61 protein-coding genes, 1 tRNA gene and 1 pseudogene (2 of these 63 cut by a window edge) are annotated in these 52,859 nt (G+C 69.8%); 23 read left to right on the top strand and 40 right to left on the bottom strand.

Going from position 1 to position 52,859, the window contains the following annotated elements:
• Positions 1 to 924, bottom strand: the 5' portion of a protein-coding gene (locus ACLJQE_RS06285) for an aspartate aminotransferase family protein (protein ID WP_410638011.1). The gene continues 378 nt to the left of window position 1, outside the view; the window shows 924 of its 1,302 coding nt (coding positions 1–924); it begins with the start codon at positions 922 to 924; its stop codon lies off the left edge, out of view.
• Positions 925 to 1,011: 87 nt separating this feature from the next.
• Between ACLJQE_RS06285 and ACLJQE_RS06290 the strand changes: the two genes are divergently transcribed.
• On the top strand, positions 1,012 to 1,917 hold the full coding sequence (locus tag ACLJQE_RS06290; protein ID WP_410638013.1) for a LysR family transcriptional regulator: 906 nt from the start codon (positions 1,012 to 1,014) through the stop codon (positions 1,915 to 1,917).
• Here the strand turns inward: ACLJQE_RS06290 and ACLJQE_RS06295 are convergent.
• Positions 1,895 to 2,362 carry a hydrogenase maturation protease gene (locus ACLJQE_RS06295; RefSeq protein WP_410638015.1) on the bottom strand — a complete coding sequence of 156 codons (468 nt, stop codon included), beginning with the start codon at positions 2,360 to 2,362 and terminating at the stop codon, positions 1,895 to 1,897. The two genes, ACLJQE_RS06290 and ACLJQE_RS06295, sit on opposite strands and share 23 nt — an antisense overlap.
• A gap of 122 nt (positions 2,363 to 2,484) precedes the next feature.
• Positions 2,485 to 3,528, bottom strand: coding sequence for a tetratricopeptide repeat protein (locus tag ACLJQE_RS06300; protein WP_410638016.1), 1,044 nt, complete (start codon positions 3,526 to 3,528; stop codon positions 2,485 to 2,487).
• A 177-nt stretch (positions 3,529 to 3,705) separates the two neighbouring features.
• On the opposite strand from ACLJQE_RS06300, the gene ACLJQE_RS06305 reads away from it, so the two are divergent.
• Both ACLJQE_RS06305 and ACLJQE_RS06310 read left to right on the top strand, forming a co-directional pair.
• Positions 3,706 to 4,380, top strand: a complete 675-nt coding sequence (locus ACLJQE_RS06305; protein WP_410638017.1) for an HNH endonuclease family protein — start codon at positions 3,706 to 3,708, stop codon at positions 4,378 to 4,380.
• A gap of 10 nt (positions 4,381 to 4,390) precedes the next feature.
• Positions 4,391 to 5,029: an alpha/beta fold hydrolase gene (locus ACLJQE_RS06310; protein WP_410638018.1), complete on the top strand. Its 639-nt coding sequence runs from the start codon at positions 4,391 to 4,393 to the stop codon at positions 5,027 to 5,029.
• 7 nt (positions 5,030 to 5,036) lie between these two features.
• On the opposite strand, the gene ACLJQE_RS06315 is transcribed toward ACLJQE_RS06310, so the two are convergent.
• Together ACLJQE_RS06315 and ACLJQE_RS06320 are read right to left on the bottom strand one after the other, a co-directional pair.
• A complete protein-coding gene (locus ACLJQE_RS06315; protein WP_410638020.1) occupies positions 5,037 to 5,675 on the bottom strand; it encodes a nitroreductase family protein in 639 nt (212 codons plus the stop codon).
• An 18-nt stretch (positions 5,676 to 5,693) separates the two neighbouring features.
• Positions 5,694 to 6,671, bottom strand: a complete 978-nt coding sequence (locus ACLJQE_RS06320) for an aldo/keto reductase (RefSeq protein WP_410638021.1) — start codon at positions 6,669 to 6,671, stop codon at positions 5,694 to 5,696.
• A 48-nt stretch (positions 6,672 to 6,719) separates the two neighbouring features.
• On the opposite strand from ACLJQE_RS06320, the gene ACLJQE_RS06325 reads away from it, so the two are divergent.
• On the top strand, positions 6,720 to 7,202 hold the full coding sequence (locus ACLJQE_RS06325) for a MarR family winged helix-turn-helix transcriptional regulator (protein ID WP_410638334.1): 483 nt from the start codon (positions 6,720 to 6,722) through the stop codon (positions 7,200 to 7,202).
• A 36-nt stretch (positions 7,203 to 7,238) separates the two neighbouring features.
• Here ACLJQE_RS06325 and ACLJQE_RS06330 read toward each other — a convergent pair whose 3' ends face one another.
• From ACLJQE_RS06330 to ACLJQE_RS06340, 3 genes are all read right to left on the bottom strand, one after another.
• A complete protein-coding gene (locus tag ACLJQE_RS06330) occupies positions 7,239 to 7,658 on the bottom strand; it encodes an ATP-binding protein (protein WP_410638023.1) in 420 nt (139 codons plus the stop codon).
• 62 nt (positions 7,659 to 7,720) lie between these two features.
• Entirely contained in the window at positions 7,721 to 8,500 is a 780-nt protein-coding gene (locus ACLJQE_RS06335; RefSeq protein WP_410638024.1) for a SigB/SigF/SigG family RNA polymerase sigma factor, read from the bottom strand.
• Positions 8,497 to 8,913, bottom strand: a complete 417-nt coding sequence (locus ACLJQE_RS06340; protein WP_410638025.1) for an anti-sigma factor — start codon at positions 8,911 to 8,913, stop codon at positions 8,497 to 8,499. The genes ACLJQE_RS06335 and ACLJQE_RS06340 overlap by 4 nt, the downstream gene beginning before the upstream one ends.
• Positions 8,914 to 9,076: 163 nt before the next feature.
• Here ACLJQE_RS06340 and ACLJQE_RS06345 point away from each other — a divergent pair, with 163 nt between their 5' ends.
• From ACLJQE_RS06345 to ACLJQE_RS06370, 6 genes are all read left to right on the top strand, one after another.
• Positions 9,077 to 9,385, top strand: a complete 309-nt coding sequence (locus ACLJQE_RS06345; protein WP_043788536.1) for a WhiB family transcriptional regulator — start codon at positions 9,077 to 9,079, stop codon at positions 9,383 to 9,385.
• Positions 9,386 to 9,603: 218 nt separating this feature from the next.
• Complete coding sequence (locus tag ACLJQE_RS06350; RefSeq protein WP_003078104.1) at positions 9,604 to 9,957, top strand: STAS domain-containing protein; 354 nt, start codon at positions 9,604 to 9,606, stop codon at positions 9,955 to 9,957.
• A 54-nt stretch (positions 9,958 to 10,011) separates the two neighbouring features.
• The gene (locus ACLJQE_RS06355) at positions 10,012 to 10,800 is read left to right on the top strand and encodes a metal-dependent hydrolase (protein WP_410638026.1); all 789 of its coding nucleotides are present in this window, start codon (positions 10,012 to 10,014) and stop codon (positions 10,798 to 10,800) included.
• A 117-nt stretch (positions 10,801 to 10,917) separates the two neighbouring features.
• A complete protein-coding gene (locus ACLJQE_RS06360; RefSeq protein WP_410638027.1) occupies positions 10,918 to 11,463 on the top strand; it encodes a TetR/AcrR family transcriptional regulator in 546 nt (181 codons plus the stop codon).
• Positions 11,464 to 11,553: 90 nt separating this feature from the next.
• The gene (locus ACLJQE_RS06365; protein WP_410638028.1) at positions 11,554 to 11,874 is read left to right on the top strand and encodes a hypothetical protein; all 321 of its coding nucleotides are present in this window, start codon (positions 11,554 to 11,556) and stop codon (positions 11,872 to 11,874) included.
• A gap of 38 nt (positions 11,875 to 11,912) precedes the next feature.
• Positions 11,913 to 12,380, top strand: a complete 468-nt coding sequence (locus tag ACLJQE_RS06370) for a hypothetical protein (RefSeq protein ID WP_410638029.1) — start codon at positions 11,913 to 11,915, stop codon at positions 12,378 to 12,380.
• Here ACLJQE_RS06370 and ACLJQE_RS06375 read toward each other — a convergent pair.
• The gene (locus tag ACLJQE_RS06375; RefSeq protein WP_410638031.1) at positions 12,377 to 14,011 is read right to left on the bottom strand and encodes an ABC transporter permease; all 1,635 of its coding nucleotides are present in this window, start codon (positions 14,009 to 14,011) and stop codon (positions 12,377 to 12,379) included. The two genes, ACLJQE_RS06370 and ACLJQE_RS06375, sit on opposite strands and share 4 nt — an antisense overlap.
• On the bottom strand, positions 14,008 to 14,904 hold the full coding sequence (locus ACLJQE_RS06380) for an ATP-binding cassette domain-containing protein (protein WP_410638032.1): 897 nt from the start codon (positions 14,902 to 14,904) through the stop codon (positions 14,008 to 14,010). The genes ACLJQE_RS06375 and ACLJQE_RS06380 overlap by 4 nt, the downstream gene beginning before the upstream one ends.
• Positions 14,905 to 14,997: 93 nt before the next feature.
• Between ACLJQE_RS06380 and ACLJQE_RS06385 the strand changes: the two genes are divergently transcribed.
• A complete protein-coding gene (locus ACLJQE_RS06385) occupies positions 14,998 to 15,486 on the top strand; it encodes a GbsR/MarR family transcriptional regulator (RefSeq protein WP_410638033.1) in 489 nt (162 codons plus the stop codon).
• Here ACLJQE_RS06385 and ACLJQE_RS06390 read toward each other — a convergent pair.
• Positions 15,483 to 16,046: a TetR/AcrR family transcriptional regulator gene (locus tag ACLJQE_RS06390; protein WP_410638034.1), complete on the bottom strand. Its 564-nt coding sequence runs from the start codon at positions 16,044 to 16,046 to the stop codon at positions 15,483 to 15,485. The two genes, ACLJQE_RS06385 and ACLJQE_RS06390, sit on opposite strands and share 4 nt — an antisense overlap.
• Before the next feature lie 84 nt (positions 16,047 to 16,130).
• Here ACLJQE_RS06390 and ACLJQE_RS06395 point away from each other — a divergent pair, with 84 nt between their 5' ends.
• The 4 genes from ACLJQE_RS06395 to ACLJQE_RS06410 all read left to right on the top strand — a co-directional run bounded on the left by ACLJQE_RS06395 (position 16,131) and on the right by ACLJQE_RS06410 (position 18,975).
• Complete coding sequence (locus tag ACLJQE_RS06395) at positions 16,131 to 16,742, top strand: NAD(P)-dependent oxidoreductase (RefSeq protein ID WP_410638035.1); 612 nt, start codon at positions 16,131 to 16,133, stop codon at positions 16,740 to 16,742.
• 63 nt (positions 16,743 to 16,805) lie between these two features.
• Entirely contained in the window at positions 16,806 to 17,471 is a 666-nt protein-coding gene (locus ACLJQE_RS06400; RefSeq protein WP_410638036.1) for an SGNH/GDSL hydrolase family protein, read from the top strand.
• Positions 17,472 to 17,893: 422 nt separating this feature from the next.
• Positions 17,894 to 18,499: an RNA polymerase sigma factor gene (locus tag ACLJQE_RS06405; RefSeq protein WP_410638037.1), complete on the top strand. Its 606-nt coding sequence runs from the start codon at positions 17,894 to 17,896 to the stop codon at positions 18,497 to 18,499.
• The gene (locus tag ACLJQE_RS06410) at positions 18,496 to 18,975 is read left to right on the top strand and encodes a carboxypeptidase regulatory-like domain-containing protein (RefSeq protein ID WP_410638038.1); all 480 of its coding nucleotides are present in this window, start codon (positions 18,496 to 18,498) and stop codon (positions 18,973 to 18,975) included. The genes ACLJQE_RS06405 and ACLJQE_RS06410 overlap by 4 nt, the downstream gene beginning before the upstream one ends.
• Here ACLJQE_RS06410 and ACLJQE_RS06415 read toward each other — a convergent pair.
• Together ACLJQE_RS06415 and ACLJQE_RS06420 are read right to left on the bottom strand one after the other, a co-directional pair.
• Positions 18,972 to 19,739: a polysaccharide deacetylase family protein gene (locus tag ACLJQE_RS06415; RefSeq protein WP_410638040.1), complete on the bottom strand. Its 768-nt coding sequence runs from the start codon at positions 19,737 to 19,739 to the stop codon at positions 18,972 to 18,974. The genes ACLJQE_RS06410 and ACLJQE_RS06415 overlap by 4 nt on opposite strands.
• 107 nt (positions 19,740 to 19,846) lie before the next feature.
• Positions 19,847 to 20,296: an SRPBCC family protein gene (locus tag ACLJQE_RS06420; protein WP_410638042.1), complete on the bottom strand. Its 450-nt coding sequence runs from the start codon at positions 20,294 to 20,296 to the stop codon at positions 19,847 to 19,849.
• A gap of 68 nt (positions 20,297 to 20,364) precedes the next feature.
• On the opposite strand from ACLJQE_RS06420, the gene ACLJQE_RS06425 reads away from it, so the two are divergent.
• Both ACLJQE_RS06425 and ACLJQE_RS06430 read left to right on the top strand, forming a co-directional pair.
• Positions 20,365 to 22,332, top strand: coding sequence for an FUSC family protein (locus ACLJQE_RS06425; protein WP_410638043.1), 1,968 nt, complete (start codon positions 20,365 to 20,367; stop codon positions 22,330 to 22,332).
• A 23-nt stretch (positions 22,333 to 22,355) separates the two neighbouring features.
• The gene (locus tag ACLJQE_RS06430; protein WP_410638044.1) at positions 22,356 to 22,565 is read left to right on the top strand and encodes an antitoxin; all 210 of its coding nucleotides are present in this window, start codon (positions 22,356 to 22,358) and stop codon (positions 22,563 to 22,565) included.
• Here ACLJQE_RS06430 and ACLJQE_RS06435 read toward each other — a convergent pair whose 3' ends face one another.
• The 4 genes from ACLJQE_RS06435 to ACLJQE_RS06450 form a co-directional block, all read right to left on the bottom strand.
• Positions 22,566 to 23,519 carry a prephenate dehydrogenase gene (locus ACLJQE_RS06435; RefSeq protein ID WP_410638335.1) on the bottom strand — a complete coding sequence of 318 codons (954 nt, stop codon included), beginning with the start codon at positions 23,517 to 23,519 and terminating at the stop codon, positions 22,566 to 22,568.
• Positions 23,520 to 23,592: 73 nt separating this feature from the next.
• The gene (locus ACLJQE_RS06440; RefSeq protein ID WP_410638045.1) at positions 23,593 to 23,877 is read right to left on the bottom strand and encodes a helix-turn-helix transcriptional regulator; all 285 of its coding nucleotides are present in this window, start codon (positions 23,875 to 23,877) and stop codon (positions 23,593 to 23,595) included.
• A 214-nt stretch (positions 23,878 to 24,091) separates the two neighbouring features.
• Positions 24,092 to 26,104: an FAD-dependent oxidoreductase gene (locus ACLJQE_RS06445; protein ID WP_410638046.1), complete on the bottom strand. Its 2,013-nt coding sequence runs from the start codon at positions 26,102 to 26,104 to the stop codon at positions 24,092 to 24,094.
• Positions 26,101 to 26,646 carry a PadR family transcriptional regulator gene (locus ACLJQE_RS06450; RefSeq protein ID WP_410638047.1) on the bottom strand — a complete coding sequence of 182 codons (546 nt, stop codon included), beginning with the start codon at positions 26,644 to 26,646 and terminating at the stop codon, positions 26,101 to 26,103. The genes ACLJQE_RS06445 and ACLJQE_RS06450 overlap by 4 nt, the downstream gene beginning before the upstream one ends.
• A 123-nt stretch (positions 26,647 to 26,769) precedes the next feature.
• On the opposite strand from ACLJQE_RS06450, the gene ACLJQE_RS06455 reads away from it, so the two are divergent.
• The gene (locus ACLJQE_RS06455) at positions 26,770 to 27,699 is read left to right on the top strand and encodes a patatin family protein (RefSeq protein ID WP_410638048.1); all 930 of its coding nucleotides are present in this window, start codon (positions 26,770 to 26,772) and stop codon (positions 27,697 to 27,699) included.
• Here ACLJQE_RS06455 and ACLJQE_RS06460 read toward each other — a convergent pair.
• Both ACLJQE_RS06460 and ACLJQE_RS06465 read right to left on the bottom strand, forming a co-directional pair.
• Complete coding sequence (locus ACLJQE_RS06460; protein WP_410638049.1) at positions 27,696 to 28,538, bottom strand: SAM-dependent methyltransferase; 843 nt, start codon at positions 28,536 to 28,538, stop codon at positions 27,696 to 27,698. The genes ACLJQE_RS06455 and ACLJQE_RS06460 overlap by 4 nt on opposite strands.
• A 37-nt stretch (positions 28,539 to 28,575) precedes the next feature.
• Entirely contained in the window at positions 28,576 to 29,025 is a 450-nt protein-coding gene (locus tag ACLJQE_RS06465; protein WP_410638050.1) for a MarR family winged helix-turn-helix transcriptional regulator, read from the bottom strand.
• A 152-nt stretch (positions 29,026 to 29,177) separates the two neighbouring features.
• Between ACLJQE_RS06465 and ACLJQE_RS06470 the strand changes: the two genes are divergently transcribed.
• Both ACLJQE_RS06470 and ACLJQE_RS06475 read left to right on the top strand, forming a co-directional pair.
• Positions 29,178 to 30,140: an alpha/beta hydrolase gene (locus ACLJQE_RS06470; protein ID WP_410638336.1), complete on the top strand. Its 963-nt coding sequence runs from the start codon at positions 29,178 to 29,180 to the stop codon at positions 30,138 to 30,140.
• Between the two features lie 143 nt (positions 30,141 to 30,283).
• Positions 30,284 to 31,492, top strand: coding sequence for an alpha/beta hydrolase (locus tag ACLJQE_RS06475; protein WP_410638051.1), 1,209 nt, complete (start codon positions 30,284 to 30,286; stop codon positions 31,490 to 31,492).
• 6 nt (positions 31,493 to 31,498) lie between these two features.
• Here ACLJQE_RS06475 and ACLJQE_RS06480 read toward each other — a convergent pair whose 3' ends face one another.
• Complete coding sequence (locus ACLJQE_RS06480) at positions 31,499 to 32,392, bottom strand: hypothetical protein (RefSeq protein WP_410638053.1); 894 nt, start codon at positions 32,390 to 32,392, stop codon at positions 31,499 to 31,501.
• A 190-nt stretch (positions 32,393 to 32,582) separates the two neighbouring features.
• On the opposite strand from ACLJQE_RS06480, the gene ACLJQE_RS06485 reads away from it, so the two are divergent.
• Entirely contained in the window at positions 32,583 to 33,221 is a 639-nt protein-coding gene (locus ACLJQE_RS06485) for a DUF4383 domain-containing protein (RefSeq protein WP_410638054.1), read from the top strand.
• 21 nt (positions 33,222 to 33,242) lie between these two features.
• Here the strand turns inward: ACLJQE_RS06485 and ACLJQE_RS06490 are convergent, their stop codons facing one another.
• From ACLJQE_RS06490 to ACLJQE_RS06500, 3 genes are all read right to left on the bottom strand, one after another.
• Complete coding sequence (locus ACLJQE_RS06490; protein ID WP_410638055.1) at positions 33,243 to 34,253, bottom strand: SCO0930 family lipoprotein; 1,011 nt, start codon at positions 34,251 to 34,253, stop codon at positions 33,243 to 33,245.
• 241 nt (positions 34,254 to 34,494) lie between these two features.
• On the bottom strand, positions 34,495 to 35,937 hold the full coding sequence (locus ACLJQE_RS06495) for an adenylosuccinate lyase family protein (protein ID WP_410638056.1): 1,443 nt from the start codon (positions 35,935 to 35,937) through the stop codon (positions 34,495 to 34,497).
• Between the two features lie 183 nt (positions 35,938 to 36,120).
• Positions 36,121 to 36,663 (bottom strand): DinB family protein, encoded by a 543-nt coding sequence (locus tag ACLJQE_RS06500; protein ID WP_410638057.1) that lies wholly within the window; start codon positions 36,661 to 36,663, stop codon positions 36,121 to 36,123.
• Positions 36,664 to 36,902: 239 nt separating this feature from the next.
• Between ACLJQE_RS06500 and ACLJQE_RS06505 the strand changes: the two genes are divergently transcribed.
• Positions 36,903 to 37,724: a hypothetical protein gene (locus tag ACLJQE_RS06505; RefSeq protein ID WP_410638058.1), complete on the top strand. Its 822-nt coding sequence runs from the start codon at positions 36,903 to 36,905 to the stop codon at positions 37,722 to 37,724.
• Positions 37,725 to 37,775: 51 nt separating this feature from the next.
• Here the strand turns inward: ACLJQE_RS06505 and ACLJQE_RS06510 are convergent, their stop codons facing one another.
• The gene (locus ACLJQE_RS06510) at positions 37,776 to 38,204 is read right to left on the bottom strand and encodes a hypothetical protein (protein ID WP_410638059.1); all 429 of its coding nucleotides are present in this window, start codon (positions 38,202 to 38,204) and stop codon (positions 37,776 to 37,778) included.
• A gap of 112 nt (positions 38,205 to 38,316) precedes the next feature.
• Between ACLJQE_RS06510 and ACLJQE_RS06515 the strand changes: the two genes are divergently transcribed.
• A tRNA-Lys gene (locus ACLJQE_RS06515) sits at positions 38,317 to 38,389 on the top strand.
• Positions 38,390 to 38,640: 251 nt separating this feature from the next.
• Here ACLJQE_RS06515 and ACLJQE_RS06520 read toward each other — a convergent pair.
• From ACLJQE_RS06520 to ACLJQE_RS06595, 16 genes and pseudogenes are all read right to left on the bottom strand, one after another.
• Positions 38,641 to 38,838 (bottom strand): hypothetical protein, encoded by a 198-nt coding sequence (locus ACLJQE_RS06520; protein ID WP_410638060.1) that lies wholly within the window; start codon positions 38,836 to 38,838, stop codon positions 38,641 to 38,643.
• 382 nt (positions 38,839 to 39,220) lie between these two features.
• The gene (locus ACLJQE_RS06525; protein ID WP_410638061.1) at positions 39,221 to 39,385 is read right to left on the bottom strand and encodes a YegP family protein; all 165 of its coding nucleotides are present in this window, start codon (positions 39,383 to 39,385) and stop codon (positions 39,221 to 39,223) included.
• Positions 39,386 to 39,773: 388 nt separating this feature from the next.
• On the bottom strand, positions 39,774 to 40,967 hold the full coding sequence (xerC, locus tag ACLJQE_RS06530; protein ID WP_410638062.1) for a tyrosine recombinase XerC: 1,194 nt from the start codon (positions 40,965 to 40,967) through the stop codon (positions 39,774 to 39,776).
• Positions 40,967 to 41,164, bottom strand: coding sequence for a helix-turn-helix transcriptional regulator (locus ACLJQE_RS06535; protein WP_410638063.1), 198 nt, complete (start codon positions 41,162 to 41,164; stop codon positions 40,967 to 40,969). The genes xerC and ACLJQE_RS06535 overlap by 1 nt, the downstream gene beginning before the upstream one ends.
• A gap of 16 nt (positions 41,165 to 41,180) precedes the next feature.
• Positions 41,181 to 42,803 (bottom strand): annotated as a pseudogene (locus ACLJQE_RS06540) (replication initiator).
• Positions 42,803 to 43,192, bottom strand: coding sequence for a hypothetical protein (locus tag ACLJQE_RS06545; RefSeq protein WP_410638064.1), 390 nt, complete (start codon positions 43,190 to 43,192; stop codon positions 42,803 to 42,805). The pseudogene ACLJQE_RS06540 and the gene ACLJQE_RS06545 overlap by 1 nt, the downstream one beginning before the upstream one ends.
• A complete protein-coding gene (locus tag ACLJQE_RS06550) occupies positions 43,189 to 44,736 on the bottom strand; it encodes an FtsK/SpoIIIE domain-containing protein (RefSeq protein ID WP_410638065.1) in 1,548 nt (515 codons plus the stop codon). Before ACLJQE_RS06550 ends, ACLJQE_RS06545 begins: the two co-directional genes overlap by 4 nt.
• 329 nt (positions 44,737 to 45,065) lie before the next feature.
• A complete protein-coding gene (locus ACLJQE_RS06555) occupies positions 45,066 to 45,413 on the bottom strand; it encodes a helix-turn-helix domain-containing protein (RefSeq protein WP_410638066.1) in 348 nt (115 codons plus the stop codon).
• On the bottom strand, positions 45,410 to 45,682 hold the full coding sequence (locus ACLJQE_RS06560) for an AMED_5909 family protein (RefSeq protein WP_410638067.1): 273 nt from the start codon (positions 45,680 to 45,682) through the stop codon (positions 45,410 to 45,412). The genes ACLJQE_RS06555 and ACLJQE_RS06560 overlap by 4 nt, the downstream gene beginning before the upstream one ends.
• Positions 45,683 to 46,229: 547 nt before the next feature.
• Positions 46,230 to 46,691: a hypothetical protein gene (locus ACLJQE_RS06565; protein WP_410638068.1), complete on the bottom strand. Its 462-nt coding sequence runs from the start codon at positions 46,689 to 46,691 to the stop codon at positions 46,230 to 46,232.
• 35 nt (positions 46,692 to 46,726) lie between these two features.
• Entirely contained in the window at positions 46,727 to 47,023 is a 297-nt protein-coding gene (locus tag ACLJQE_RS06570) for a hypothetical protein (RefSeq protein ID WP_410638069.1), read from the bottom strand.
• A 113-nt stretch (positions 47,024 to 47,136) separates the two neighbouring features.
• Positions 47,137 to 47,697 carry a flavoprotein gene (locus ACLJQE_RS06575; RefSeq protein ID WP_410638070.1) on the bottom strand — a complete coding sequence of 187 codons (561 nt, stop codon included), beginning with the start codon at positions 47,695 to 47,697 and terminating at the stop codon, positions 47,137 to 47,139.
• 4 nt (positions 47,698 to 47,701) lie between these two features.
• The gene (locus ACLJQE_RS06580; RefSeq protein ID WP_410638071.1) at positions 47,702 to 48,940 is read right to left on the bottom strand and encodes a helix-turn-helix domain-containing protein; all 1,239 of its coding nucleotides are present in this window, start codon (positions 48,938 to 48,940) and stop codon (positions 47,702 to 47,704) included.
• A gap of 971 nt (positions 48,941 to 49,911) precedes the next feature.
• Complete coding sequence (locus tag ACLJQE_RS06585) at positions 49,912 to 50,403, bottom strand: hypothetical protein (RefSeq protein WP_410638072.1); 492 nt, start codon at positions 50,401 to 50,403, stop codon at positions 49,912 to 49,914.
• Positions 50,404 to 50,437: 34 nt separating this feature from the next.
• Complete coding sequence (locus tag ACLJQE_RS06590) at positions 50,438 to 51,418, bottom strand: AAA family ATPase (RefSeq protein WP_410638073.1); 981 nt, start codon at positions 51,416 to 51,418, stop codon at positions 50,438 to 50,440.
• Positions 51,419 to 52,819: 1,401 nt separating this feature from the next.
• Positions 52,820 to 52,859, bottom strand: partial view of a tyrosine-type recombinase/integrase gene (locus ACLJQE_RS06595; RefSeq protein ID WP_410638337.1) — the 3' portion only. Its footprint extends 410 nt past the window's final position; 40 of the gene's 450 nt are visible here — the last part of the coding sequence; its start codon lies off the right edge, out of view — the gene reads right to left on this strand; it ends in the stop codon at positions 52,820 to 52,822.

A 52,859-nucleotide genomic window follows, 5' to 3' on the forward strand; every position in this document is an offset into this window, starting at 1 on the left:
GGCCGGGAGCGGGTCCGACACGTGCGTCGTGAAGAACAGGAACCCCCGGTCGTGGGCCTCCTGCTCGATCGCCGCGCTGGTCAGCACCGCGGCCAGCGGCAGGCCCGCGCCGAGCGTCTTGGACAGCGTGAGGATGTCGGGGACGACGCCGTCGCGCTCGAACGCGTACCAGTTCCCGGTGCGGCACAACCCCGTCTGGGCCTCGTCGAGGATGAGCAGCATCCCGCGCTCGCGGCACTTTTCGGCCAGCGCGGCGAAGTAGCCGGGCGGTGGCTCGATGATGCCGCCCGAACTCAAGATCGGCTCGACCAGGCACGCGGCCAGGCTGCCGACGGACTGCGCGTCGATCATCTCGAAGCCGAAGTCCAGCTGACGGCGCCAATCGAGCTCGCCGGACGCGTCGGTGAAGTCGGGCCGGTACGCGTTGGGCGCGGGGATGGCGAAGTTGCCGGGCGCGGCCGGGCCGTAGCCGCGGCGGCCCGCGCTGTACGTCGCGCTCGCCGCCGCCTGCGTCATGCCGTGCCACGACCGCGCGAACGAGACGATCTCGTGCTTGCCGGTGACGAGCTTGGCCATCCGGACGGCCGCCTCGTTCGACTCGGCGCCGGTGGTCAGCAGCAGCGCCTTCTCCAGCGGCGCCGGCAGCGTCTCGGCCAGCCGCCGGGCCAGGTCGACGACCGGGCGGCTGAGCATGCCGCTGAACAGGTGGTCGAGCTTCCCGGCCTGCCGCCGGACGGTCTCGACGATCTCCGGGTGCGCGTGCCCGAGGATCGCGCTCATCTGGCCGGACGTGAAGTCGAGGATCCGGCGGCCGTCTTCGGTGAAGACGAAACTGCCTTCGGCGTGGTCGATGATCTCGCGGGTGAAGGCGCCGCCGTAACGCACGAGGTGCCGGTCGACGTCGGCCCAGAAGGATTCAGCCATGGCGTCGACGGTAAGTCCGCGGCGAGCGACACGTCCATCTCACAATTCCGGCTTCCGTGTTCGGTTTTGCCGAACAACAATGGCGGCATGCTGAACCCGTGGCGCCTGCGGCTGCTGAGCAGGCTCGACACCCTGGGCACGGTCCGCGCGGTGGCGCAGGACGCCAACCTGAGCGCGTCCAGCGTGTCCCAGCAGCTCGCCGTGCTCGAAGCGGAAACCCGCACCCAGCTGCTGGAACGCACCGGCCGCCGGGTTCGCCTCACCCCGGCCGGGCTGATGCTGGCCCGCCGGGCGCGGGTGCTCCTCGACCACATGGAGACGGTCGAGGCGGAGCTGCGCAGCCTCGGCGAGGAACCGGCGGGCCTGGTCCGGCTGGGGGCGTTCCAAAGCGCGATCCACACCCTCGCGGTCCCGGCGGTTTCCCGGCTGGCGCACCCGCACCTCGAGGTCCAGCTGCTGGAGCTGGAGCCCCACGAGAGCATCCCGGCCCTGCGCGGCGGTGACGCCGACGTCATCATCACCACGACCGACTTCGTCGAGCTCCCGCTGGGCCCCGACCTCGACATCGTCCCGCTGGCGACGGACCCGATCGTGCTGGTGACGCCGCCGGAGGCACCTCGCGGCCCGGCGGTCCTGTCGGCCTACGCGGACGCGCCGTGGGCCCTGGACATGCCGCAGTCGTACATGGCGAACCTGACGCTGCGCCTGTGCCGCGAATCGGGCTTCGAGCCACGGGTGGTCTGCCGCTTCAGCAACTACCTGATGACGCTCCAGCACGTCGAGGCCGGCCTGTCGATCGCACTGCTGCCGGGCCTGGCGGTGGACAGCCGCTACCGCGTCGCGACCAGGGAACTGGCCACCCCGGTGACCCGCACGATCGCGGCGGTGGTCCGCCGCGGAACGCCGCCGCGCGCGGGCGTGAACGTCGTCCTCGACGCGCTGAGGCAGCCGCCGGACCTGCCGGAGTGGCTCAGACTTCGGTCTTCTCCTTGACCGGCAGCTCCGGGCTCGCGCCCCACGCCAGTTCGGTGACCACGCGCACCGCGGCCGGAACCGCCGCCCGGACCGCCGCGGACAGCCCGATCCCGCCGGCGACGCACGCCGGTTCGCAGCTCAGGACCAGGACACGGCCCGCGTCGCCGCCCAGGAGCAGGAGGAGGCGGACGACCGCGTCGCCGTGCAGGTCGTGCGTGTCGGTGGCCGAAGTCAGGGAGAGCGTGCCCGGCGGCGAGCCGTGCGGGGTGGCTTCCAGGAGGATCGTCGTGTCGTAGCCGCCGGTCAGGTCGTACGCCAGGTGGGCGGCGGCGATGTCGTAGTCGGCGATCTGCACCCAAGGGGGCAGGCCCGCCCGGTCCAGTTCCCGGAGCACTTCGACGCCGAAGCCGTCATCGCTCAGGAAGATGTTGCCGATGCCCGCTACCAGGACTCGTGGCCTCATTGCGCGACCTCCAGGGGGTGCGCCCCAAGGCTAATTCTGTGAACTGGATCACACAATAGGCTGCGACATTCGGGGCTTCGCCCCGAGCCGGGGGCTTCGCCACCCGGACCCCCGCAAGACGGTCAGTGCTGGTGCTCCCGCTCGTCCTGCACGGTCTCGGCTCTCGCCAGCCACAACTCGGCCTCGTGCGCGGCCCCCCGCGCCCGCAGCATGCGCGCCAGGCTGAGCATGCCCTGGACGTCCTCGACCTCGGCGGCCCGGCGGAACCACTGCTCGGCCTGCGCGAGGTCCTCGCGGTGCTCGGCGAGGTGACCGAGGTTGGTGAGCGCGGGGACACTGCCGTGCTCGGCGGCCTTGCGGTACCAGGCGGCGGCTTCGCCCACGTCGCCGCGGTTGCGGGCCAGCACGCCCAGGTTGGTCATCGCCGCCGGGTCGCCGCGCTCGGCCGCCTCCAGGTACCAGGTTTCCGCCTCTTCGACGTCGCCGCGGCGGTGCAGCAGCAGCCCGAGGCGGATGATCGCCTCGACGTGACCGCCGCTCGCGCCCCGGCGGTACCACGATTCGGCGTCGCCCGGCCGGCCGAGCCGTTCGGCCTGCCTGCCGAGCCGGCAGGTGGCCGCGAGGTCGCCGGCCTGCACGGCGGACCGCCACCAGCGAGCCGCTTCCGCCGCCTGGCCGCGGTCGCGCAGCACGGTGCCCAGATCGATCATCGCGCCGGTGAAGCCCGCCTCGGCGGCCTGCCGCAGCCACGATTCGGCCTCTTCGCCCTTCCCCGCTTCCCGCAGCAGGCGGCCCAGCGCCGCCATCGAGGCCAGGTCGCCGGTGCCGGCCGCCTCGCCGTACCAGTGGCGGGCGTCTTCGTGCTTGCCGCGCCGCTCGTAGGACTTGGCGAGGTGCTGCATCCCGTGCGGCTCGCCGGCCAGCGCCGCCTCGTGGTACCAGCGCTCGGCCTCGTCCCGCTCGCCGCGTTCGGCGAGGAGGTGGGCCAGCGCCGTCATCGAGACGCGGTCGCCGCCCATGGCGGCCTTGCGGTACCAGGACTCGGCCTCGGACAGCTCTCCCCGCTCGCGCATCACCAGGCCCATCCGGGCCATGGCGACGACGTTGCCGCCCTCGGCGGCTTTGCGCTGGAAGAACTCGTCGAACTTCTTGAGCCGGCCGGGCATCGGCTGCTCCCTCCGGATCGGTCCTGCTCCGGTAGTCGCAGAAGATCGGCTCCCTGTGACAGCTACGCCGTGGGTGGGCGACGTCACATTCGCGCCAGGTCGTCGTGTCGGCGCGGTTGTCCCGCACCGGCAGAGGTGACACTACGCCGCGCGACGGCGCAGGTGAGAGGAGAAATCGTGGCGGCCCGGGGCTTTCGGCTGAGCGTGACGCAGCGGATCCTGCTGGTAGTCGCGGTTCTCGCGGTGGCGCTCTTCGGGTACTGGGCGACGAACCGAGGCGCGGGCGCGACCCCGCCGGCCTCCAGTGCGCCGGTGCCGGTCGGCGCGGCCGACGTGCAGAAGCAGCTCGACGAGCTGACGATCGCTGCGCGGACGTCCATGGACGGCTATTCCCGCGAGAAGTTCCCGCACTGGGACAGCCAGGGGTCCGGCTGCGACACCCGCGAGGTCGTCCTCAAGCGCGACGGCAAGGACGTCAAGACCGACAAGGACTGCAAGCCGACGTCCGGGACGTGGACCAGCGTCTACGACGACGAGACCTGGACGAAGGCCACCGACGTCGACATCGACCACATGGTCCCGCTCGGGCAGGCCTGGGCGAGTGGCGCGAAGGCGTGGACGACCGAGAAGCGCGAGCAGTTCGCCAACGACCTGACCCGGCCGCAGCTGTTCGCCGTCACCGACAACGTCAACCAGCAGAAGAGCGACAAGGCGCCCGACCAGTGGAAGCCGCCGGTGGTGGCGTTCTGGTGCACCTACGCCACCGACTGGATCGTCGTGAAGCACTTCTACGGGCTGACCGTCACGCAGGCCGAGAAAACCGCCTTGACCGACATGTTGCGCCGCTGCTGAGCTGACCGGCGTGACAACTTTCGCGTTGATCCACGGAGGCGGCGGCAGCGGCTGGGACTTCCACCTGCTGGTGCCGGAGCTGGCGGCCCGCGGGCACGACGCGGTCGCCCCCGACCTGCCGATCACCGACTCCTCGGCCGGGCTGGCGGAGTTCACCGAGACGGTGCTGGACGCGCTCGGCGGACGCACGGACGTCGCCGTCGTCGGCCATTCGTACGGCGGGTTCACCGCGCCGCTGGTCGCGGCGAAGGTCCGGGCGCGGCTGCTGGTGTACCTGACCGGGATGATCCCGGCGCCGGGGGAGCCGCCGAGGGAGTGGTGGGGCAACACCGGCTTCGCGTCGCCGAAGGGCCTGACCGAGACCGAGCAGTTCTTCAACGGCGTTCCGGCGGCGCTCGCCGAGGCGTGCCAGGCGCACGGGCGCGAGCAGGTCAGCAAGGAGGGGGACGAGCCGTGGCCGTTGCCGGCGCACCCGGACGTCCCGACCCGGGTGCTGCTGGCCCGCGACGACCGGTTCTTCGTCCCGGACTTCCAGCGGCGGGTGGCCCGCGAGCGCCTCGGCATCGAGCCGGACGAGCTCGACGGCCCGCACTGCGTGCCACTCAGCCACCCGAGCCCGCTGGCCGACCGGTTGGTGAGCTACCTGTAGCCCGCGTTCACCAGCGGTCGAGGTGCAGGACCTCGTCCAGGGGCTGCCGCGCGGCGGGCTTGAACGTGTCGCCCGTGTAGAACGCCGTCGGGATCAACGCCGCCTGGTGCACGTTCTTCGGCAGCCCCAGCACCTCCGCCGCTTCCTGCTCGTACTTCAGGTGCAGCGTCGTCCACGCCGTGCCCAGTGTCACCGAGCGGGCCGCCAGCATGTAGTTCCACACCGCCGGCAGCAGCGACGCCCACAGCCCCGCCTGGTTCCCCGAAGGCAGTTCCGAGGACGCCGTCTCCAGGCAGGGGACGACCAGCACCGGGACGTCACCCATCCGGTCGGCCAGGTACGCGACGCTGTCGCCGACCCGCTGCTGGACCCGGGCCCGCGCCGGGTCGTCCGCGAACAGCTTGCCGGCGGCGTTCGGGGACGCCAGGTACTCGTGGCACGCGCGGCGGTAGATCTCGCCGAGCGCGGCGCGCTGGCCCGCGTCGGTGACGACCAGCCACTGCCACCGCTGCGTGTTCGAGCCGCTCGGCGCCTGGAGCGCGACCTGCACGCAGTGCTTGACCAGGTCGAGTGGCACCGGGCGCGCGAAGTCGAGGCGCTTGCGGACGGTCCTGGTCGTGGTCAACAGCTCTTCGGGCGTCATCATCGGCCCATCATGCCGGGCTCACCAGCGGTCGTGCACCAGCGGCCGGATCAGTTCGTCGTAGGTCTCGCGGACGCCGGCGGCCGCTTCGGCGGACAACGGCGGCAGGGCGGCGGCCGCGGTGTTCGCTTCCGCCTGTCCCGCGTTGCGGGCGCCCGGGATCACCGTGCTGACGCCGGGCTGGTCGATGATCCAGCGCAACGCGAACTGCGCGAGCGTCTGCCCCGGCGGCACGAGCCCGCGCAGCCGTTCGACGGCCGCCAGCCCGACCTCGTACGGCACGCCGGAGAACGTCTCGCCGACGTCGAAGGCGTCGCCGTGCCGGTTGTAGTTGCGGTGGTCGTTCTCGGCGAACGTCGTGTTCGCCGTGTAGCGCCCGGACAGCAGGCCGGACGCCAGCGGCACCCGCGCGATGATCCCGGCGCCCGCCTCCGCCGCCACGGGCAGCACGCGCTCCAGCGGCTTGAGCCGCAGGCAGTTGAGGATGATCTGCACCGAGGCGACGTTCGGCCGCGCCAGTGCCGTCAGCGCCTCTTCGCACGTCTCGACGCTCACGCCGTACGCCTTGATGCGGCCTTCGCCGACCATGGCGTCGAGCGCGTCGTACACCGCGTCGGAGGAGTACACCGGTGTCGGCGGGCAGTGCAGCTGGACCAGGTCGAGCGTGTCGACGCCGAGGTTGCGGCGCGAGCGGTCGTTCCACTCGCGGAAGTTCGCGGCGACGTAGTTCTCCGGCACCTGCTCGACCCGGCGGCCCATCTTGGTCGCCACGAAGACGTCCCCGCGCTCGGCGAGGAACCGGCCGACCAGCCGTTCGCTGCGGCCGTCGCCGTAGACGTCGGCGGTGTCGAAGAAGGTGACACCGTTGTCGGCCGCCGCGTGCAGCACGGCCAGCGCGTCGTTCTCGTCGACCTCGCCCCAGTCCGCCCCGAGCTGCCAGCAGCCGAGCCCGACGACGGACACCTCGCGGCCCAGGCGGGCGATCTTGCGGTTCTCCATGTCGCGATCCAAGCACACGACCGGCGCCTATGATCGGCCGTCATGGCCATGACTTCCGGTCCGGAGGGGCTGGGAACCCGGATGCGGCACGTCCTCGAGATCCTCGACGGCGACGTCGCGCGGTTCCTCGCCGACATCGGCCTCGACGACTACCGGCCGCGGTACTCGCCGGTGGTGCGGGCGCTGCTGGCGCGTGGCCCGCTGGCCATCCGCGACCTCGCCGAAGAGATGCGCGTGACGCACTCGGCGGCCAGCCAGACGGTCGCGCAGATGAACCGGGCCGGTTTCGTGAGCCTCGAGCCGGGGGCCGACGCCCGGCAGCGGATCGTGTCGCTCACCGCGAGAACGCGCGAGCTGCTGCCGCTGATCGAGGCGGAGTGGGCGGCGACGACCGAAGCGACGGAGGCGCTGGAAGCCGAGCTGCCGTACTCGCTGCGCGCCCTGCTGGACGCGATCGCCGAGGCACTGGAGCGCAAGCCGTTCCGTGAGCGGATCGGCGAGACCGGCGCCGCACGGGAACTGCGTCGATGAAGCGTGTCGACAACGCGTGTCAGTAGCGCGTGCCGGTCAGGTGTCCGGCAGCCGGAAGACCGCCCAGACGTACTTGCCGCCGGGGCAGCGTTCGAAGCCCCAGTCCAGCGACAGCGCCTGGACCAGGACGAGCCCGCGGCTGCGCGCCTCGGCCGGGGACGGCGCCCGCAGCTCGGGCAGCATCCGGCCGGTGTCGTGCACCCGCAGCGTCAGGAGCCCGTCGTCGTACTCCAGTTCCAGCCGCGGGGGCCGTTCACCGTGCTCGAAAGCGTTGGTGACCAGCTCCGACGTCGCCAGCAGGACGTCTTCGAGCCGGCGCTCCGCCACACCGAACCGGAGCAGCGCCGCCCGGACCTCGTGCCGGGCCAGCGCCGGCGCGGTGACGTCGGCCGGGAGGAGCACCCTCAGCGAGGCGGTCGCCGCGGCTGCGCGCTGCGGCGTACTCGACGTCGTCATCCGGTCCCCCTCCCAGTGAGTTCGGTACCGCCCGCCAAGTACCCAGGCGGGTGGGCGGCTAATCAGGTGCCGTCGGCCAGCTCGGATTCGTCCAGACCGGACCGCAGTTTCTTGAGCGTCGCGGCCAGCAGCCGCGACACCTGCATCTGGGACACCCCGACGCGGCGGGCGATGTCCGACTGGCTCATCCCGGAGCCGAAGCGCAGCGCGACGATCTTGCGCTCCCGCTCCGGCAGGCTCTCCAGCATCGGGCGCAGCGCCTCGCGCAGCTCGGCCTGGCCCAGCTCGGCGTCCGGCGCCCCGAAGCGCGTGTGCGCCGCGTTCTCCAGCAGGTGGTCCAGCGAGGCGCCGTAGCGGCCCTGGCCGGCGCGGAGTCCTTCGTAGACGTCCTCGATGGGCACCCCGAGCCGCGCGGCGATCTCACTCGGCTTCGGGGCGCGCGAGAGCTGCACGGTGAGCTCCTCGCGCGCGGCGGAGATGTTCGCGTTCAGCTCCTTGAGCCGCCGCGGCACCCGCACCGACCAGCTGTTGTCCCGGAAGTGGTGCCGCAGCTCCCCGGAGATGGTCGGCACGGCGAACGCCAGGAAGTCCGTCCCCTGTCCGGGGTCGAACCGGTCGACGGCGTGGATGAGCCCGACCGTGGCGATCTGGACCAGGTCCTCCATCGCCTCGTCGCGGTTGCGGAACTTCCGGGCCAGGTTCCGCGCCAGCTCCAGGTGCGCGCGCACGAGGGTGTCGCGGAGGCGTTCGCGCTCCGGCGAGTCCGCCGGCAGGGTGGCGAGTTGGGTGAACAGCGCGCCGACGCCGAGGTCGTTCCCGCTGCTCCCGGCGGGATCGCTCACGACTCCGTCGCCTGGCTTTCCCGGACGAGGTCCACCCGGGACAGGTAGCGGCCGTTCTCCGGGGTGATCGTGCGCTCGGCCGTCGTCGCGAGGGCGGTCAGCAGCTGCCACGACAGGCCGGCGTCGTCCTCGTGCTCGGCGCTGTTGGCCAGCACCGACACCGAGACCTCGATGCGCGGCCCGCTCCAGGAGAAGACGCACGTCAGCCGGCCGTCCGAGCTGGCGGGAAGCAGCAGCGAGCACGCTTCGTCGACCGCCATCCGGAGGTCCTCGACGGCGTCGAGGTCGAAGTCCTGGCGCATCGCGATGTCGGCCACGATGGTCCGCAGCGTGGGCACGACGTGCGGGATCGCGGCTGTCCGCACCTCGATGACCTGCGCGCCTTCCGGGACGAGCGGGGCGTTGTCCTCCACGTTTGTTCCTTTCTCCGCACTCGCGCTCCAGGTGGTCGGCGGTGTCCTCTCACGCCCGGGAGCGAGATGCCCGTGGTGTGAGCAAACCAAACCCGCGTTTGATCCGCTCCACCGGCGGGCATGTAGCGGTCGACGTGCTGATCCTGGGAAAGGCAGGGACGACATGGCTGACGTGAGCCGGCTGCCCAACGTGGTTGCGGAAGAGTGGGAATGGCAGCTGCACGGCTCGTGCCGGGGTGCGGACAGCAGCCTGTTCTTCCACACGGACAACGAGCGGGGTTCGGCGCGGGAGCGGCGGGAGGCGCGGGCGAAGGCCATCTGCCAGGCCTGCCCGGTGCTGGCCCAGTGCCGCCAGCACGCGATGACCGTGCAGGAGCCGTACGGCATCTGGGGCGGCCTCGGCGAGATCGAGCGGCGGCAGCTCTTCCTGCGCCAGCGCAGGGCGGCGCGGAAGGCGATGAGTGCGCACTGAGCAGAGCCCTGAGCAGGCAGGATTTGATCGCCGGTGAGCAGTACACGCGAAAGGGCGGCGGCCGTGGCGGGCGCGGCCGCTTCCTGGGTTAGGGTTGGCCCCGGAGTTGCCTTGACCGTGCCAGGCGCGAGCTTTGGAAAGGCACGGTGACACGGTTGCCGCTTGAGACAACAGGCGCGTACCCGGCGCAGGAGCAGCGCCTGACGAGGAGAAACTGCATGCCCGCAGCCGACCAGAACGCCACCCCGCCCGGGTTCGGCATCACGCTGGACACCGACGCGACGGAACCCCGGGTGGTGGTCACCGGCGAGCTCGACCTGCTGACCAGTCCGCAGCTGCAAGAGGCCCTGGCGGGGCTGATCGCGGACAAGCGCGCACAGCGGGTCGTAGCCGATCTGACCGGGGTGACCTTCTTCGATTCCTCCGCGCTGAACGTGGTGCTCCGCGCACAACGCCAGGCCGGCGAGCAGGACGTCGAACTCGCGGTCGTCCCCAGTCCCGCGGTGAGCCGGGTGATCGAGCTCACCGGCGTGGCCGAACACCTGAGCGTGTCGGAGGATCCCCAAGCCTGACCGCCCGCTACGGTTCCGCGGAGTACTTCCGCGGATCCTGGGGGCGGCACGATGATGGGGCGGACGCATGCCCTGACCGGCTGGTGCGCGGGCTTGGCCCTGGCGCCCGCGGTGGGGGCGGGCTCGGTGCACCAGGCGGTCGTCTTCGCGGCGACCACGGCGGGTTTCGCCCTGCTGCCCGATCTCGACCACCCCGGAGCGAGCGCGTCCCGCCTCCTCGGCTGGCTGACGGGTGCGTTGTCCTGGGTGCTCCGCCGCGTGTCGGCCGGGTTCTACGCGCTGACGAAGGGGCCCCGGGACGAGAAGGTGTCGGGCAAGCACCGCCACCTGTCCCACACGGTCCTGTTCGCGGCCGGCCTCGGCCTGCTGACGTCGTGGGGCACCACCGAGGGCGGCCCGTGGGCCGTCGTGGGCGTGGTCGTCTTCGGCTTGATGCTGGCCGAAGGCGCACTGGGCGACTGGCTGCTGCCGGTGAGCGGCGCGGCGGTGGCGTGGTGGTTCTTCACCGCACCACCCGATCGCGCGGGTGAACTGGCGGCCATTTCGGGCTGGCTCGGCATCGCGGTCGCGGCGGGCTGCGTCACCCACTGCCTGGGCGACGCCCTGACCGAGTCCGGCTGCCCGTTCCTCTTCCCCCTCCCGATCGCCGGCGAGACGTGGTACGAGATCCGCCCGCCGCGGGTGATGCGCTTCCGGACCGGCAAGAAGGTCGAGACGCGGCTGATCTTCCCGGTGTTCGCGGTGCTCGGCGTGCTGCTGGTGCCGGGGGTGTGGGACCACGCGGTGAGCACGTTCGAGCGGCTGTTCATCCCGCCGTCGAGCCAGCAGGCGACCACGCCTTGAGCCGTTCGGCCCGGCACGGTGCGCGGAACCGGAATTCTCCTGGGAGACTGGGCGTTGAATCGGAACGGTGGGCCCGCTTAACCGGCCCGCACTCCGGTTGTTCCCCGAGGAGACGTGATGGAGAAGATGCGCGCCGACGCGCGGCGCAACCGGGCCAAGGTGCTCGCCGCCGCTGAAGAGGCGTTCGCGCTGGACGGTCTCGCCGTGCCGCTCGACGACATCGCGCGGCTCGCCGGGGTCGGGGCCGGGACCGTCTACCGGCACTTCCCCAGCAAGGAAGCGCTGTTCCAGGCCGTCGTCCTGGAACGGATCCAGCAGTTCGCCGAGGAAGCCCGTGCGCTCGCCGCCGCCGAGGACCCCGGTGACGTCTTCGTCGACTACTTCGTCCGCGTCATCAAGCAGGCGTCGCTCAACCGGGCGATCTGCGACGCCCTCGCCGAGTCGAGCGGGCACGCCTTCAAGGCCGGTGCCGGCGCGGAATTCCGCGCCGCGCTGGGCGAGCTGCTCGCCCGTGCGCAGGCCGCGGGCGCCGTCCGCGCCGACATCGACGGCGACGACCTGCGGGCGCTCATCGTCGGCTGCCTCGCCGTCGAGCGGTACGCGCCGGGGAGCGCGCACCTGGTCCGCGTGGTCGTCGACGGCCTGAAAGCGGTGAAGGCGTGAAAATCTCCGGGTGCGCATCCGGTAACACGACGTAAGATCAAGGCGAGTCAGTCCTCGTACCTGCGCTGCGCGTGGCGAGGGGGTGCCCGGATGAGTGGCCGACCTACCTGGGGTTCCGCCGCGGTCACCGGCCTCGCCGGGTTCGCCACCGGCCTGCTGGTGGCCGCGCTGCTCGTCGCCGGGCGGGACGGCCCGCGCACCCCGGAGCTCCCCACCCCGCCGACCAGGACCGTTTCCGCGGCGCCGGTCACGGTGACTTCGTCCGTGCCGCCGTCCACGGTCACGGCCGTCGAGACGTCCCCGCCGACGACCACCACCAGCTTCATCGAGGTCACGGTCCAGCCGACGACCTCGGTCACGCCGAGCTCGACGACGCCGGCGTTGCCGCTGACCTCCGGCTGGCGCGACTGACGATGCAACCCGCCGTCCGCCGGCACCGTCTGGGCGGTATGCGTTACGTACTGGGGTTCGCGATGCTCGCCGCCGTGACGGCCGGTTGTGCCGGGCCGGAGGTCGCCTGCCCGGCGATCGGCTTCGCCGTCGGCATCGGCCTGTCCATCCCGTCGCCGGACGGCATCTCGAAAGCGACCCTCGAAGCCTGCTGGCGCGGCCGGTGCAGCACGCACGAGGTCGGCCTCCACCCCGAGACGACGGCAGGCGCGACGACCTGCACGGGCACCGGCCCGGACGATTCGTGCGGCACCTCGATGCGCCCGACCGGTGGCCTCCAGGGCTTCGCGACCATCCCGGGCCTGCCCGCCGAGCCGGTGAAGGTCACCGTCCGGTTCGACGACGGGAAACCGCACACCGTCGAGGTGACGCCGGCCTTCAGCGAGCCGAACGGCCCCGCCTGCGGGAAGGCGGGGCCCCAGGCGCAGCTCGTCGCCGGTCCCGGCCACGAGCTGCGGGTGCGTTAGCCGACGTCCCGGCGCTTCCAGCCGGCCAGCCCGGCCACCAAGGCGGCGACTGTGACGGCCAGCAGCCACCCGAGCGGCGTCGCCGTGAACTCCTGACCAGGGATCTTCGGCGGGTGCTGGAACGGCGAAACGTCCAGCACCGCCTGCGGCAGGTTGACGATCGGGCCGAACAGGCTCAGCAGCAGCGCCAGCGCGCCGACGGCCCACGCCGCGGCCGAAAAGCCCGGCAGCAACCCGAAGATCGCCACCGCCAGCGCGACCACCACCCAGGCCGCGGGCAGCTGGACGAGCATCCCGGCGAGCGTGTCCGCGAGCGAGCCGCCGACGTCGCCGGTGCGCAGCCCGTTGGCCAGGCCCATGAACACCCCGCCGGACAGCAGCAGCGCCGCCGTGCCGAAGAAGGCGAACACCAGGTGGCTGCCCGCCCAGCGCAGCCGTCCGACGCTGGTGGCCAGCACCGGTTCGAGCCGGATCGCGGTCTCCTCGCCACGCATCCGCAACACCGCCTGGACGCCGTACAGCGACGCGACCATGGCGAACATCCCGGCCATCGCGGCGAGGAACGCCTTCGTCAGCGCGTGGCTGCCGCCCAGCCGCTCGAAGATCTGCTGCGCCTGCGGGCTGGATCCGACGAGGTCGCCGACGCCGCCGGCGATCGAGCCGAACACCGCGCCGGCCACGGCCGTGCCGATCGTCCAGCCGAGCAGCGGGCCGCGGTGCAGCCGCCACGCGAGCGCAAGCGGCGACCGCAGGCTCGCCGCGGCCCGTGCCGGGCCGGGCCGCGGCGGCAGGACGCCGACGCCGACGTCGCGGCGGGGCAGCAGCCAGTACCCGAGCCCACCGGCGGCCAGCGCGAAGCCCACCGGCAGCAGGAGCACCCACCAGCGTTCGCCGGCGAACGCGCGGACCTGCTGCACCCAGCCGATCGGCGACAGCCAGGACAGCCAGCGAGCGTCCACAGTGGAATCCCCGGCACCGCGCAGGAGGAACGCGGCGCCGACGACGGCCGTGCCGATGCCGTTGGCCGTCCGGGAGTACTCGGCCAGCTGGACGGCGACCGCCGCGACCGCGGTGAACACCAGCCCGGCCAGCGCTTCCGCCGCGCCGAAGGCGAGCGAACCGGCCGCGGGCAGGCCGGCCCCGATCATGGTGACCGCCTGGACCAGCCCGATCAGCACGCTCGCGCCGCCGGCCACCAGCACCGCCGCCGTCAGCGCCGCGTACCGGCCGACGACCGCGGACCCGAGCAGTTCCGCACGCCCCGTGTCCTCCTCGGCGCGGGTGTGCCGGGTGACCGTGAACACCACCATCAGCCCGGTGAGCAGCGCCAGGAACCCGCACATGCGCCAGGCGATGAACCCGCCGGCCGTGGTCAGGTCGAACGGCGGGCCGTAGAGCAGCGCGTAGGAGGGGTTGGCGTTCGCCCCCGCCTGCAGGGCGAGCCGGTCGGCGACGGTCGGGTAGAACTGCGTGAACGTGTTGACCGTGCTCGCCGGGACGATGCTGAGCAGCACGATCCAGATCGGCAGGATGACGCGGTCGCGGCGCAGGGCGAGCCGGGTGAGGTGCCAGGTGCCCGCCAGTTCGCGGGCCGGCGCCACGACGGCCGGGCGTTCGAGGGTCGCGGTCATTTCGCGCTCGCCTCGGTCGTGTAGTGGCGCAGGAACAGCTCTTCCAGCGTCGGCGGCTGGCTGACCAGGCTGCGGACGCCGGCCTCGGTCAGCTGCCGCAGGGCTTCGTCGAGCGAGCGCGTCTCGACGTCGAAGCGGACGCGGTTGCCCTCGACCTTGAGGTCGTGGACGTTGGCCAGGTCCGCCAGCCCGTTCGGCGGCCCGGCGAGCTCGGCGGTGATCGACGTCCGGGTCAGGTGGCGCAGCTCGGCGAGCGTGCCGGACTCGACCGTGCGGCCGTTGCGGATGATGCTGACCTTGTCGCACAGCGCCTCGACCTCGGCGAGGATGTGGCTGGAGAGCAGCACGGTCCGGCCCTGCTCGCGCTCCTCCTGGATGGCGTACTGGAACGTCGCCTCCATCAGCGGGTCGAGGCCGGACGTCGGTTCGTCGAGGATCAGCAGGTCGACGCGGGAGGCGAGGGCGGCGACGATGGCGACCTTCTGCCGGTTGCCCTTCGAGTACGTCCGCCCCTTCTTCTTGGGGTCGAGGTCGAAGCGCTCGATCAGGTCGTTGCGGCGCCGCTCGTCCAGCCCGCCGCGCAGGCGGCCGAGCAGGTCGATCACCTCGCCGCCGGAGAGGTTGGGCCAGAGGTTGACGTCGCCGGGCACGTAGGCCAGCCGTCGGTGCAGGCTCGCGGCGTCCTTCCACGGGTCGCCGCCGAGCAGCCGGACGTCCCCCGCGTCGGCGTGGAGCAGGCCGAGCAGGACCCGGACGGTGGTCGACTTCCCAGCGCCGTTGGGGCCGAGGAAGCCGTGCACCTCCCCAGCGGGTACCTGCAGGTCCAGGCCGTCGAGGGCCTTCGTCCGGCCGAACGACTTGTGCAGGTCGATGACCGAAATGGCGTTTTCCATGGTTCAGAAGCTACACTCGCTTCATGAAGTTGTGAAGTTAAGAAAATGTCTAGATTCAGTGATCATGGGAGACGGGTACGGGAGAATGGGCCGATGACGACGCCTGACACGAAGCGAGATGAAGACGCCGTCCGCCGGTACGTCGAGAGCCTCGGGCTCGTGCTTTCGCAGATCGGCATGCAGCGCATGCCCGCCCGGGTGTTCGCCGCGCTGATGACCACCGACGAGGGCCGGCTGACCGCCGCCGACCTGGCCGCCCAGCTGTCGGTCAGCCCGGCCGCCGTCTCCGGCGCGGTGCGCTACCTCGAACAGATCGGCCTGGTCGCCAAGGAGCGCGAGCCCGGCGAGCGCCGCGACCACTACCGCCTCTACGACGACCTCTGGTACGCCACGTTCATGAAGCGCGACCGCATGATCATCATGTGGCGCGACGCGGCCGAGAACGGCGTCGGCGCCCTCGGCGAGGACACGCCCTCGGGCAAGCGGCTCGCCGAGATGCGGGACTTCCTGTCGTTCATGCTCGAGGAGCTCAACGGCATGTACGAGCGCTGGCACAAGCTCCGCGAGGAGAAGAACGCCTAGAGCCCGGCGAGCAGCACGTCCGCGAGCCGCTCGGCGTGGTCGGCGGGTTCGCGCTCTTCGAACGTGGCCAGGAACGCCTGCTGGAAACACGCGCCGAGCAGCAGGGCCGCGGCCGCTTCGACGTCGGTGTCCGCCTTGATCCGGCCCAGCGCCCGCTCGGCACGCAGGTACGCCGCGACGCCGTCCAGCACCACGCGCGGGCCGCGCTCGCCGAGCCGTTCGCGGTGGGACCGCAGCAGCTCACGCGAGGAGAAGACCGAGACCGCGATCGGGAACCCGTCGAGGTAGAAGGCCAGGCCGAGCCGGGCGACGCGGACCAGGTTGGCCCGCAGCGGTGCCTGGCCCGGATTGGCGGTCAGCTCGGCCAGTGCGGCGCCGAGCGCGGGCAGCGCCCCGGCCATGACGCTGAGGAACAGTTCGGTCTTGTCGCGGAAGTGCTTGTAGAGCATCGCCTCCGAGTAACCCGCGGTCTGCGCGATGACCTTCGTCGTCGCGTGGGCGTAGCCCTGCTCGCGCATCACCTTCGCGGCCGCGGCGACGATCTCTTCGCGGCTTCCCATGGTGGCTCCCTGAGTGCGTTCTCAGCTCGGTTAGTAAACACTCACTCTACCTGGTGAGTGTTTACTAACCACGAAGGAGACACCATGGAAATCACCGTGCTCGGGGCCACCGGCGGCGTCGGCGGCGAGGTCGTCAAGCAGGCCCTGGACCGCGGCTGGCGCGTGACGGCCGTCGTGCGCGACCCCGCCCGGCTGAAGCTGCCGGCCGAGGTCGTCGTCGCGGGCCTGCACGAACAGGAGAAGCTGGCCGCGGCGATCGAGGGGCGCGACGCCGTGGTGTCGGCGCTGGGGGCGCGTGACCGCAAGCCGACGACGGTCTGCGCCGACGGCGCCCGCGCGGCGCTCGAGGCCGGGGCGAAACGCCTGCTGGTGGTCAGCGCCAGCGGGCTGGACACCGACGGCGACGGCCCCTTCACCCGGACGCTCGTGAAGCCGATGCTCAACGCGATGCTGAAGAACGGCTACGCGGACATGCGCGCGATGGAGGACCTGGTCATGGCCAGTGCCGTGGACTGGACCGTGGTCCGCCCGCCGATGCTGCTGAACGGCCCGCGCACCGGCGTCGTGAAGAGCAGGCTCGACGGCAACGTGCGTGGCAGCTACACGATCCGGCGCGCCGACGTCGCCGGGTACCTGCTCGACGCCGTGGCGGACCCCACCCTGATCAGGCGGAAGGTTTCCATCGCCCACGGATAATCCGCCTTCCTCGCCACCGCCGCCCTCAACGGAGGCGCTTCGCGCCGCTGGTCTAATTCCGGGATGGTGCTCCTCGCTCAAGCTGTCTACGTCAAGCGCAAGACCCCCCGGCTGCCCGGCGCGGCCGGACCGACGGAAGGGCTCGTCCCGGGCGCGGGCGAGCCCTTCCGCCTGGCCGTGCTCGGTGAATCCACAGTGGACGGCGTCGGCGCGGCGGACCACGAGGAAGCGCTCACCGGCTGCCTCGCCCGCGAGCTGGCCCGCGACGGCCGGGCGGTGCGCTGGCAGGCGGTCGGCCGGACCGGCGCCAACGCCCGGATCGTCCGCGACGAGCTCGTCCCGCTCGTCCGCCCAGCCGACCTGGTCGTGATCGCCCTCGGCGTCAACGACACCATCGAGCTCCGGACGGCCGCGGGCTACCGCCGTGACCTCCTGCGTCTGGTGCTCGAACTGCGCCGCCGGCTGGGCCCGGTCGACGTCCTCCTGGCCGGGGTACCACCGATGTCCCGCTTCCCCGCTCTGCCGCGTCCGCTGCGTGACGTCCTTTCGGCCCGCTCGGCCGCGCTCGACACCGCGGCCGCGGCTCTCGGCCGCCTCCCCGGCGTCCGGCACGTCCCGATGGATCCGGAGCTGCTCGACCCGGCCGCCTTCGCGAGTGACCGGTTCCACCCGGGCCCCGCCGGCTACGCCCGGTGGGCCGGGACGCTGGCACACGCCGTGATCAGTTAGCCGCTCAGCGTCGATCTTCAAAAAATTTCGCCGGATCCGGTATCTGGCGGCGCCCCCACTGCGTCCTGTGGAGCAGCCAAGCACGAAAGGGAACACGACAGGGGGTGTCGCGTTCGCAGTGAACGCGGTGGCCGGGAGCCGAGGGGGCTGCCGGACACCGTCGGCCGGGTGCCCTTCGGGGGAGGGGGCACCCGGCGGGGCCCGTTGGGGAGCGGGCCCTTGAGGGAGGGGAGTACCGGCCGGCGCGGGTCCGCCCGCGCCGGCCGGTACCTCGTGGAACCGCCAGTTGCCCGGTTAGTGCACAACCGACGAAGTAAGTGACCTTGATGTATCCGAGATCCACCTGCACGCTCCTTCCCCCCGAAGGACCCGCGATACTGCCATTGCCGACTGGAAGACTCTTCCGAAGAGGGGCAGATACGGTGACCGACGTGCAAACCACAGAGGTAGATCCGCCGTGGGAGGGCCTGACCGGCGCCGAGCTGCACGCCGCGTGCATGCAGGCCGCCAGAGAAGGTGACCGCCGGGCGATGGCCCGCCTCGTCGAAGAGCTGACCCCGCTCGTCTGGCACGTCGCCCGGGCCAACGGGCTCGACCGCGCGGTCGCCGAAGACGTCGTCCAGACCGTGTGGCTCGCCCTCTTCAGCCAGCTCGGCAAGCTCCGCGACCCCAAGGCGCTGGCCGCCTGGCTGATCACCACCACCCGCCGCGAGGCCACCCACCCGTTCGGCCGCCGCATCCAGCCGGTGCCGCTGAGCGACGAGGTCGCCGAAGCCATGCCGAGCACCCAACCGGCACCCGAAGACGAAGCCGTCCGCGCCGACCGCGACCGCCGGGTCTGGCGCGCCTTCGTCCGGCTGCCCCACCGCTGTCAGGAACTGCTCCGGCTGACCGTGCTCGCGGGTCGCGCGGAGTACCAGCTCGTCGCCGAGGCGCTGCGCATGCCGCGCGGCAGTGTCGGCCCGACCAGGGGTCGCTGCCTCGACCAGATGCGCGATCTCCTCGCCAGTGAAGGGGGAAGCCGATGAACGACCTCGGGGCACCGGGGGGCCAAGCCTCCTTCGGTGATGACGTGCTGCTGGCCGACTTGGGCCGGTTCCTCGACGAGCTGGACCCACCGCCGGGTGACTTGGTGCAGCGGGTGCAGTTCGCGCTCGCCCTCGAAGACCTCGACGTCGAGGTCGCGCGGTGGGAACGGCTGGACAACCTCGCCGGCGTCCGCGGCGGCGGCACCGGCACGATCACCTTCACGGTCAGCGACCTGACGGTGATGATCAACCTGACCAAGATCGGCAAGCTGCACCGCATCGACGGCTGGCTGGTGCCGGCCGGGCAGTACGGCGTCGAAGTGCGCGTCGCCGAGCACGGCACCTCGTCGACCATGGCCGACGAAGGCGGCCGGTTCGTGCTCGACAACGTGCCGCGCGGGACGACGCAGATCCTCGTGCACCTCGGTGACGTGTCGTGCCGCCGGACCGTCGTGACCCCGACGGTCGTGCTTTAACCCAGGAAGTCGGCCAGGGGGACGGGAATCAGCCCGTCCTTTTCGGCCTGCTCGACGAACGCCGTGTAGTCCTCTTTGAACGTCTTCCGGAAGTGCATCAGCACGATGTCGCCCGGCTTGAGCTTGTCGCCGGACTGGAACTGGACGTGCCCATCGTTGACCGCGGCCGTCCACAGCACCGCGGCACGCATCCCGCAGGCGGCCGCCGCGCGCAGGGTGTTCTGGTCGTAGTTGCCGAACGGCGGCCGGAACAGCGCCGGGCGGATGCCGAGGCCGCGCTGGAAGTCGTCGGCGTCGTCGCAGATCTCCTTGCGCTGGAACTCGTACGGCTTGCCCTTGAGGTTCGGGTGGTCGACCGTGTGGTCGCCGAGCGTGGCGCCGGTGGCGTCGAGGATCTGCTTGAAGTAGGCCTCGTGGCCCTGGACGTACTTCTGGTTCAGGAACAGCACCGGGTGGGTGCCGTTCTGCCGCATCAGCTTCAGCGCGTCGGGATCCTTCACCGCGCCGTCGTCCATGGTGAGGAACACGTACGGCTTGCCGGTGGCGATCCGGCGGATGAGCGGGACCTGGCCGTTCTCGACCGGGGGCGCCTTCTGCTGGACCGTGCCGAACGGGTACGGCCCGGACGCCCGCACGTCGGGGCCCACGCCCTGTGGTGCCGGGTTGGGCCGGCTCGTGCCGGTCTCCCGGCGGTCCGGCTCGCCTGCCGAACACGCCGTGAGGGCCAGCGCCGCCGCGGCCACCACCGCCACCAGTCGCTTCATCCCGCGTCCCCTCTCTCGCCAGCGATCGTGAAGACCACCCGAAAGAGTGACGTGGACGGGGAGGGGAAGTTGCGCGTGGCGATCTTGTGTGGCCGGAACCACCCAGGTCAGCGCCCGGTTTCGGCCGCCTTGACCAGCATGCCGGACATCAACCGGATCACTGCCCGGAGCGTGGCGGCCAGCGCCGGGCCACTGCCGCGAACCGGCTCGGTGAACGACCCCGTCCACCGCAGGTGCGTACCGCCGCCGGTGGCCGGCGTGAAGAGCACTTCGGCGCGGTAGTCGTGGAGCGGCTTGCCACCGGCGAAGGCGTAGACGTGCTTGCGGCCGGGCTCGTACTCCAGGGTCTCTTCGCGGATCAGCACCGGCCAGAGGCCGACCTCGCGGACGGCGCCGACGCCGTCCGGCTCGGCGGTGCCCCGGCGGGCCCAGCGGGCCTGGACGATGAGTGGCTTTCCCCACTCCGCCCAGCGCGGGCCGTCCGTCTCCAGCGCGAAGAGCGCCTCCGGCGGCGCGGTGCTCGTGCGGTTGACCTCGAACGAGTACTTGCGACCCACCGGAACCTCCCACGTTGTTGACAGGTTGATAATTAATCGTCTCCGGGAGCGTAGGTCAAGATGAGGGGGTGAGCACGCCGCGCCCCGACCTCGCCGCGCCGCACTGGCTGGTCCAGCTCCTGCGCAGCACGCCGGTGCCGGTGCCGTGGAACATGGTCGCCCGGGCCGTGGCCGCGCTGGCCGTGCCGCTCGCGGTCGCGTACGCGGCGGGGGACATCGCCGTCGGCGCGCTCGTCTCGACCGGTGCCCTGCCCGCCGTGCTGTCCGAATCGGCCGGGCCCTACCGCTACCGCGCCCGGCGCCTCGGCGGGGCGACGCTCGCCGCGACCGCGGGCTACCTCGTCGGGCTGCTCACCGGCGGCACGCCCGCGCTGTCCGTGCCCGCGGTGATCCTGGTCGCCGCGGTGTCGGCGGTGATCAGCGCGGCCGGGAGCAACGCCTCGGTCGCCGGCCTGCAGATGATCGTCTTCTGCGTGCTCGCCACCGGACAGCACGCGACCGGTGTCCGCGTCGAGGTCCTCTTCGGCTGCTTCTGCCTGGGCGCGGCGTGGAGCCTCCTGGTCGCGCTCGTCACCTGGACGGTCCGGGCGACCAGCCCCGAACGCACCGCCGTCGCGCACGTCTACGTCGAGCTGGCCGCGATGCTGTCGGCGACCGACGAAGCCGTCTCGCGGGTGGCCCGCCACCGGCTGACCACGGCGATGAACACCGCCTACGACCAGCTGCTCACCGCACGCTCCTGGCTGTCCGGCCGCGACGCGGCCTACCGGCAGCTGCTCAACCTGCTCTCGGCGACGACGCCCGCCGTGGAGGCGTCGGTGGCGATGGTCAACGCCGGCCGCCGCCCGGCCCGCGAGGTCATCGACCACTTCGTCGCGCTGTCGGCGGCGGTGCTGGCCGGTCAGCCGCTGCCGCCCCCGCCGCCACCCCCGCCCGGCGACCCCGACCCGGTCCTCGCCGCGCTCTACGCGGGACTGGTCCGGATCGGCAAGGGCGACGACCGCAAGCGCCGGGAGCCGACGCCGTGGCACCGCCGCCTGCGGGAGTGGGCGGGCTCGCTCGCGTCCGGCCCGCTGACCTGGATCGCCACGCTGCGGCTGACGCTGTGCGTCGCGATCGCCGAGGGCGTCGGCCTGCTCGTGCCGCTGGAGCGGTCGTACTGGATCACCCTGACCGTCGGCATCGTGCTCAAGCCCGACTTCGGGTCCGTCTTCGGCCGCGCGGTGCTGCGTGGCATCGGCACGGTCATCGGCGTCGGGATCGGCGCCGCCGTGCTCGGCCTCGGGGCGCAGGGGTGGGTGCTGGTGGTGCTCAGCGCGGTCTTCGCCGGCGGCATCGCGGTGGGGAAGGTGCGCAACTACGGCATCCAGAGCGCCTTCGTGACGCCGTTGATCATCCTGCAGATGGGCCTGTCCCACACCGGCAACTGGAACGTCGTGCTGGCGCGGCTGGTCGACACCGTGCTGGGGTGCGTGATCGTGCTCGTCTTCGGCTACCTGCTGTGGCCGGGCAGCCGGCGCCCGCGGGTGGGCGGGCGGCTGGCCGACGGCCTGGACGCGGTCGCGAAGTACGTCTCGCACGCGCTGGTCGAGGCGTCGTCGGGGGAGGCGCGGCTGGCGCGGTCCCGGGCGCGGCGCGGTGCCTACCGGGCACTGGCCGACCTGCGGACGGCGTTCCAGCAGGCCGTCGTCGAGCCGTCCGCGCACGGCCGCCAGGCGGTGGCGTGGTGGCCGGTGATCGCCGCGCAGGAGCGCGTCGCGGACGCCGTCACCGAGGTCGGGGTGACCATCGGCCGGGGAGTGCCGCCGCCCGGCCCGGCCGACGTCGAACTGCTGACGGCCGCACTGGGTGAACTCGCGGCGGCCGTCCGGGAGCAGCGGGAACCGCGGTCGATGCCGCTGCCGGACGCCCCGCAGCTGGCCGGGGTGGTCGACCAGCTGGAGTCGGCGTTCGACGCCGTCCGCGGCCCCGACCTGGCCGAACGCGCGCCGCTGGGCCTCGTCCGGCGGTTCCTGCCCTACCACCGGCGCACGTGAGGTCCGTGCGGTTCAATGCACCCATGGGAATCGACTTCGAAGCGTTGAAGGGCAAGGCCGAAGAGGCCCTGCGCGAGCACAACGACAAGATCGAGGAAGGTCTGGACAAGGCCGCCGGCTTCGCGAAGTCGAAGTTCGCCGGGCACGACAGCCAGATCGACAGCGGTGTCGAGAAGGCGAAGGACTTCCTCAACAAGTTCGACGACACGCCCGACAACCCGCCGGCGCGGTAGTTACTGGACCTCGCCGGTCGCGATCCCGTCGGAAAGGCCGGTGATCCGGCCGCCGCGCTCGCCGAGGGCGATCAGGCCCTGCCGCGCGTCCGGTGCGGCCAAGCTGATCCGGACCCCGGCCCGTTCGGCGTCCAGGCCGGCGGCAAGCGCTTGCGCGCCTTCGTATCCCGCGTTGATCGTGGCCGCGAGCCCCCCGGTCGACGCGAGCGAGCCCCGCGCCGCGCCGAGCCGTCCCAGTGCTTCGTCGACGATCGGCAGCAGCGCGTCCCGGTTGCCTTCGGTCATCGCGCGGACGAGCTGCGGGTTCGAGCCGGCGACACGCGTGCCGTCGCGGTAGGACCCGGCGGCGAGCGACATCGCCAGCGGGCCGCCCTCGGCGCCGATCGTGGCCAGGATCGCCGCCAGCAGGTGCGGCAGGTGCGAAATCCGCGCGACGGCCTCGTCGTGCGACTCCGCGGGCAGCGGGACGACGTGCGCCCCGACGTCCAGCACGAGCTTCGCCACCTCGGCCCAGGCTTCGAGGTCGGTGTCCTCCTCGACGGTGATCACCCAGGCGGCGCCCTGGAACAGCGCGGCGTCCCCGGCCAGCCAGCCGGAGTTCGACGTCCCGGCCATCGGGTGCCCGCCGACGTACCGCGTGTACGGCACGCGACGGCGGACCGCGTCCAGCACCGGCGCTTTCACGCTGGTCACGTCGGTGAGCAGGCAGTGCGACGCGTGCTGGTTGACCAGGCGCAGCAGGTCTTCGACGGCCGGGAGCGGCACGGCGAGCACGACCATCGCGTCCTCGGCCGCGGCCCGGTGCAGGGCCGTCTCGACGTCCGTCGTGACGTCGTAGCCCGCTCTGCTCGCCGCGTCGGCGTCCACTTCGGAAACCGCCGCACCCCACGCCGTGCGGCCGCTGGTGGCCGCCGCGCGCAGCAGTGACCCGCCGATCAGCCCGAGCCCGATCACGCATACGTCTCGCACGGGGCCCATCCTGCCAGTGCCGGGCCCGTCTCGGGCTACCGCGCGGCGGCGAGCCTTCTCAAGGGGCGAAGGCGGCCGAGGGAACCGCGCCGGCGGCGGCCGAGCCGCGGAGCAGTTCGGTCAGGTCGTGGGGCCGGGCCGGTTCCGCGGTCGGCGCCGCCGCCACGATCCGGTCCAGCCGGAAGCCCCGGCCGGCCCGCCGGGTGCGGCACCAGGCGATGAGGTACCAGCGGCCGCCGGCGGTGAGCAGCCCGGCCGGTTCGACGACGCGCTCGCTCTCGTGCCCGGCCGCGTCCGTGTACGACAGCCGCAGCACGAGGTTCCCGGTGATGGCCTGTTCCACCGCGGTACGGGTCGCCGAGCCGCCGTCCGAGAGCAGGGTGACGATCCGGGCGGCGAGCTCCCGTGCCGCCGCCGAGCCCAGCCGCCGCCTCGCCCGGGGATGGCCCGCACCGGGACGCAGAGCCGCTCGTCCTGGCCGGCCGCGGAGCCGAACGCCCAGCCGCCGCCGTGGAGGTGCAGGTACACGCCGTCGACCCCTTTCCGTGTGAGCTGCGCTACAGCGCGGCCGCGAGCCGCGTCCCCTGGTCGATCGCGCGCTTCGCGTCGAGTTCCGCGGCGACGTCGGCGCCGCCGATCAGGTGCACCGGCAGCCCGGCCGCCCGCAGGTCGTCGGCGAGGTCACGCACGGGCTCCTGACCGGCGCAGACGACGACCGTGTCGACGTCAAGGACCCGCGGCGTGCCGTCGACGGTGATGTGCAGGCCGTCGTCGTCGATCCGCTCGTACGTGACGCCGGTGAGCTGCTCGACGCGCTTGGCCTTGAGCGCGGCCCGGTGCACCCAGCCGGACGTCTTGCCGAGCCCGGCGCCGATACCGGACTTCTTGCGCTGCAACAAGAACACCTGCCGCGGTGACGGCGCGGGCCGCGGCGTACCGAGCCCGCCCGCTGCCTGTTCCGGGTCGGTGACACCCCATTCGGCCAGCCACGCGTCCAGGTCGAGCGCCGGCGAACCCGAGTGCGTGAGGAACTCGCTGACGTCCACGCCGATGCCGCCGGCCCCGATCACCGCGACCCGCGTGCCGACCGGCTTGCCGTGCTTGACGACGTCCACATAGGACAGCACCTTGGGGTGGCCGATCCCGGGCAGCGACGGCACCCGCGGCGCGACCCCGGTGGCCAGCACGACTTCGTCGAACCCGGTGAGCTCGGCGGCGGACGCGCGCGTTCCGAGGTGCAGCTTCACCCCGGTCACTTCCAGGCGCCGCTGGTAGTAGCGGATGGTCTCGGCGAACTCCTCCTTGCCGGGGATCTTCCGCGCGATGCCGAACTGGCCGCCGATCTCGTCGTCGGCTTCGAACAGCTCGACGCGGTGCCCGCGTTCGGCCAGTGCGGTCGCCGCCGCCAGCCCCGCCGGCCCGGCGCCGACGACGGCGATCTGCTTCGACCGCCGTGCCGGCGCCAGCGTCAACGTCGTTTCGTGGCCGGCGCGCGGGTTGACCATGCAGGACACGAGCTTGCGCTTGAAGGCGTGGTCCAGGCAGGCCTGGTTGCAGGCGATGCAGGTGTTGATTTCGTCCTCGCGGCCGGTCTCGGCCTTCCGGATCCACTCGGGATCGGCCAGGAACGGGCGGGCCATCGACACGAGATCGGCGTGGCCGCTGCTCAGCGCTTCCTCGGCGACCTGCGGCATGTTGATCCGGTTCGACGTGACGACCGGGATGGTGACGTGCGGCTTGAGCTTCCCGGTGACCCAGGTGAACGCGGCGCGCGGCACCGACGTGACGATCGTCGGAACCCGGGCCTCGTGCCAGCCGATGCCGGTGTTGATGATCGTGGCGCCGGCGGCCTCGACGTCCTTCGCGAGCGCGAGGACGTCCTCCCAGCGCTGGCCGCCGGGAACCAGGTCCAGCATGGAGAGCCGGTAGATGATGATGAAGTCGTCGCCGGTCTTTTCCCTGGTGCGCTTGACGATCTCGACGGCGAACCGGCGCCGCTTCTCCGGCGTGCCGCCCCAGGCGTCGGTGCGCTTGTTGGTGCGCTCGGCCAGGAACTGGTTGATCAGGTAGCCCTCGGAGCCCATGATCTCGACGCCGTCGTAGCCCGCTTCGCGCGCGAGAGCGGCGCAGTCGGCGAAGGCGCGGATGTGCTGACGCACGCCGTAACCGGTGAGCGCGCGCGGCCGGAACGGGTTGATCGGCGCCTTGATGCTCGACGCCGACACGCTCAGCGGGTGGTAGGCGTACCGGCCGGCGTGCAGGACCTGCAGGGCGATCTTGCCGCCTGCCTCGTGCACCGGCGCGGTGAGCTGCCGGTGCTGCCGCGCCTCGGCGGACGTCGTCAGCTTGGAGGCGAGCGGCAGCAGCCAGCCGGTGCGGTTCGGCGCGAACCCGCCGGTGACGATCAGGCCGACACCGCCGCGGGCGCGTTCGGCGTAGTACTCGGCCAGCTCGGGGAAGTGGGCCGCCTTGTCCTCGAGGCCGGTGTGCATCGACCCCATCAGGACGCGGTTGCGCAGCGTCGTGAAGCCGAGGTCGAGCGGGCTGAGCAGGTGCGGGTACGGGTTCATCGGGCGTCCTTCGGGTGGGAGAGGGCGGCGAGGACTTCGTCGAACCACTCGACCTGGCCCTCTTCGACGCGGATGCCGCCGCGCAGGACCAGGTACTGGTGCAGGTGGCGGCCCTGGAGTTCCGCGGGCGCGGGGAAGTCGCGCTTCTCGATCTGGCGGTAGACGTCGAGGCGTTCGGCGTGTTCCGCGCGGTGCCGGACGATCTCTTCGGCCACCTTCGCCGGGTCGCCGAAGGTCGCGCCGCGGATCTTCACGGCCAGCTCGACCGGTCCGGCACCCGGGTCGGGCTCGGCGAGCCAGCGGACGAGTTCGGCGCGGCCGCCGTCGCTGACCGTGTAGACCTTCTTGTCCGGCCGCCCCGACTGCGCGACGACGTCGACGGCCACCCAGCCGGCCTCTTCCATCCGCTTCAGCACCCGGTAGATCTGCTGGTGGGTGGCGCTCCAGAACAGCCCGATCGACTTCTCGAAACGGCGCGTGAGCTCGTAGCCCGAGCCCGCGCGTTCGGACAGCGAGACGAGGATCGCGTGTTCCAGTGCCATGCACCCAGTTTCATATGCACCCAGTTGCAAAGCAACCCGAGGTGGGCACTTTCACGTGAAAGTGCCCGGGGCGGGTGGCGCAAAACGGGTCGACTTCGCGGGCGAAATGACCAGGATGGAGGGGTGCACCCGGTACTCGAACTGATCTCCGAACGGATGGCGACCGGCAGTGTCCCGGGAGAGCGCACCGACGGACGGCGCCTCGCGCTGGCCATCGAGGGCGGCAGCAGCCGCGGCACGTACTCCAGCGGCATGGTCCTCGCGCTGGACGAACTCGGCGTGACGACGGCGTTCGACGCCGTCTACGGCTCGTCGGCCGGCGCGCTGAACGGCGCCTGGCTGCTCTGCGGCCGCTCCTCGACCGGCGTCCGGACGTGGTGGAACCCGGTGGTCATGCGCCGGATCATCAACCCGCTGCACACCCTGCGCGGCCGGGCGGTGATCGACCTCGAATACCTCGTCCACCAGGTCTACTCGGTGCTGGAGCCGATGGACTTCCCGGCCATCCTCGCCAACCCGGTGACGTTCCACCCCCTGGCCACCGACGCCGACACCGGCGAGTCGACCGACCTGCACCCGTTCCTGGCCGACGTCGACGCGGTCAAGATCGCGCTCGCCGCGTCGTCCTGCATGCCGGTGCTGGCCGGACCGCCGATCCCGATGGCCGGCCGCCGGTTCGTCGACGCCGGCGTGGCCGAACCGATCCCGTACCGCACCGCGCTCGCTCAGGGCGCCACCGACGTCCTGGTGCTGCGCACCCGCCGCGCCGACGAGCTGCCGCTGCCGCCGCCGCGGGTGCACGACGTCGTCGTGCCGCGGTTCCTGCGCCGCCAGGCACCCGGCGCGATCCCGGCCTGGCAGGACACCTACCGGCGGGACGTCGAGGACGAGGAGACCCTGGCGGCCGACCCGCGGATCCTGAGCATCCGGCCGCCGGCCGGAGCGCCGGACGTGGCCGTGCTGGAACGCGACCCTCAAGTGCTGCGCCGGGCCGTCGACCTGGGCAAAGGGGCGGTCCTCGACGTGCTGGACAGCCTGCGCGAGGCGTCTTAGGGCTTGCGGGCGACGCCGCCGATCACCCGCGACTCGGACGGCGAGCCGGTGAACACGGTGTGCTCGTCCGGGTGCCACGCCGGGGCGTAGACGAGCCCCGGCTCCAGCATCGGCCAGCCGCCGAAGAAGCGTTCGAACTCGGCCATCGTCCGCAGGAAACCCGGGTTCGTCGTGGACTCGTAGTACTCGAGCAGGTCGAGCAGCGCCTGCCGCTCGTCCTCGTTCACCGGGTTCTCGTTGGTCATCTGCGACAGCACCAGCAACGAGCCCGGGGCCAGCCGTTTGCGGTAGAACGCGAGCAGCTCGTCCGGCTTCTGCTCGTCCTTGACGAAGTGCATGACCGCGTTGATCACCAGTGCGATCGGCTCGCGCACGTTGATGATCTCCGACGCCTTCACCCGCTCCCAGAGGTCGTCCGGCTGCAGGAAGTCCGCGGCGATCGCGTGGTGGCGCTCCGGGTCGGCGGTGTCGGCGAGCAGCAGCGTCGAGTGGGCCAGCGCGATGGGCTCGTTGTCGATGTAGAGCACCCGCGTGTCCAGCTGCGGACTAGTGTCATCGGCGACCTCGTGCACGTTGCCCGCGGTCGGCAGGCCGGAGCCGACGTCGACGAACTGCCGCAGCCCGGCGCGCACGCACTGGCGGACCGCGCGGCCGAGGAACTGGCGGCTCGTCAGGCAGTACTCGCCGATGAGCGGCAGCCGGGCGCGGACCTTTTCGGCGAAGTCGCGGTCGATCGCGTAGTGGGTGTTGCCGCCGATGAAGTAGTCGTAGATCCGCGCGGCCGACGGCCGGTCGAGGCTGCTGGCAACGGCCTTGAGCGCGTCGTCGTGGTTGATCATGACCATCCCTTCGCGGACCATGCTGCCACGGGGCCGATCACGCCGGCGACAACGCCTCCCGATAGGCGTTGACGGACTGCGTCAACCGGTCCAGCTCGGCGCGCATCCGGGCGAGCCCGGCTTCGTCCAGGCTCATCGCGGCGCCGATCACGTCCGGGATGCCCCGCGCCTTCTCGCGCAGTGCCTTCCCGGTTTCGCTCAGGCTGACGCGCACCGAGCGCTCGTCGTCGGCCTGCCGGTTCCGGATCACCAGCCCGGCGGTCTGCAGCCGCTTGAGCAGCGGCGAGAGCGTGCCGGAATCCAGGTTCAGCTCGGCGCCGAGCTCCTTGACCAGGCGGTGGTCCCGCTCCCAGAGCGCCAGCATGACCAGGTACTGGGGATAGGTCAGATCGAGGTCCTCCAGGACGACCCGGTACAGCGACGTCACCGCGCGCGACGCCGAGTACAGCCCGAAGCAGAGCTGGTCGTCCAGCCGCAGGGATGCCATGGCGTCCTCCTCTCTCCTGTTCGCCCATGGTCCTCGACATCCTGCTGGGCGGCAACTCAAGTGCGCTGCATCTCATTGGTCTCAAATTAGTTGTGCACAACTGAGTTGTGAGCTACCTTCGTGACATCAGCTTCCACCCCGAGGAGGACGACATGACCGCCAACCCGCACAACCTGGCCCTCGAACCGGCCGCGCAGGCGTTCGCGGAGGCCACCGACCAGCCGCCGTACCTGTTCCAGCTGCCGCCGGAGGAGGGCCGCAAGGCCGTCGACGGCGTCCAGGACGGCGACGTCGCCATGGCCCCCGCCGAGATCGAGGTGCTGACCGTCCCGGGCGGCCCGAACGGCGACGTCGAGACGCGGATCGTCCGCCCGGCCGGTGTCGAGGGCCCGCTGCCGGTGATCGTCTACATCCACGGCGCCGGCTGGGTGTTCGGCGACTTCCACACCCACGAGCGGCTGGTGCGCGAACTGGCGGCCGGCGTCGGCGCCGCCGTCGTGTTCCCCGAGTACAGCCGCTCGCCCGAGGCGCGCTACCCGGTCGCCATCGAGGAGAACTACGCCGTGGCGAAGTGGGTTGCCCGGCACGGCGCGGAAAAGGGGCTCGACACCTCGCGCATCGCGATCGCCGGCGACTCCGTCGGCGGGAACATGACCGCGGCGCTGACCATCCTGGCCAAGCAGCGCGGCGACGTCACCTTCAAGCAGCAGGTGCTCTTCTACCCGGTCACCGACGCGAACTTCGACACCGGGTCGTACCTGGAGTTCGCCGAGGGCTACTTCCTCGGCCGCGAAGGCATGAAGTGGTTCTGGGACCAGTACACGACGGATGCCGCCCAGCGCGCGGAAATCACGGCGTCGCCGCTGCGCGCGTCGCTCGACGAGCTCGCCGGGCTGCCGCCGGCCCTGGTGATCACCGGCGAAGCCGACGTGCTCCGCGACGAAGGTGAGGTGTACGCGGCGAAGCTGCGTCAGGCCGGTGTTCCCGTGACCGCCGTCCGGTACCAGGGGATCATCCACGACTTCGTGATGGTCAACGCGCTTCGCGAGACGCACGCCGCCGAGGCCGCGATCACCCAGGCCGTCACCGTGCTGTCGCGCGCTCTCGCGAAATAGCCGAGAAACCCTGAGTGCACCGCACGTTGCGACCCTATGGGGGAACTCACAGGGCTGCAACGTGCCAGCGGGCTCAAACGTGATATATACGCGGCTCCCGCGATCCGGGCGCGCATTTCCGCCCGCCCGGAAGGACCGTTGCCATGCACCTCAGCCGGATCCGGCTCGACTCGCCGATCACCATGATCATCGTGGTCGCGGTGACGCTGCTGGCGATCATCGCGATCCCGTTGTTCTGGGAGCGGTGGAAGCGGAAGCTGTTGTGGCGCACCGTCACCATCCTCTGCGCGGTCGTCTCGATCGTCGTCACCACCGGCCTGGCGGGCAACATGATCGGCGGGTTCTTCCCGACGGTCGGTTCACTGCTCGGCACGGGCGTCTACGCGGCCGACAGCATCGACGCCGAAACGAGTGCGAACGGCGAAAACCTCGAGGTCGTCCGCGAGGTGGGCGCGGCGCACGCCAAGGAGGGCAAGGGAACCGTCGTCCACATGAAGGTGACGGGCCGGCGCACCAAGCTCACCCGCGACGTGACGGTGTACCTCCCGCCGCAGTACTTCGACCCGGCCTACAAGAGCCTGAAGTTCCCGGCGATCGAGTGGATCCCGAACTACCCGTCCGGGCCCGAAGTCGTCACCGACGGGTACCGCCTCCCGGAACAGCTCGACGCGGCGATCGCCAAGCGCACGCTGCCTCCGGTCGTCGTGATCATGCCGGACCCCACGGGGGTCCCGAAGATCGGCCACGACACCGAGTGCGTCGACGAGGTCGACGGCACCGCGAACGACACCTACCTGACGGCCGACCTGCGCGAGTGGGCCCTGCACAAGCTGGGCGTGGCGGCGGACCGGAAGGCCTGGACCTTCGCCGGCTGGTCCTCCGGCGGCTACTGCGCGATGAACCTGGTGACCCGCCACCCGCAGTGGTACGGCCAGGCGGTCAGCGTCAGCGGCTACGACCGCGCGCAGCTGGACGCCGAGACGGAGGACCTGTTCAAGGGCCGCCGCGACGTGGACGACGCCAACAACGTCGGCATCACGGTGCGCCTGCACCCGTCCCCGGTGGACATCCTGGCGATCTGGGGCGAGAAGGAGAAGTTCGAGAGTGCGGCGGCCGAGCTGATCCGCGCGGGCGTCCGGTCGCCGGTCCGGTTCCAGTCGTGGCAGGTGCCGGACGCGGGCCACAACATGAACACCTTCAAGTCGCAGATCCCCGACATCCTCACCTGGATCGGTGCGCACACGACACCGCCCGCCCCGGCGGGAAGGCAGGTCGAGACCACCGGCGGGGTGCAGCCGTGGCCGCTGCCCCGGTCGGGCGCGCCGGGCGCGCTGGCGGACACCGACCAGTGAGGTGCCTCAGCCCAGCAGCGTCGAGACGATCTCCGTGACCCGCCTCGACGCGGTCGCGTAGTCGACCTTGACGGGGTGCTCGGTCAGGACGACGACGATGTAGCGGTTGTCCTCGCCGACCAGGCCCGAGGTGTGCAGCATCCGCGTCGGACCGCAGCAGGACCAGCCCTGCTTCACCGCCCACGGCCGCCCGCCGGCGGCGTCCGGGATGCCGAAGTACTGCCGGAAGCCGTCGGAGCCCCGCTCGGTCGCGTCGCGCAGCGCGGTCAGGGCCGCGTTGGACTTGCGCTCCAGCAGGTACTGGTAGATCCGCACGACGTCCGGCGCGGTGATGCGCGTGTCGCCCCAGCGACCGGGATCCGACGGCGGCCGGGTGCCGGTGAGGCCCAGCTTCCGGACCCAGCGCGTCACGATCGACGTCCCGCCGTAGGACGACCAGAACCGGCTCGCGAGGTCGTCGTCGCTGCGGGACAGCATTCGCTGCACGTCCGCCACCGGGCCGCCCTGCTCGAGCACCGAAAGCCCGATCAGCAGCTTCACCAGCGACGCGGAGGTGTACCCGCGGTCCGCGTGCACGGAGTCGATCGCGGCGCCCTGCTGCCGGTCGAAGACGACGGCGCTGACCTCGCCGTCGCGCACGAGCTTGTCCAGCACGGCGGCGTCCACCCTGGCCGGAGCCGCCGGGGCGGCCTTGGCCGGCGACCCCGGCGGCTCGGTCTGGGTCTTGGTCTCGGTCTTGGGTGCCGGCGCCGGCGTCGGCGCCGCGGACGTCGTCGTGCCGAGTTCGGTGACCGCGATCGGCTGGGACGACGCGGCGGTGCTGTGACCGGCCGTCACCACCACCGCGCCCGCTGCCCCCAGACACAGCCCCACCAGGAAGATGCCGCTCAGCTTGCGCATGACCTGGATTGCCGGAAAGGCCACGCGCTGTTCGCCCGAACGGGCTGCTTTGTGGGATAGCTCTCGAAGAGGGCGCGAACCGGGAACGCACCAGGGCCCTGCGGGCAAGCAGGATCGTTTCGCTCACCGTGGTCGCGGGGTACCCCAGCGCGGTGACGGTCGTCACCACCCGCTGGGAAGGACTGGAGTCATGGTTCACGCGAAAGGCGCACGCATCCGGGTCCGAGGCCTGCAGCCGGCGCAGGTGCTGGCCGGACTGGCCGGGATCGCGTTCCTCGTCGTCGGCATCATCGGATTGTCGAGGACCGGTTTCGGCAACTTCGCCGGCCACCACGACGCCGGGTTCTGGCGGTTCTCCGCCAACCCGCTGATGAGCTTGGTCCGCGTCGTGACCGGCGTCGTCGGCCTGCTGTTCGCGTTCGGCTCGGGCCGCGCGCGGACGTTCGGCTGGCTGCTGTTCATCGGCTACGGCCTCCTGTTCGTGTGGGGCCTGATGATCGACGGCCTCATTTCGACCAACCCCTTCGCCACCGCCGGCAACCCGATGGACCTCGAGCCTGCCGACACGTGGCTGCACCTCGGCGTCGCCGCGCTCGGCCTGCTGATCGCGGTGCTGCCGGCCCGCCGCACCATCCTGCTGCCCGAGGACGAGACGGCCGACGAGCCGACGGTCGTCGAGCAGCGCACCGACGTTGTCGACCGCACCGAGGTCGACCGCACCGACGGGGTGGCCGACGAGCCGCGCCGCCGGTCGTTCCTGCGTCGTGACCACAAGGGGCGAGGCCCGGAGGTCACTCGCGAAGAGCGTCCGCCGGGCCTCGCCCACTAGGAAGTTCGGGGTGGTTCAGCTTCAGTAGGTGGTGCCACCGGAACCGGAGGAGTCACTGCTGGTCCCCGCACCGCTGCCGGCCGGCGCCTGCTGCTGGTCGACAGCGGTCGCGGGGTTGCTGCCGACCTTGCAGCCGGCGGGCTCGATGACGAACCAGGTGCCGTTGACGCCCTGGCCGTTCGCGTCACCCGGCTTGGTGTCCTTCGCGAAGGTGTAGACGGGCCAGCCGCCGATGGTGACCTGCTCGGTGCCGTCGGCACGCTTCACGCTGCCGAGGAGCTTCGAGTCGATGCCCTGCAGCTCGACCTTGCCGTTGGAAAGCACCGGGGGCCAGGTCTTGGCGCAGTCGCCGTTGCAGGCGGACGTCTTGGCCTTCTTGCTGTCCTTCTGGAACAGGTAGAGCGTCATCCCGTTCTGGTCGACGATCGCGTCACCGAGACCGTCGATCTTGCTGGCGCTGAGCTTGACGGCGCCGGCTTCGGACTCGCCCGCCGCGGCCTGCCCGGCCTTCCCGCCCTTGGCGTTCGCCGCGTACCAGGCGCCACCGACGCCCTGGCCGGTCGCGTCGCCGGGCTTGGTGTCCTTGGCGTAGCGGTAGAGCGCCCACCCGCCGACGGTGATCTGCTCGGTCCCGTCGGAGCGCGTCACCTTCCCGACCGTGGTCTTGTCGACGCCTTGTACTTGGACATCACCCGTGGCCAGCATCGGCGGCCAGGCCTTGGCGCAGTCACCGTCGCAGTTGGACTTCGGCGGCTTGGCGGTGTCCTTGTCGAACCGGTAGAGGGTCATGCCGTTCTGGTCGGTCAGCACCTGCCCGACCTCGGCAACGTCGGCGACGACGAGTTTGCTTTCGTTCGACGCCGGAGCAGCGTTGCCCACCTGGCCGTTGTTGGCGGCCTGGCCGCCCCCGGTGCCACCAGCCGCCGCCGGAGCGACAACCGGCTGGGCAGTCTCGACACCCGAGCAAGCGGTGAGCACTGCCAGCCCGGCTGCCGCCGCGGCGACGGAGACGGCGATGCGCGTGCGAAGCATGGAAGTTCTCCTTGTGTCCGTTGGGATTTCCCGCCGCTCGGTGCGGCTGCTTGATACCCACTACACGGACCCCCGGCGAGGACGGTTCAAAGAATTTTCCCCAACCTCGCCGACCGCCCTGGCGGTGATCTTGACGACCGCTCTCGGCTGCTGCTCCGGAGCGCAGCAACCTCCGGGCGGTGCTCCCGGAGGGCAGCAGCCTTGCGGGCAGCTGCTCCCGAGCGCGGGAATCTCCCGTCCGCTACTCCGGAGCGCCGCCGCGCGCCGGCTCGCCGCCGCCGAGGGCGCGGTCGACCAGCGTGCCCGCCGCGCCGGTGTACCCGGCTGGGTCGAGGAGCTCGTCCAGCGCGGCCGCCGTCAGCACGGCGGTGACGGTGGGCAGCTCGTCCAGGACGTCACGGAGCGGCCGGTCCTCGCGCACCGCCCGCCGGGACGCCTCGCCCAGCAGGTCCTTGGCCTTCGCCTTGCCGAGCAGCGGCGCGAGCGCAGCGGAAAGCCGTTCGGAGACGATCAGCCCGTGCGTCGACGCCAGGTTCGCCCCCATCCGCGCCGGGTCCGCGGTGAGCCCACGCGCCAGCTCGGCGGCGGTGTGCGCGGCGCCGCCGGTCAGCCGCAGGCACTCGCGGACCAGCTGCCACTCGGCGTGCCAGACCCCCGCCGACCGTTCGTCCTCGGCGAGCATCGACTGCGTGACCCCCGCGGCCAGCACGGGCACCTGCAGCGCGGCCGACCGGATCAGCGTCGCGAGCACCGGGTTCCGCTTGTGCGGCATCGCCGAGGAGCCGCCCCGCCCATCGGCGGCCGGTTCGGCAACCTCGCCCAGCTCGGTCCGGCCGAGCGTCTCGACATCGACGGCCAGCTTCCCCAGCGCCCCGGCGGTGAACGCGAGCGCACCGACGAGGTCGGCCACCGGCGTCCGCAGCGAGTGCCACGGAAGCACGGAAGCGGCCAGCCCGGTCTCCTCGGCGAACGCGGCGGTCAGCCGTTCGGCATAGTCGCCCCCGCCCCCGCCCCCGCCCCCGCCCCCGCCCCCGCTCGCCTCGCCGGCCAGGCGCGCGTACTCGACGTACGCCGCCAGCGTTCCGGCCGCGCCGCCCAGCGAGACCGGCAGCCCGCCGTCGAGCACGCGCCGGACGCGGACGGCCGCGTCCAGCACCAGCTGCCGCCAGCCCGCGGCCTTCAGCCCGAACGTCGTCGGCACCGCGTGCGCGGTCAGCGTCCGCCCGGCCATAGTCGTGTCCCGGTGCGCGCGGGCCAGCCCGGCCAGGGCCTCGGCCGTGGCGTCGAGGTCGGCGGCGAGCGGCCGCAGCGTCCGGTCGGCGACCAGCATCATCGCGGTGTCGAAGATGTCCTGGCTGGTCGAGCCGCGGTGCACGTACTCGGCGGCACCGGGCGCAATCTCCGCGACAGCCGACGTCAGCGCCTTCACCAGGCCGACGACCGGGTTCGCGGTCGCCCTCGACTCCCGCGCCAGCTCGGCGACGTCGATCCGCGCCTTGCCCGCGGCCTCGGTGATCGCGTCCGCGGCCTCCGGCGGCACCGTCCCGAGCCGCGCCTGCGCCCTCGCGAGCGCCGCCTCGGCGTCGAGCATCGCGCGCAGCCAGGCTTCGTCGCCGGTCGAAGCTTCGGCCGGCGTACCGGCCCGCACCGGGGACAGCAGTCCGGAATCGGGGTCGACGGTCATGGCGCCAGCATCGCACGCGGCCGACCTCGACGGCGTGCGCACGACCGCGTCCGGCACGCTCAGCCGCCGTGTCCAGCGTCCCGTTCGCCGAGGTGATCAAGCCCGGCGCCGCGAAGCACGCTGGATCGTCGTTCCGTTCGTCATGCACCTCCATTCCCGCTGCCGCCGCCGGACGGCAGCCCGTTATTCGCCGGTCGTGCCGTCGATCCGTTCGCGGATCAGGTCGGCATGGCCGATGTGGCGCGCGTACTCGCCGATCATCCGCAGCATCAGCCAGCGCAGGGTGAACGGTTCACCGGTGCTGCGCCGGGTACCGGTCTGCTCCAGTGAGCTGGCCGCGACGATCTCGCGGGAGCGCGCGCATTCGGCGTGCCACAACGAGAACGCCTCGTCGACGTCACCGTCCAGGTCCGTGAAGTCCTGCTCCGGGTCGTCGTCGGAGTAGTAGAGGATCGGGACGTCCTCGCCCGTGAACTGGATCCGGAACCACCAGCGTTCGCAGCCGGTGAGGTGCCGCAGCAGGCCGTGCAGGGTCAAAGTGGACGGTGGTACCGAGCGTTCGGACAGCCGCGCCGGGTCCAGACCGGTGCATTTCAGCTCGAAGGTGCGCCGGTAGTAGTCGAGGCTTTCGGCGAGTGCCCGGCGCTCGTCCGCAACCGGCGCCGGGTCGGTTCTGGGGCCGGTGAGGCGGGGCGGTGGCGCCACCGGGATGGTGTGTTCGGTCATGTGCGGAGCGTGCCACGAGGGTCCGACAATTTCGGATCACCGGTGGGGTCGGTGATCGGGCAACTGTCGCAAAACCCCAGTTCAAGCACGGTTTGGCGAACCCGGTAACGAAATCCGGAGCGGGCCGATCTGATCTTCGTCACCCCTGCTGCGCACGCCAGTTTCACCGGTCGGAGCGGCACCCCTCGGTTCGGAACCAGGAGATCACGAATATGCAGCGAACCGGACGAAGAGCCGCCGTGCTGGTTGCGCTGGCGACCGCGGCCCTGTGCGCGACGCCCGCCGTCGCGTCCGCGGCCCCGCCCGCGAGCACGATCGACGTCAGCGCGACCACCGTGCGCGCGGGCACCACGTTCACGGTCACTGAGCAGTTGAGCAATCCGACGGATTTCACGGTCACGGGCGCAAAAGCGGCGCTCTACGTGAAGGAGAAGCCGATCGCCGACGTGGTGGACCTGGTCTCCTGCGCCGGGGCGATCGCGCCGTGCACGCCGTACCTCAGCAGCTTCCGGGGCGGCGTCGGCGACCTGGGCGCGGGCGAGAGCCGGACGGTGACGTTCACCCTGCGCGTCAAGGAGGACGTCGCGCCCGGCCAGTTCACGCTCCAGCACCAGTTCGCCGGCGACAACTACGCGTTCAGCGTGGAGGACGGCCCGGTCGTCACGATCGCCCCGCCGAACGAGGCCGACGTCAAGGTGGCGCTGACCGCCACCCCGCGCGCCGGCCTGGTCGCCCGGGTCGACTACGTGATCAAGGTGTCGAACACCGGCCCGGCCACCGCGACCGGCGTCCGCGTGACGGCCAATCCGGGTACGGGCCGCACGATCGCCTCGACGACGGGCTGCACCCGCTCGGGCGCGACGCTGAACTGCGCGATCGGCACCCTGGCCCCGGGCGCATCGGCCACGGCGAAGTTCACGTCGGAGGGCGGCTTCTTCGCGTGGGGAGCGTTCACGGCGACGGCTCAGCGAGCGGCAAGCGCCCCGGCCGACCCGGAAGCGGCCAACGACAAGGCGTCCAAGAAGTGCACCGCCTACACGGGCCTGTTCGTCCAGTGCTGACGGCGTGACGCGCGGGACCCGGCCCGGGTCCCGCGCGTCCGTCCCGGATGTTCACAGCGCGAAGACGGCCGAGCGCGCCCGGCTCCGCACCGCGTCGGCCGTCTCTTCGGCGGACTGCCCCGTCGTGTCCATGACGTGCTGTTCCAGAGCGCCGAGCCCGGCGAACGCGGCGTGCATCCCCTTCAGCGGCTCCACGTCGGTGAGTTCGGACGCGTCGCGGGCGGTCCCCCGCGCAAGGGTGACTTCGAGGCTCGGCCGGAGCACGACGTAGGCGGCCTCGGCGATCCCCCCGAGCACGACATCGTTCTGCCACGCGGCCTCGGGCAGGTAGGGCGGCACGAGCCCGGTCCGGATCCAGACGTAGAAGCTGTCCGTGTCCAGGTGAACGGAGGGCCGCGAGGCCCCGGCGGCCACCATCCGCGCCCCGGTCGACTTCCCGGCACCGGGCGGCCCGGTGAGGATCAGCAGGGAACCAGGCATGGAGGCATCATGGCCAGCGTGCCGGCGAAGAACCAGTCTTGACCTCCGCCGCAGCCCCAGCCGGACCCCGGTGTGTGAGCACCCGACCGGTGCCTGGCTAAACTGGGGGCGCGGGCCGTTAGCTCAATTGGTAGAGCTGCGGACTTTTAATCCGTAGGTTCTGGGTTCGAGCCCCAGGCGGCCCACTCAAACTCCCTGGTCAGCGGCCTGTTGGTCGCCACCGGTCAAGATCGGCTCCCCGGGTTATCCCCGGAATTGGGGTCCGACGGTTTATCCAAGAGCCCTTCAAGACGGCCCTCCGGGGCCGCTGAGCAATGTGTTGCCCCGCAGGCAAGCCCCGCCGGGGCGTGCGGACTGGCGCCCGGTCCCGGCGGTCCGGCGGTCGCCCTCGGAAGAGCAGCTCAGCGACCACCCCGGCGGGGCGCACGAAGACCGGCTATGAACCTATAAAGGCGCCAGTCACCGCAGGCGACTCATTGCTCATGACTTCGATGCCGGCTTCGGCACTGTGGACGTGCAACGCCTCGTCTCGCCACGGTGCCGCCGCTTCGCAACCGAGAACGGCCGTCACAGCAAATGTCGCTGTGATCCAGAAGTTGACGTGGGTGGACTTGCGCAAGTCAAACGGAATCATGGTTGTCAGCCTGCTTCCTGAGCTGATGCGACTGATGCACAAGATGCCCTCGCTGGGCGGGCAGGTCTCCGAGATGGCCGGCCGGGGTACGGAGCTTGTGTCCGTGTGCGGCCTCGCGGCATCTCGTCGACCTCCCCCGAGGGTTATCACGTCGTGTCAAGGGGGCGGGCATCGAAGACGAGGTCGCCCAGGAGCTGTGGCGCCCCCTTGACACGACGTGACCGGGCTTCGCCAGGTCGACGAGATGCCGAAAGGCCACCCACTTGTAGTCAGGGATTGAGATCACTGAACAAGGGGGTATACGCGCTTCCTGGTCGGAGCTACCGTGCAGAAGCCCCGTGGTCCGAGGTGTTGCTACCACTTCGGAACGCGGGGCTTCTCATCACTGGGTGATGGATGCGCCCGCAGCCTGGTTGATGATGAGCTGCGCAGCGTGCACCGCGTCAACGCGGTTGTGGTACCGCTCACTGGTGGCGAGCACGTTGCCGTTGCTCGAAACGATGTTGAAGTACCACTGGTATCCCGACGGGATGATCTTGAATTTCACTGGCCTGACTCTCTACTAGTTGGGTGTCGCAGCGTGACCGCCGCCAGCACAGCTTGACCGTTCGTTGCGTCGTGCGCAACTGGCTCGTCAGTCTCAGACCACAACATGTGGGGGGTCGGAACCTACAAATCTGCAATATGTAGCGATGTTTCGAGCGACAGTGTTGTAGTTACGGGCGCGTACAGTCTAAGAGTGACTACTGTAAGTGCGCGGCAAACGATTTCGGACAGTTAGCCTTACCTGAGATTCCTCGCACGCATGTTTGTCCGCAAGTTCACTCTTATGGGCTAATCCCGCGGGTTGCGCGCCTCATGGAAGGGGCTTACCGGCCTTTCGCCCGGGGCCTGCTGGGCTGCGATGGCCGCCCGGAGGGGGCTTGACGGAAAGATCATCCGGCCGGGTTGGTCCCGGAATCGGGGTCTGACGGTTTGTCCAACAGTCCTTCGAGGGCCTTCGCCGTGATCGGGTCAACCGTCTTCCGGCCCAGGTAGGTGTCCTGCGTCATCGACGCCCGTGAGTGGCCGAGGTGATCCGCGATCAGCCGCGTCGGGACGCCCGCATCGTCTAGAGCGGTCGCCGTGGTCTTTCGGAAGTTGTGCGACGTGAGCCACAGGAAGTCGTCGGATCCTCGGATTTCCCGGAGCACCCGCAGGACGTTGTTCGGGTCCCGCAGGGTGCCGGTCGTGCTGGCGAAGATCGGGCTAGCGAGTGGCCGGCCATCCGCCTTCGCCTCAGCCCACCGCCCTTCCAGCAATGCCAGCGCCCAGGAGGGCAGGGGGAGCGCGCGCATGCTCGACTCCGTCTTCGGCCGAGGCTTGCGGAGCAGGCCTTCACCCTTGACCCGGACGACCGTGTGCGTGATGTCCACCGTGCCTGCCACGAAGTCGACGTCCTCCCAGAACGTCGCCAGCGCCTCACCGACCCGGACGCCCGCCGCCATCATGAAGCGCGAGAGGTCCGGCAGGTCCCAGCGCCGCGCCTTCTCGCTGGCCTCGACCCTCGCCAGCCACTTCGTACGTTCCTCCGCGTCCAAGGCCCGAGGCTTCTTCTTGCTCTTCGGGATACGGCGGGTGTCCCGCGTCGGGTTGCTGTCGATCGCGTCGTACCGCGCGGCGAGACCGAGCATTCCCGACAGCGCAGTCCTCGCGGTCTTGGCCGTCGACGACCCAACAGTCCGTTGAAGAGCGCCTAGGAACCGGTCCAGCCGCATCACGGTCGCCTCGCGCACCCGCAGCTCACCCATCCCAGGGACGATGTGCCGCTTGAGGATGGACTCATAGGTGTTGATGGTCGTCGGAGACTTGATGCCCTCCCGGACATCCTGCTGCACCTGTTCGATCCATACAGCGGCCAGATCCTTGAGCCGGGTCTCCCGCGTGATCTCGCCAGTCGTCGAGCCCGACCAATCAAGGAACGCGTCCCGAAGTCGTTGCGCCGCTTTGCCTTTCGTCTTCCCCGAGCGCTCGACCTCCCGCGTCTGGCCGTCGAAGTCGCGGAAGAGTGCACGAGCGCGCCAGCCCTTCGCGGTTGCCGAATAGCGGATCTCTCCGTACGTCCCGATCTCCAGCTGAGGGCGAGGCATCACGCCACCTCATCCGACAGTTGGTCCACCCACGAACGGATGTCTTCCTGGCGGTACCGGACGTACTTCCCGATCCGACGGCCGGCCGGACCGTAGCCCTTGGTCCGCCACTGATACAGCGTCGACACCGGGACGCCGAGGTAGTTCGAGACGTCCTCGACCGTCCACAGCCGACTGAACCCCATGTAGTTGTTCATGCCTCCCCCTTCCAGATCAAGCCGCGAGCTGAGTTGCCGAAGTTTCCGGACCGTCCCCTGGTGGTCCTGCGGCGGCGAGTAGCGCGCGGTCGTACTCGGCCTTCCACGTGATCCGTTCCGCGATCGCGCGCATGACCAGGTGCTGCCGGGGCGGAACCTGCGGGTCTCCCGGTTCGGGCTTGCGCCAGACCAGCCGGGTCGGGTTGTGGCTTCTTGATCCCGATCGCCGCCAACGCCTGCTGAACGAAGGCCTTGCGGTCGGCTTTGTGGTCGTCGAGGGTCTTGCCCGACCACTTGCGCGACACCAGCACCCGACGTCCCGGCAGCCCGAGCGTGGTTCGTCGATGCGCCCGTCCCTTGCAGTGCCCTGGCGTGGTCTTGCTGCCCGCGCCCTTGGGCTGGACCCCGTACAGGAGCCAGACCGCGCAGCGCGGCGAGCACGGGGTCACCGACAGTTCGGCGTGCAGCCGGTCGTGGTGATCCCGCAGCCGCGCCGTGTCCGCCTCGACCACCTCACCGGTGGACTTGGTCAGGTACTTGGTCAGGTAGCCGATGTGGCGGCCGGCCTCTTCGGTCCCGCCGAGGATGCCCTTCGAGTGCACCTGCCGCCCGAACACGACGACGTGCGCCGGTTCCTCGACCTGGTCCACCGCGTCGTCCCAGGACGTCAGCGGCTCCCGGGTGTCCGGGGCGAGGAACGCCCGGGTGTCCGGGTCCCAGACCGGCATCCGGTCGACATAGACGATCTCGTCGTGCGACGGCCACCAGACCTGGTGATAGGTGGCTTCGGTGACCTGGCGGATGACGTCGTGCGGGATCGCCCCGCGGATCGCGGCGTGCAGGTGCGGTGCGGTGCGCTTCTGCGGTTCGACGGTGGCGAAGTACTGGGCGTCCCAGCCGACGACCCGGCGGAGGTTTGCCACCACCGGTCCACCAGCGCGGAGAAGTGCACCGCGTCCCGAGCTGCCCGCCGGTAGTTGTACCGGGCCGGGTCGACCGGTGCCCCATCGTTACGGACGGGGCCGTAGCTGTCGCAGGTCAGCGTGACGAACATCGACGGCCGAAACTTCCCCGCGTACTCCCGGCCCACGGTGGTCTTCGCGACCTTCCGCCGAGGCAGGTTCGGCGCGTCCTGCCGCCGCCGAGTCGACCGCTTCACCGCCCGCTTGGTCGGGACGTCGAGGGCGGGCAGCCGACCGCGCATGCCGAGTTGCCGAAGTTCCGCGTCAACCCCGGCGATCTCCTCCCTCAGTTCCTCGGCTTCGGCCGGATCGTGCTCGACCACCTCCCGGTAAGCCGCGACCAAGTCGGCGCGGTAGGTCAGCAGCTCTTTGTGGTCCTCGGAGGGCGGCTCGGTGGCGAGAACGGGTTCTTCGGTCATGTGCCAGCCCTCGCGGCAGTGGGCCTGCCGAAGCGCCTTCGCCTTTCGAGCACACGGCAAGCACACCGACTCCACCGTGGACCCGCACGGCACCGGGACGTAGCGAAGCTCGCCGGTCTCAGTGTCGCCAACCTCCATCGTGAACGGGCGGACGCAGACGCCGTGCTTCTCCGCCGTCGCCCGGATCACGTCCGCAGCAAGAGGCGTGCGCATCCGTTCGGCCCGGGTGGTGGTCCGCTGGGTCTGTTCTTCGGTCATCAGGCAGCCACCTCTCCGGGGCGGGACCATTGGCGCAGCTGGAACACCGGCATGTCCTGCCGTTGCCCGGCGGGCAGGTCCGGGAACACGGCTGGGTCGTAGGCAACGCCGCCGCTGTAGACCTGCACAGGGATGCCACACGACGTCCGGCCGTTGACCGACAGATGCACCGAGCCGCCGTCCGAGGTGCGCCAGAGCGAAGCCGACACGTCATCGAGGGTGTTCGCCCAGGTGAGTAAGGCCCATGCGACGTCGGGCAGCCGGTGGGCGTCGAGCTGGACCGTGAGCGGGTCCGACCAAGTCCGCACGGTCAGCGTCGCCACCGGGGGGAGCTGGTGCAGGTCGAGGTGGTCCCGGATGGTGTCGAGGAAGACCATCAGCCGGTTCACGCGGCCACCCCCTCGCCGCCGAGCGCGGGTCGGGCCGTGCCGCCGTTGGTGACGTACCGCTCCAGTGCCTTGACCGTCTCGTCGGACACCCAGCCCGCACGGATGCGCAGCGGTTCGCGGATACCTTCGCCCCACACGAACCCGACACCGGCTTCACTGTCGCCGATGCGATTTGCCCACGCGCCCCGTTCGTACGCGCCGTCGCCGAGGACCATGCCGACGTGCGTCTTCGACGTCACCCGCAGGCACACGCGGCGGGTGAACAGCTCCCGCACCGGGACGGTGTCCTTCGTCGGTTCCTGCACGTACCCGCGCACCGAGATGTTGAGGGCGCGGCCTTGGGTGTTCAGCAGCGCCACGCGCTCGACGATCTGTTCGCGAGTCTTACGGTCCGTGTACTTGGTCAGGGCTCCGATCTCGTCGAACTCCAGCAGCTCAAGCGGGTACTCGGTGGACAGGGGAATGGTGCGGACGTGGCCGGCGAACTCGCGCTTGCGCGATTCCATCTCCTCTACCAGGCCGTCGAGCACCTCGAGCGCGTCCTTCCCAGACTCCGCGTACCGAGCGAAGATCCCGCGCCCGTAGGCCAGCTCCATCCCCTTCGGATCGATCCCCGACATGCGCACCAGCCCGGAGCGGATCGCCGGAGCCGCCGACACGAGCGGACACCACATCACCGAGTTCTTCCCTGCTCCAGAAGCGCCGGCCGTCAGACAGTGCGCACCCGAGCCGAGCAACGGCACCCGCCAGTCGTGCCCGTACTCCGTGCGACCGGCCCACACCCGCCGCAAGTCCACGGCGGACTGACCCTCAGGGAGGTCCGGGGAAGGCACGAGGCCGACCAGCTGGTCCCGGCGCTGAAAGTCGAGCGAGACCACGTTCGGCTCCAGCTCCCGCACCTGACACCGAGCGACCTTCCGCGCCGAGGCCAGCGCACGGGCCGCCTCGTCGAAGTCCTCGGGCTTCTGGCCGGGCACGAGCTGCACCCGGACCTCATCCCAGGACGGGCCCGAGCGGACGCCGAGGACCTTGGGCACCTGCACCCCGGACTGCCGAGCCGTCGCCCGCGACGCCTTCCGCCGACCCACCAGGTTCACGGTGACCTCGACCGGCAACGCGGCATCGCGGACGCTCAGGCCGCAGGCGTGCAGCCAGCCGGGGAGCTTGAGGTGGTAGACGGCCCAGCGCAGCCACCACGACCGCAGCGGCCGGCCGCACCACTGGTCGAATGAGGTCACGTCGAGTAGTCGCCATACACCGAGGATCAGGGCCAGGCCGCCGAGGTTGATCACGAGCCAGACCCAGCCGACCCAGACGCACCACAGGTAGACAGCGATCACCGTCAGGCTGGTGCGCCAGTGGATCACGACTTGGGAGAACAGCCAGAACACGACCTTGCACGCCCACCACAGGGCCACGAACACGACCGCCATCGCGGCCAGCAGCTCAGCCATCGACGCCAACGCCCGCCCGATCTTCGCCAGCACCCACACGCCGAGGCCGAGGCTGGCCAGGGCGATCACGAGCATTCCGGGGGAGGTCATCGCCGACCACCCCGCAGCACCGCCGAGAGGTCCAGTGGCAACGCACCCAGGCACGGGGCGCATTTGGTCTCACCCGGCAGCAGTCGAGCGAACCGTTTGCATTCTGCGCAGCGCATCCGGGTGACCCCGGTTGACTGCCGTCCGTTGTCATCATTTATCGTCTGCATTGTTCACTTCTCCAGTGGACGGACGCAGAACCGGCGAAAAGGTTGGTAGCCAGGAACCCGGTTCTGCGTTCTAAAGGGCAAGCTTGAGTGCACAAGGACGTGTTTATGTGCCGCACGTCCCCGCGTGCGAAAATTGTCAGTCTTCGGTTGTTTCCGCCGTAGCTAGTTCTGTCGAGCTCCGCTCACCTCCCGCCGGGTCGAGCACTGTCCGCGCGTGCGAAGCTGCACACCTTCAGCGAGCAGGATGTTGCGGGTTTGGTTGTAGCTCAAGCCATACGAGGCGGCGAGCTGCCGGATCGACCGGCCGAAGTTGTAGGCGTTGACGAGGCCCGGCGGCGTCGGAGGAAGCGGGATCTTCGGAGGCCGAAGCGTGACACCCTCGTCAATCAGGGTGGCGCGAATCTTCCGATAGCTGAACGGATACCGCGCGACCAACCTTTCGATGGTCTCACCGGCAGCATACTGATCAACAAGCTCAGCAACTATCGCCGGATCAATCTCGACCGTCACCGCGCATCACCGTAGCCCGATTTCCACTCCGGCCTTTTCGTCAGCTTCTCGACCTGCCGCATCTCGTAACCGACCCAGTACAACGCCTCCCAGTGGTGACGCTCATCCAGCTCGGCGACCCGCTCATACATCGCCGCGTTCGCCCGATGGAACTCAACCCAGACCGACAGCGCAGCATCCCGCTCCGGCCGGAGAACGAACACGGCTTCCCGCGCGTCAGCCAGCGTCGCAACCTCGCGATACGACCTGACCACCGTCTCCGCCCCCATCAGGACCGACCGGAACTGCCACGCGCGCAGCCACCAGGGCCGCCAGGTCGTCCACCCCGTCGCGGAGCCGGAGAAGGAACGCCACGCATGCCGGCCACTCCTCCACGTCCCCCGGCAGCGCCAGCGTCGCCACCGACGTCGCCCCGGTCACGACCAGCACCGGCGGACTGGCCGGATGCGGGCCCGTCTCCTCCACCGTCACCGAATCCCGAGACTCGACCGTCCACGTCACGCCGAACCCGTCGACCCGAAACCCCATCGCCGTCTGCCTTACTCGCCCAATCCCGTGCCAATTCCGCGAACCCCTCGGCCGCCGACTCCAGAGCCGCGACGCACCACCACGGCAGCCCGCGCAACTTGGCCAGCTCGTGCCAGGCCCGCGACACCCGCCGCGCCGCATTCGACGTGTTCAACGAGGCCACCGGCGACAGCACCCGTGACCCGTGCTCCCACGCCGCCATGTAGTCGCGGTACGCCGCTTCCCACGCCCGGACCAGCTCCTGAAACGCCCTGGCATCGCGAACCGGCCCGGACATGTTCGCCCCACTCACGCCGCCTTCGCCGCCCCTTCGCCACCCGACGCCGACCGCGTGGCCTTCGCGCCCAAACCACTGGCCGCCGCCTTGAACCCGGTCGCCCGGAAGACATAGGACTGGTACTTGAACTCGCCCTGCCCCGCGACCTTCGGCTCCGCCGTCAGCCCTTCCAACTCGATCGGACGCATCCCCGGCAGCGCCTCGGACGTCGCCGGGACCGGCTGCACGTCGGCGAGCAACGTGATCTCGAAAGACGCGCGCTTCGCCTTCGTCTCGGCCGGGTCAGTAACGGTCACCTTCCACTGCCGCTTGCCGGTCACCTCGTCAACCCGCTGGCGCGCCGGACGACCGGCTGCCCTGTCCTCTCGGGACTGGTACTCGTTGTCCGGCGAGACCCCACCAACCATGACCAAACCCTGAGCGAAGGCGTCGTCGAACTCGATCGGAAAGCGGAAATCCTTGTAAATAGCCATTTCAGCCCCTGCTGTGTCTGTTGTGTTCTCTGGAATCAGTCGTGCTCACCGGACGCGGCGTCATCGACCGCGCGGGACCACTGCTGTTCGAGGGAAGAGGGATACGACCGGGTGCGGTTCTGGGCCTCGCACCACTCGCTGAACTCATTCGCGGCAACGGCCAGACTGCGCGCGAACCGCGCGGTGTCCATCAGCCCGCCGATGCGGGCGGGCACTTGGATGATGAACGAGGCCTCTTCGCTGCCCGCCACGAGCTGCCGAACGCCCGGTGATGGTGAAACCACCGCCGCGCCGTAGCCGACGAGGGGCTGAATCACCACGTGAATGCCCATCTGCACTCCAGATGTCTCGGTCTCGGCGTGCCCGGGTGGGCGCGCTGGAACCAGGAGACACCCGGTGGTGTGGATCACCCCGGACAAACTGTCCGGGTAGGTGCGACAGGGAGCTAGCGCGAGGGGGAGACGGCCGTATTCACGGCGTCGAGTACGGCTGACCAGGGCAGTTCTCGCCCCGGCGCACTCCGCGGCTCGTGCAGTGGCCAGACGTCGTCACCGTAGACGAGGTGCACGCCCGCGCGGCGCAGCGCCTCAATATGCATGTCCCAGGACGGGTGACGAGCGTGTGCGGCGTTGACGCGAGGGAAGACGACCACCGGCAGGTTCCGGGTCCCGATCGCCTCGTTGACCTGCGTGAGTGCCTGGTTGTCGGCGATGCCGAGCGCGAGCTTGGCGACCATGTTCGCCGAGGCAGGGGCTACCAGGTAGACGTCCGGCGCCGGGTGCGGGCTGGTGCCGCTGGGGGAGCGCGGCTCGATCCGCACCGGGTGGCCGGTGACTTCTTCGAGTTCGGCGAGCCCGCCGGACTCGGCCAGCCAGCGGCCGGCGGTCGGAGTCAAGGTCACCGCGACGGTCCAGCCGTCCTGCTGGGCAGGCTTGATCAACCGGGGAACCAGCTCTTCGAGCCCACCAGCGCCCGAACCGACCAGACCGAGAACACGCGAGCCCATCCGACTACCTCACCGCGCCGCAGCGCTCAGCCAGGGCGAGCAGGAGCGACGACTTCTTGCCGCCAGTCGCCGGGGCGCGCCGGTACATCGACCGCACGACCTCGCGAACCAGGGTGCTGTGTCGAACGATCGTCGGTGCCTTCTGCTCCGCCGCCAGCAGGGTCTGAAGAGCCTCTTCGTCCTTCGCGACCAGGCTCAGCGCCCGCGCGAAGTCGATCAGGTGCGTTACCTGTCGCTCGACCGGCAGATGGTCAACGTTGATCCGGGGCGCGGACTCGATCACTTGCGAGATGTCGCCCAGGTCGAGCGCGGCCGAGAGCCGGTGCAGCTCGACATTCGCCGGGCCGAACCCGGTCTGCCAGTAGTTCGCGTCCACCCCGAGCTGATCAGCCGCGCGGTTGGCGTGCGACAGCAGCTCGTTCGCCGTCGAGCGGTCCTGGTGCCGGGCTGCAGCGACGGCCGTACGCAGGTAGAGCATTCCGTAGAGGCTTAGCGCCGCAGGATCGCCGGCTGCCATTCTCGGGAGGAGCCACTTCGCGGCCACATCGCCCAGCTCAACGGCATCGTCGAACCGGCCGACCGCCAGCAGCGCGTGTGTGCCTGATCGGGCGGCCGAGGCCAGGACCAGAGGGTCATCTGCTTCGTCCGCCGCTTGCATGGCGCGTTCGGCCGCGATCCAGGCGAGGTCGGCCTCGCCGATCTTGCTGAGCGTCGTCGCAGCCAGGTGATGTACCCGCGCGGACACCGCTGCGCATGCCCGCCGGTACGAGCCGTCGTCCGCCGAGGCCGCTTCCATCCCCTGAGTCGTCTTGATCAGCCCGGGGAGAGCAGTAACCACCCGGCCGAGGTCGCCCTTTTGGTAGCTCGACCAGGCACCTTCTACCAGCTGTGCTACCGGTGCTGGATCGATGTACTCGGGCGACATCGACGAGGAGAACAGCGTCCGCGACAGCCGTCGAGGAGCCATCAACGAGTCACGGATGGCCGGCACGTCGTCGTTCTCGTCCTGGTCTTCCAGGAGCACGGGTTCGCCGAGGAGGTCTCCCAGCGTGACGCGGAGACCCCGCGCGACGTCGGCGAGCACGTCCAACCTGCGGATATCGCGCTCGCCCCGCTCGATCTTGCTCAACCAGTCCTCGGACCGGCCCACCAGATCAGCCAACACCGCTTGCGACAGGCCGCGCCGCCGCCGGTAGAAGGCAATACGCTCCCCGATGCTGAGCTGATCACCCGCACCACGCATACCGCCAGGTTAACAGCAACGCGCCCATGTGCCTTCCTGATGGCTTAACCAAACCCAACTCGCCTACCGCTCGGCCGTCTAATTGCGTAAGTTTGTGGCAGCCGTTCGGAAGGAGCGCACATTGACCAACGGTGGCGATCGGGCGCATCTTGCTGGCCCGCTGTTGGCTGATTGGCATGTTAGGGAGTCGTTGACGGTCGTGCGTTGGGACGTCGACCCTGATCGACGTGGTGTATGTCCCTGTGGTCGTGACTTCCCGATCTACGGGTTCAGGATGGTGTGCCATGAATGTCGTGAGCGTTGTCCGCATGAATTTCCTATCAGTGGCTACAAAGTTTCGGTTAATGGTAGAAAATCTCCCGTTGAGGTATGCAGAAGCTGTGGCTACATGTTCGACTGTCGTCGCGGCACACCGCTCGGAGAGTTTTGTTTCAAAGACAATCGCGTAAGTAGCAAAGTTAGGCCATGTGAGCGCTGTGGCGCTACTACTGAAACCGAGTGGCATCACTGGGCTCCGCGCGCGATATTCGGATATGTGGAAGCGGAGCGTTGGCCTAAATCATGGCTATGCACTGATTGTCACTCCCTTTGGCACCGTGTCATGCGCGACGCTAAAGGATGGCGCCTTCCGGACGGGCAGCGAATCGATGACGGTCCTCACTTTGGCCAGGTAACACCGCCGCTTTGAGTCGATGCGATTCCGCTGGTCATTCAACACGTATGTCAGTCGCGAGTCGTTGGCGAATCGGCTGGTCGTCCAAACCGCGCAGACTTTTCGTGTTGCGGACCGTTTGGGCGCGGAGGGCGACCTCGCAGCGAAGCGGCAGACATTCTCTTTCTGGATGGCCGATATGAACTGCGCTACGTCACGGCGTGTGAGCGGTTGGCTACGCCAATAACCCAGGTAACACTGTCCGTCTATCGTCGGCCGACGCCGTAGCTGTGACAATGTCAGAGCGCTCGTGCCATGATTAACATGCTTCCCTATGGCCGAAATTCGCGATTTGGCAGGCGTTTGCATCATGCCCGCCTCCTTGGAGCCACTCAAGAGAATGTTGTCCGTCACTCTCTGGGTTGAACCACTGCACGCCACCGAGTAGCTCGTAATGCACGCGTAGTTCCGATAGAACGCGTCGCTGCGTATCGTCGAATGAAAATACTGCAACTTGGAAGAAAATGGCAGCTTCGGTGATGTGTACGTCCTTCAGTATGACGTCACGCTTTTCCTGTTGTTTCACAAATGCCATGATAGATTCGCGAAGATCTGCAAGTCTCCTGTCTCGTTCCCTGCGCACTCTGCAGCGTTGTTCCATGTTGGCTAGCCAGCGCGTCATGAACCTTGTTGCGTGGCGCTCCCATTCCATCTGAAGCTCAGGCGTCATGCATACACCGGTGTTTCCTGTCTTGAGTAAAAGAATGATCTGATGAGTATTAGTGAGTTTATCGGCGTTTCTCTCGCTCACGGAGCGTGCTACGCATGCGTCAACAAGTACATGGTTACTGGGTTTCACGAGTCGACGCCTCCTGTACCGCGTTCAGAAATTCCCAATCGGCCTCGTCGGCTACCTCGTCGAAATCGACTGGCCAGCCGCCGAATCGACCGAGTGAATCAAGTTCAGCCTTATCGACGCGAGTGAAGCCGGTCTGTTGGTCGCGGGAGAACCAGTTAAGTGAAACTCTTTCTGGTGATATTTGCCCTTTGGCAATAGAGGTTTGGATGGATCGAAGAAGGAGTGAACTGTGCGTCTCAACGACGACTCGTACCCCACGCTTCGAGGCTGCGACGATTACATCTCCAAGTCGGGTTTGTGCTTTCGGGTGAAGGTGCGTCTCCGGCTGCTCGATATAGACGATCTGACCTGGACGAGCGGCGTGTAGGGCGACAAGGATCGGAAGAGTCTGACTAACTCCAAAACCTACGTCGGCGATATTGACCAAGTCGTTCGCTCCGCTCGCCTGTGAGGTTGGCATCCGGCCGACGAGGAGTTCAAGTCGGATATCATCAATCCTTTGCGCTTTGACTTTCCAAGTAAGGCCAAGATGGCGAAGGTCCTCGCCAAGCGCGGTCAGTTTGGCCTTTCCAATGCTTTCGTCGAGGCCCCATTTATGGATAACGCTTGCCACGTACAATTCCATGGTTCCTGGATAGCGGACCCCTGCGGCTGAACTTGTGTAGGTACGTTCCGGATTGCCCCTGAGTCCGGGAACGTGAATTATGTCTCTCAAGAAGCGCGAGTAGTCAGAAGAACCGAATCCGGTTTGGCTAACAAGGCCGATGCCGCGCGTGGTTCGCCGGTTATTGACTTCAACGTCAAGGAAGCAATGTTCGCGGTATGGGGATAGCTTGAAATCTTCGCGTTGGCCCTCTGAATCCCATAGGACTCGTCGTTCCCTCTGGTACTCGATAAATTCCGGAGGGAAACGCTTTATTAACGCTTCCGAAGATGAAGTCTTGCTAACTCGAATGGTCATGTCCATGTTTACATATTCACTCTCATTCAGGGTCAGACCCTGACTTTGAGAGTATGAGTATGTGTTGCACACACTGGCTGATCCCAATTGTATTGCGATCTTTAAGTGTTCGGCGACGTCTGCGCGACTCTTCCCGCGGCTAAGTCCCTGCAGCCATGAGGTCAATTGTACGTTGGGACCATGGATGAGTAGTGCACCTGGATCGAACTGTGCTTCGACGGTCTGTTTCAACATCAGGAAAGGTTGCATGAAACTTGACTTGCCAGAGCTATTTGCTCCAGAAATCAACGTTAAGGGTGCGATGTCCAGTGAGACTTCGTTTCGAATAGCTTTGTATCCCGATACTGAGAATTTGACCGGCCCTCGGCGGTTGGAAGTGCGCCACCGGGCGATGTCCGCGGAAGGTCTAGTCACGTCTTTCCTTATGTCGAGGATTCCCGTTGCGAGCGTATCGCGACATTGCGTGTTGTTGCCGAACTCGGCTCTATGGGATCAAGGGCGCGCCGCCGGGCGGCGCGCCGGTCGCCTGGCGTAGCTGCTCCCGTTGGCGACCACGCCCGTGCCCGGCACGGCTGGCTCCGCTCCGCTCTGCCGACCGGCCGGGCGGCGCGGCCGCCTTCGGTGCAGTTGCGCAGCGCCGCCCCGCCGACGGCGCGTCTGAGCCATTCAGCCAACGTCGGACCTCCCCTCGCCGATGGGTCGTAAAACCCGGGTCGCCGTCAGATGCCACCGCGTTACGCCCATTCGGCGGTAAGCACCATCCCGAAGCTTGATCGTGACAACGGCCGGTGACGCCGCGTCAAGGCTGGGAAGCGTGCCTTGACCCGACGCCACCGGCCGCGTGCTGGCTTCGTATCGGGATGACGGGGAGCTGTGGGCGGGTACAGTAGGGATGCGCGAGCTGGCAGCAAGAGCCGCGCAGAGGGCATGATCATCTCCCCGGTTTTCCCCCGGGAAACGACGCGAGACGACGAAAACCAGCGACCGACCATGATCGTTTGGCGCGGACGTTTCACGCAGGTGAAGACTGGTATCGACAGATGACGAGAACTAGCCGCTGACCTGGTCTTATTCTCCGTAGGTTCTGGGTTCGAGCCCCAGGCGGCCCACTCGATCGACATCCCCGCTGACCAGCGGGGATGTTCTTGTTTGTCGACCTTGCAAGCCTTGGTTGTGATCATGGGTGGGCTCCCGGTGAGCCCGTGATGGGCTCGGGGCCGCCGTGGCGGCGCCGAGGGCGTGTCGCAGCGGCGTGGGAATCGGGTTTTCGGGCAGGTCACAGCCATGGCAGGTCTCGGGTTGACCTGTCCTTCGCCGAGGCGGTGACCGTAATTTCGCGGGTTGCTGCGGACTACCCGGGTGGAGTCGTTGTGGGCGGGCAGCCGAGCAGAGGCTGCGACCAGCGGGTTAAGCCGCTGCTGCGGCGACGGTGGCTTTCGCGGCGCTG

The organism is Amycolatopsis sp. lyj-346 (assembly GCF_046548975.1).
GTDB lineage: Bacteria > Actinomycetota > Actinomycetes > Mycobacteriales > Pseudonocardiaceae > Amycolatopsis.

What these genes read in the sequence shown, in the direction of transcription:
- ACLJQE_RS06590 (WP_410638073.1), bottom strand. Translation starts at nt 51,418, where the DNA reads ATGGACATGACCATTCGAGTTAGCAAGACTTCATCTTCGGAAGCGTTA.
- ACLJQE_RS06580 (WP_410638071.1), bottom strand. Translation starts at nt 48,940, where the DNA reads ATGCGTGGTGCGGGTGATCAGCTCAGCATCGGGGAGCGTATTGCCTTC.
- ACLJQE_RS06450 (WP_410638047.1), bottom strand. Translation starts at nt 26,646, where the DNA reads ATGGCACTGGAACACGCGATCCTCGTCTCGCTGTCCGAACGCGCGGGC.
- ACLJQE_RS06390 (WP_410638034.1), bottom strand. Translation starts at nt 16,046, where the DNA reads ATGGGAAGCCGCGAAGAGATCGTCGCCGCGGCCGCGAAGGTGATGCGC.
- ACLJQE_RS06485 (WP_410638054.1), top strand. Translation starts at nt 32,583, where the DNA reads ATGGTTCACGCGAAAGGCGCACGCATCCGGGTCCGAGGCCTGCAGCCG.
- ACLJQE_RS06550 (WP_410638065.1), bottom strand. Translation starts at nt 44,736, where the DNA reads ATGACCTCCCCCGGAATGCTCGTGATCGCCCTGGCCAGCCTCGGCCTC.
- xerC (WP_410638062.1), bottom strand. Translation starts at nt 40,967, where the DNA reads ATGCCTCGCCCTCAGCTGGAGATCGGGACGTACGGAGAGATCCGCTAT.
- ACLJQE_RS06460 (WP_410638049.1), bottom strand. Translation starts at nt 28,538, where the DNA reads ATGATCAACCACGACGACGCGCTCAAGGCCGTTGCCAGCAGCCTCGAC.
- ACLJQE_RS06395 (WP_410638035.1), top strand. Translation starts at nt 16,131, where the DNA reads ATGGAAATCACCGTGCTCGGGGCCACCGGCGGCGTCGGCGGCGAGGTC.
- ACLJQE_RS06315 (WP_410638020.1), bottom strand. Translation starts at nt 5,675, where the DNA reads ATGATGACGCCCGAAGAGCTGTTGACCACGACCAGGACCGTCCGCAAG.
- ACLJQE_RS06325 (WP_410638334.1), top strand. Translation starts at nt 6,720, where the DNA reads ATGACTTCCGGTCCGGAGGGGCTGGGAACCCGGATGCGGCACGTCCTC.
- ACLJQE_RS06570 (WP_410638069.1), bottom strand. Translation starts at nt 47,023, where the DNA reads ATGGGCATTCACGTGGTGATTCAGCCCCTCGTCGGCTACGGCGCGGCG.
- ACLJQE_RS06510 (WP_410638059.1), bottom strand. Translation starts at nt 38,204, where the DNA reads ATGCCTGGTTCCCTGCTGATCCTCACCGGGCCGCCCGGTGCCGGGAAG.
- ACLJQE_RS06490 (WP_410638055.1), bottom strand. Translation starts at nt 34,253, where the DNA reads ATGCTTCGCACGCGCATCGCCGTCTCCGTCGCCGCGGCGGCAGCCGGG.
- ACLJQE_RS06500 (WP_410638057.1), bottom strand. Translation starts at nt 36,663, where the DNA reads ATGACCGAACACACCATCCCGGTGGCGCCACCGCCCCGCCTCACCGGC.
- ACLJQE_RS06400 (WP_410638036.1), top strand. Translation starts at nt 16,806, where the DNA reads ATGGTGCTCCTCGCTCAAGCTGTCTACGTCAAGCGCAAGACCCCCCGG.
- ACLJQE_RS06365 (WP_410638028.1), top strand. Translation starts at nt 11,554, where the DNA reads ATGAGTGGCCGACCTACCTGGGGTTCCGCCGCGGTCACCGGCCTCGCC.
- ACLJQE_RS06385 (WP_410638033.1), top strand. Translation starts at nt 14,998, where the DNA reads ATGACGACGCCTGACACGAAGCGAGATGAAGACGCCGTCCGCCGGTAC.
- ACLJQE_RS06355 (WP_410638026.1), top strand. Translation starts at nt 10,012, where the DNA reads ATGGGGCGGACGCATGCCCTGACCGGCTGGTGCGCGGGCTTGGCCCTG.
- ACLJQE_RS06430 (WP_410638044.1), top strand. Translation starts at nt 22,356, where the DNA reads ATGGGAATCGACTTCGAAGCGTTGAAGGGCAAGGCCGAAGAGGCCCTG.
- ACLJQE_RS06535 (WP_410638063.1), bottom strand. Translation starts at nt 41,164, where the DNA reads ATGAACAACTACATGGGGTTCAGTCGGCTGTGGACGGTCGAGGACGTC.
- ACLJQE_RS06290 (WP_410638013.1), top strand. Translation starts at nt 1,012, where the DNA reads ATGCTGAACCCGTGGCGCCTGCGGCTGCTGAGCAGGCTCGACACCCTG.
- ACLJQE_RS06295 (WP_410638015.1), bottom strand. Translation starts at nt 2,362, where the DNA reads ATGAGGCCACGAGTCCTGGTAGCGGGCATCGGCAACATCTTCCTGAGC.
- ACLJQE_RS06470 (WP_410638336.1), top strand. Translation starts at nt 29,178, where the DNA reads ATGACCGCCAACCCGCACAACCTGGCCCTCGAACCGGCCGCGCAGGCG.
- ACLJQE_RS06380 (WP_410638032.1), bottom strand. Translation starts at nt 14,904, where the DNA reads ATGGAAAACGCCATTTCGGTCATCGACCTGCACAAGTCGTTCGGCCGG.
- ACLJQE_RS06560 (WP_410638067.1), bottom strand. Translation starts at nt 45,682, where the DNA reads ATGGGGGCGGAGACGGTGGTCAGGTCGTATCGCGAGGTTGCGACGCTG.
- ACLJQE_RS06300 (WP_410638016.1), bottom strand. Translation starts at nt 3,528, where the DNA reads ATGCCCGGCCGGCTCAAGAAGTTCGACGAGTTCTTCCAGCGCAAAGCC.
- ACLJQE_RS06565 (WP_410638068.1), bottom strand. Translation starts at nt 46,691, where the DNA reads ATGGCTATTTACAAGGATTTCCGCTTTCCGATCGAGTTCGACGACGCC.
- ACLJQE_RS06370 (WP_410638029.1), top strand. Translation starts at nt 11,913, where the DNA reads ATGCGTTACGTACTGGGGTTCGCGATGCTCGCCGCCGTGACGGCCGGT.
- ACLJQE_RS06465 (WP_410638050.1), bottom strand. Translation starts at nt 29,025, where the DNA reads ATGGCATCCCTGCGGCTGGACGACCAGCTCTGCTTCGGGCTGTACTCG.
- ACLJQE_RS06360 (WP_410638027.1), top strand. Translation starts at nt 10,918, where the DNA reads ATGGAGAAGATGCGCGCCGACGCGCGGCGCAACCGGGCCAAGGTGCTC.
- ACLJQE_RS06410 (WP_410638038.1), top strand. Translation starts at nt 18,496, where the DNA reads ATGAACGACCTCGGGGCACCGGGGGGCCAAGCCTCCTTCGGTGATGAC.
- ACLJQE_RS06475 (WP_410638051.1), top strand. Translation starts at nt 30,284, where the DNA reads ATGCACCTCAGCCGGATCCGGCTCGACTCGCCGATCACCATGATCATC.
- ACLJQE_RS06330 (WP_410638023.1), bottom strand. Translation starts at nt 7,658, where the DNA reads ATGACGACGTCGAGTACGCCGCAGCGCGCAGCCGCGGCGACCGCCTCG.
- ACLJQE_RS06415 (WP_410638040.1), bottom strand. Translation starts at nt 19,739, where the DNA reads ATGAAGCGACTGGTGGCGGTGGTGGCCGCGGCGGCGCTGGCCCTCACG.
- ACLJQE_RS06445 (WP_410638046.1), bottom strand. Translation starts at nt 26,104, where the DNA reads ATGAACCCGTACCCGCACCTGCTCAGCCCGCTCGACCTCGGCTTCACG.
- ACLJQE_RS06345 (WP_043788536.1), top strand. Translation starts at nt 9,077, where the DNA reads ATGGCTGACGTGAGCCGGCTGCCCAACGTGGTTGCGGAAGAGTGGGAA.
- ACLJQE_RS06520 (WP_410638060.1), bottom strand. Translation starts at nt 38,838, where the DNA reads ATGATTCCGTTTGACTTGCGCAAGTCCACCCACGTCAACTTCTGGATC.
- ACLJQE_RS06350 (WP_003078104.1), top strand. Translation starts at nt 9,604, where the DNA reads ATGCCCGCAGCCGACCAGAACGCCACCCCGCCCGGGTTCGGCATCACG.
- ACLJQE_RS06375 (WP_410638031.1), bottom strand. Translation starts at nt 14,011, where the DNA reads ATGACCGCGACCCTCGAACGCCCGGCCGTCGTGGCGCCGGCCCGCGAA.
- ACLJQE_RS06480 (WP_410638053.1), bottom strand. Translation starts at nt 32,392, where the DNA reads ATGCGCAAGCTGAGCGGCATCTTCCTGGTGGGGCTGTGTCTGGGGGCA.
- ACLJQE_RS06575 (WP_410638070.1), bottom strand. Translation starts at nt 47,697, where the DNA reads ATGGGCTCGCGTGTTCTCGGTCTGGTCGGTTCGGGCGCTGGTGGGCTC.
- ACLJQE_RS06320 (WP_410638021.1), bottom strand. Translation starts at nt 6,671, where the DNA reads ATGGAGAACCGCAAGATCGCCCGCCTGGGCCGCGAGGTGTCCGTCGTC.
- ACLJQE_RS06495 (WP_410638056.1), bottom strand. Translation starts at nt 35,937, where the DNA reads ATGACCGTCGACCCCGATTCCGGACTGCTGTCCCCGGTGCGGGCCGGT.